Origin of the sequence: Paratissierella segnis (assembly GCF_014385195.1) — a bacterium.
Classification (GTDB): domain Bacteria; phylum Bacillota; class Clostridia; order Tissierellales; family Tissierellaceae; genus Paratissierella; species Paratissierella segnis.
Genome location: NZ_JACRTG010000015.1, coordinates 1 through 47865, shown reverse-complemented (window position 1 = coordinate 47865; position 47865 = coordinate 1). Strand labels below are relative to the sequence as shown.

General features: G+C 31.5%; 37 protein-coding genes. 4 read left to right on the top strand and 33 right to left on the bottom strand.

The window, feature by feature from the left end:
• The coding region (locus H8707_RS05205; protein WP_262429081.1) for a hypothetical protein at positions 1-285 on the top strand (285 nt) is incomplete at its 5' end.
• 712 nt (positions 286-997) lie between these two features.
• Here the strand turns inward: H8707_RS05205 and H8707_RS05200 are convergent.
• The 12 genes from H8707_RS05200 to H8707_RS05145 form a co-directional block, all read right to left on the bottom strand.
• The gene (locus tag H8707_RS05200; protein WP_262429080.1) at positions 998-1288 is read right to left on the bottom strand and encodes a hypothetical protein; all 291 of its coding nucleotides are present in this window, start codon (positions 1286-1288) and stop codon (positions 998-1000) included.
• A gap of 40 nt (positions 1289-1328) precedes the next feature.
• Positions 1329-3632 carry a protein kinase domain-containing protein gene (locus H8707_RS05195; protein ID WP_262429079.1) on the bottom strand — a complete coding sequence of 768 codons (2304 nt, stop codon included), beginning with the start codon at positions 3630-3632 and terminating at the stop codon, positions 1329-1331.
• A gap of 61 nt (positions 3633-3693) precedes the next feature.
• On the bottom strand, positions 3694-4932 hold the full coding sequence (locus H8707_RS05190) for a hypothetical protein (protein WP_262429078.1): 1239 nt from the start codon (positions 4930-4932) through the stop codon (positions 3694-3696).
• Positions 4933-5134: 202 nt separating this feature from the next.
• Positions 5135-6847, bottom strand: a complete 1713-nt coding sequence (locus H8707_RS05185; RefSeq protein ID WP_262429077.1) for a TnsD family Tn7-like transposition protein — start codon at positions 6845-6847, stop codon at positions 5135-5137.
• On the bottom strand, positions 6847-8529 hold the full coding sequence (locus tag H8707_RS05180; RefSeq protein ID WP_262429076.1) for an ATP-binding protein: 1683 nt from the start codon (positions 8527-8529) through the stop codon (positions 6847-6849). The genes H8707_RS05185 and H8707_RS05180 overlap by 1 nt, the downstream gene beginning before the upstream one ends.
• Positions 8501-10660, bottom strand: a complete 2160-nt coding sequence (locus H8707_RS05175; RefSeq protein ID WP_262429075.1) for a Mu transposase C-terminal domain-containing protein — start codon at positions 10658-10660, stop codon at positions 8501-8503. The genes H8707_RS05180 and H8707_RS05175 overlap by 29 nt, the downstream gene beginning before the upstream one ends.
• The gene (locus tag H8707_RS05170) at positions 10641-11498 is read right to left on the bottom strand and encodes a TnsA endonuclease C-terminal domain-containing protein (protein WP_262429074.1); all 858 of its coding nucleotides are present in this window, start codon (positions 11496-11498) and stop codon (positions 10641-10643) included. The genes H8707_RS05175 and H8707_RS05170 overlap by 20 nt, the downstream gene beginning before the upstream one ends.
• 580 nt (positions 11499-12078) lie before the next feature.
• On the bottom strand, positions 12079-12537 hold the full coding sequence (locus H8707_RS05165) for a hypothetical protein (RefSeq protein WP_262429073.1): 459 nt from the start codon (positions 12535-12537) through the stop codon (positions 12079-12081).
• 163 nt (positions 12538-12700) lie between these two features.
• Complete coding sequence (locus H8707_RS05160) at positions 12701-13141, bottom strand: hypothetical protein (protein WP_262429072.1); 441 nt, start codon at positions 13139-13141, stop codon at positions 12701-12703.
• Between the two features lie 507 nt (positions 13142-13648).
• Positions 13649-14875, bottom strand: coding sequence for a hypothetical protein (locus tag H8707_RS05155; protein WP_262429071.1), 1227 nt, complete (start codon positions 14873-14875; stop codon positions 13649-13651).
• Positions 14876-15180: 305 nt separating this feature from the next.
• Positions 15181-17481 carry a Spaf_1101 family AAA-like ATPase gene (locus tag H8707_RS05150; protein ID WP_262429070.1) on the bottom strand — a complete coding sequence of 767 codons (2301 nt, stop codon included), beginning with the start codon at positions 17479-17481 and terminating at the stop codon, positions 15181-15183.
• 237 nt (positions 17482-17718) lie between these two features.
• On the bottom strand, positions 17719-20646 hold the full coding sequence (locus H8707_RS05145; protein WP_262429069.1) for a DEAD/DEAH box helicase: 2928 nt from the start codon (positions 20644-20646) through the stop codon (positions 17719-17721).
• Positions 20647-20889: 243 nt separating this feature from the next.
• Between H8707_RS05145 and H8707_RS05140 the strand changes: the two genes are divergently transcribed.
• Complete coding sequence (locus tag H8707_RS05140) at positions 20890-21795, top strand: tyrosine-type recombinase/integrase (RefSeq protein WP_262429068.1); 906 nt, start codon at positions 20890-20892, stop codon at positions 21793-21795.
• 406 nt (positions 21796-22201) lie between these two features.
• Positions 22202-24178: a hypothetical protein gene (locus tag H8707_RS05135; protein WP_262429067.1), complete on the top strand. Its 1977-nt coding sequence runs from the start codon at positions 22202-22204 to the stop codon at positions 24176-24178.
• Positions 24179-24344: 166 nt separating this feature from the next.
• Here H8707_RS05135 and H8707_RS05130 read toward each other — a convergent pair whose 3' ends face one another.
• The 5 genes from H8707_RS05130 to H8707_RS05110 form a co-directional block, all read right to left on the bottom strand.
• The gene (locus tag H8707_RS05130; protein ID WP_262429066.1) at positions 24345-24968 is read right to left on the bottom strand and encodes a recombinase family protein; all 624 of its coding nucleotides are present in this window, start codon (positions 24966-24968) and stop codon (positions 24345-24347) included.
• A gap of 286 nt (positions 24969-25254) precedes the next feature.
• Positions 25255-25440 carry a hypothetical protein gene (locus H8707_RS05125; RefSeq protein ID WP_262429065.1) on the bottom strand — a complete coding sequence of 62 codons (186 nt, stop codon included), beginning with the start codon at positions 25438-25440 and terminating at the stop codon, positions 25255-25257.
• 499 nt (positions 25441-25939) lie between these two features.
• Positions 25940-26506 carry a hypothetical protein gene (locus H8707_RS05120; RefSeq protein ID WP_262429064.1) on the bottom strand — a complete coding sequence of 189 codons (567 nt, stop codon included), beginning with the start codon at positions 26504-26506 and terminating at the stop codon, positions 25940-25942.
• A 1-nt stretch (position 26507) separates the two neighbouring features.
• Positions 26508-27299, bottom strand: coding sequence for an ImmA/IrrE family metallo-endopeptidase (locus H8707_RS05115; protein WP_262429063.1), 792 nt, complete (start codon positions 27297-27299; stop codon positions 26508-26510).
• A 2-nt stretch (positions 27300-27301) separates the two neighbouring features.
• The gene (locus H8707_RS05110) at positions 27302-27691 is read right to left on the bottom strand and encodes a helix-turn-helix domain-containing protein (RefSeq protein WP_262429062.1); all 390 of its coding nucleotides are present in this window, start codon (positions 27689-27691) and stop codon (positions 27302-27304) included.
• 204 nt (positions 27692-27895) lie between these two features.
• Here H8707_RS05110 and H8707_RS05105 point away from each other — a divergent pair, with 204 nt between their 5' ends.
• Positions 27896-28201, top strand: coding sequence for a hypothetical protein (locus H8707_RS05105; RefSeq protein ID WP_262429061.1), 306 nt, complete (start codon positions 27896-27898; stop codon positions 28199-28201).
• A gap of 60 nt (positions 28202-28261) precedes the next feature.
• On the opposite strand, the gene H8707_RS05100 is transcribed toward H8707_RS05105, so the two are convergent.
• The 16 genes from H8707_RS05100 to H8707_RS05030 form a co-directional block, all read right to left on the bottom strand.
• A complete protein-coding gene (locus H8707_RS05100) occupies positions 28262-28528 on the bottom strand; it encodes a hypothetical protein (protein WP_262429060.1) in 267 nt (88 codons plus the stop codon).
• Between the two features lie 142 nt (positions 28529-28670).
• Positions 28671-29399 (bottom strand): DUF1444 family protein, encoded by a 729-nt coding sequence (locus H8707_RS05095; RefSeq protein ID WP_262429059.1) that lies wholly within the window; start codon positions 29397-29399, stop codon positions 28671-28673.
• A gap of 131 nt (positions 29400-29530) precedes the next feature.
• Positions 29531-30046: a hypothetical protein gene (locus H8707_RS05090; RefSeq protein WP_262429058.1), complete on the bottom strand. Its 516-nt coding sequence runs from the start codon at positions 30044-30046 to the stop codon at positions 29531-29533.
• 352 nt (positions 30047-30398) lie between these two features.
• Positions 30399-31925: a hypothetical protein gene (locus H8707_RS05085; RefSeq protein ID WP_262429057.1), complete on the bottom strand. Its 1527-nt coding sequence runs from the start codon at positions 31923-31925 to the stop codon at positions 30399-30401.
• 129 nt (positions 31926-32054) lie between these two features.
• A complete protein-coding gene (locus H8707_RS15280) occupies positions 32055-32381 on the bottom strand; it encodes a DUF7713 domain-containing protein (RefSeq protein WP_449406483.1) in 327 nt (108 codons plus the stop codon).
• Positions 32377-32982 (bottom strand): UPF0489 family protein, encoded by a 606-nt coding sequence (locus tag H8707_RS05080; RefSeq protein ID WP_262429082.1) that lies wholly within the window; start codon positions 32980-32982, stop codon positions 32377-32379. Before H8707_RS05080 ends, H8707_RS15280 begins: the two co-directional genes overlap by 5 nt.
• A gap of 46 nt (positions 32983-33028) precedes the next feature.
• Positions 33029-33523: a hypothetical protein gene (locus tag H8707_RS05075; protein WP_262429056.1), complete on the bottom strand. Its 495-nt coding sequence runs from the start codon at positions 33521-33523 to the stop codon at positions 33029-33031.
• A 56-nt stretch (positions 33524-33579) separates the two neighbouring features.
• A complete protein-coding gene (locus H8707_RS05070) occupies positions 33580-36567 on the bottom strand; it encodes a type I restriction endonuclease subunit R (RefSeq protein ID WP_262429055.1) in 2988 nt (995 codons plus the stop codon).
• Between the two features lie 16 nt (positions 36568-36583).
• Complete coding sequence (locus H8707_RS05065) at positions 36584-38419, bottom strand: DUF262 domain-containing protein (protein ID WP_262429054.1); 1836 nt, start codon at positions 38417-38419, stop codon at positions 36584-36586.
• A complete protein-coding gene (locus tag H8707_RS05060; protein ID WP_262429053.1) occupies positions 38416-39738 on the bottom strand; it encodes a restriction endonuclease subunit S in 1323 nt (440 codons plus the stop codon). Before H8707_RS05060 ends, H8707_RS05065 begins: the two co-directional genes overlap by 4 nt.
• Positions 39735-41753 carry a type I restriction-modification system subunit M gene (locus H8707_RS05055; RefSeq protein WP_262429052.1) on the bottom strand — a complete coding sequence of 673 codons (2019 nt, stop codon included), beginning with the start codon at positions 41751-41753 and terminating at the stop codon, positions 39735-39737. The genes H8707_RS05060 and H8707_RS05055 overlap by 4 nt, the downstream gene beginning before the upstream one ends.
• Before the next feature lie 190 nt (positions 41754-41943).
• Positions 41944-43647: a hypothetical protein gene (locus H8707_RS05050; RefSeq protein WP_262429051.1), complete on the bottom strand. Its 1704-nt coding sequence runs from the start codon at positions 43645-43647 to the stop codon at positions 41944-41946.
• A 324-nt stretch (positions 43648-43971) separates the two neighbouring features.
• Positions 43972-44802, bottom strand: coding sequence for a hypothetical protein (locus tag H8707_RS05045; protein ID WP_262429050.1), 831 nt, complete (start codon positions 44800-44802; stop codon positions 43972-43974).
• A 254-nt stretch (positions 44803-45056) separates the two neighbouring features.
• On the bottom strand, positions 45057-45368 hold the full coding sequence (locus H8707_RS05040) for a hypothetical protein (protein ID WP_052221634.1): 312 nt from the start codon (positions 45366-45368) through the stop codon (positions 45057-45059).
• 704 nt (positions 45369-46072) lie between these two features.
• On the bottom strand, positions 46073-46948 hold the full coding sequence (locus tag H8707_RS05035) for a GGDEF domain-containing protein (RefSeq protein WP_262429049.1): 876 nt from the start codon (positions 46946-46948) through the stop codon (positions 46073-46075).
• Between the two features lie 204 nt (positions 46949-47152).
• The gene (locus H8707_RS05030) at positions 47153-47446 is read right to left on the bottom strand and encodes a stage V sporulation protein S (RefSeq protein WP_262429048.1); all 294 of its coding nucleotides are present in this window, start codon (positions 47444-47446) and stop codon (positions 47153-47155) included.
• Positions 47447-47865: the final 419 nt, after the last annotated feature.

The following is a 47865-nucleotide window of genomic DNA, read 5'->3' as shown; positions in this document are numbered from 1 at the left end:
AGAGAGGCTACAATACCGGTTGGAAAAGAAATTGAAGTGTCAGATGCATCTTTAAAAGGAGCAGGAAATAAAATCAATGCTTGGGAGTGGCAAGTATATTATTGGGACAAGGATGAAAAGTATGTTGACTATCAAAAATTTGACACTAAAGATATTAAGATAAAAGCCGAACAAGAAGGCTATGTAATTATATTTCTAAACGTTGCGGATGATTTTGTACCTACGTTTAAAGACACAAACACTCCAATGAACTTTGCAAACTGGTCCAACTTCACTATCTTTTAAATTGTGCATTGTGCATTGTGCATTGTGAATTGTGCATTGTGAATTGTGAATTGTGTTCATCAAACAAACTCCTCACCTTTTTCAAATAAAGTTCTCTCACCAACACCCCTCAAACCCTTGATACTACTGGCTTGTTATTCTTTTCCATTTATCCATTTAATTTCTTAATCCTTGAACCTGCACCACTAAAGTACTTATATTTCTTAAAAATCAGGGCAAAAAATGAAAATAAAGTTCTATTAGGATTGAGGAAATAATAGGATTTAGGAACTAGGGATAAGGGGAGATTTTGTCCATTTATTCTTCCATTTTCTTATCCATTCAATCTTTCAATTCATTGATTTATCTGACTTTTAGCCTTGTCTCCTTTTCTCTATCCCTTGCAAACTTCTAATAAAAAAACATGGCTTACCCGAGATTCCTAATCCCTAATAAACCATGTTTCCTAATACTACTTTATTTGCATTTTAAAATGAATTTGCATAATGATAGTACTTTATTTGATGGAGACATAGATACAGGGATAAGGGGTAAGGATTAAGTATATTACTGTCTTCCCATTTTATGTTTATTATATTTTAAATCTAATTAAAAAACAAGGGCGTGTTAAGGCTCTTTTGATAAATACTATCTATTCAATTTTTATACTAAATAAAGACGTATAATATTTTTTAACAATAATATTTGTCACCTTATTAACCCCAATTACTTTTTATCCTTCTCTGTTCATAAATCGTGTTATCCTCTCCATCTCAGTTCCATTTATACATTTATAGTATTTCGTAACTGCATTATATAAATTACCAGGTATGCTTCCTTTGTTTCCATATTTCTCATATATCCTTTGTCGTAGTATAATCATTTCTGTTTGGTTCTGCACTAATATATCTAAATCAACATTAAATTCTCTTTCAACCCTATTTGCTCTTGTTATTCTTGAATTAATTGCTTTATTAGTCAAGCCTTCTCCTTCCAAAAACCCCCTATACCTTTTATCGTTCATACTCCCCCTCCTAAAGTCTCTTCTTAATTGTTTTATTTTTTTACAAAGTGTATTTATTTAATTCGCAATTTATTTCTTTTAACAGTTCTTCTTGGCTTAGACTTACATAATCTGATAAGCATTCATTTTCTCCACATCTCAAATGCTCGTACCACGCATCTAACATTAATAGATACACATCTTCTATATATCTATCTATTGGTGCTGTCTCTCCAACCATATTATTTTTTGCAGGAAATTCATAGCCTAATACAGGGTATTTGAAAATCTCAAGATATTCAACTTCTTTTGGTTGAATAAGTTCTATATATCCATCTTTATTAATCACTAGCCTATTATAGTAATTATCATTTCCTTTCTTTAATGCTTCAATAATTTCTTCCTTTGTAAACAAATGCCTTGGTCCCATTAACCTTTTCATATCAATATGACAATCTGCTTCATTACTAATGGTATGTAAGTTTGCAAGTGAAATATCTAAATACTTTTTAATTTCAGTAGAACATATTTTTGCTTCTTCAAAGTCATAGAACTTGTAATAATCCTTTTTCCTATCTGTCCCGTTAATCAAACTTTCAAAGTCCCATAAATCTTCTTTAACTCTTAATATTCCATCGACGTTTAAGTAAAGTTCAAAACTTGCTATTATCTGTACACTTACAGTATATTCAAATCTCGTATCTTTATCTTTTCTATTGCAATCATTTCTTGTTAATTTAAATTTTTGAATATAATTTAATAATTGATTTTCCTCTTTGTTATGAAGAGCAATCCATTCTTGCCTTTCTTTTTCTTCTTCTCTTTTCTTCTTGTTCATTAATTTATCATATTTTTCAGGGTTATCTTCTTTCCATCTTAAGAATTTTATAGTTTCTTTAATAAAATTCTTAAATTTTAATGGGGTTTCATATTCTGTTTGCAAGGCATTATAACTCTTCATATTAAAGTTGTAATATGAATCTTTAGGGAAAATGACATAATTACCCTTTAAACCAAAATATATTTTCCTTGCATTATCAGGTAACTTTATACCATTATAGGTCCCATAGTTCAAGTGATAAGGTTCAATATATACATCAGGTTCTATTTCTAGTACACATTCTTCATATACATCATCAGCATTATCATATTCATATAAACCACAAGGCGGTAATTGTTCGGTTTCCAATAAAAAGTAGTTCCATTGATAGTATCCAAATATCTCCATATATAATCGTTTAGGCTTTACTAATGTTATATAGCCATCTTCGTTCAATTCTATAAAACCTTGTTTCCGAGAAAGTATGCATCCATTTAAGTCTAATCCCCCATCTGACGGTAAAAACATATGGTTATAAGATTTTGTTTGGCTAACTAAATCAAGCACCTTTACTATTTCTTCAATATTAGACCATACAATTGTTTCTGGAGTATAAGGAGTTACCTCTTTAATAATAAAATCCCATTCTTTTCTACATCTTTTGCTGAAATCATTCTTTATCTCAAACCACTCTTGCAATAAATTTACTAACTGTTCTGCTGTCGGTCTTTCCCCTGGAATATCTAATGTACATACTGTTAGAATTTCATGCAAAGTAACTAAATACTCTCTTTTAATATATTGTCCTAAAGATATACCTTTATTTTTATGATTATATTGTCCTCCAAATGCAATATCTTTGTTAGTAAGTATCATCCACAATGTTTTTGCCAATGAATAAATATCTGCACATAACGGGTTAGCATTTTTGGAATCCTCTCTCATTTCTGGTGCTATGGTATTTGGTTTTTTAGGCCCTATCGCTTCCTTGGCATTAGTTAATGCCTTTTTACCTGGATATGAAACTAAACCAAAATCACTTAAATACCATCCATTCTTATAAAAATATATATTATTGGGTTTTATATCTCTATGTGCTATTTCTTTACTATGTAATTTCTCTAAAATTTTAGCAATTTCAAAGATACTCGCTATCTTTTGTTCAAAAGAATATTCTTTTAATTTCTCACTCATTTCCACTGCAATTGGCATAGTATACCAAGGAAAGTTATCTTCCGAAGGTTCCTTAGGTACGTATAAATCGTAAATAGGTAATATACCTTTGACTTTATCTTGGTACTTCTGTACTACTTTAATTTCATCACAAAACCTTGCATATTTTTTACGCTCATAATTCTTACAATCAGAATATGAATATTTTCTATTGTAATATTTACCGTAATTTAAATTTATAATTTTTAATGCAAAAATGTTATTTTCATCATTTAAACTAACAACTTTATATACTGTTCCATTACCACCGGTACCTATCTTTTTAATTACTTTGTATTTTGATGCTATTACTGACCCTTCTTTTATATTCAACATAAATCCCCCATTTATTCTACATTCTAATATCAGGATTGCTTCTTTAACTTTATATTAACTAATATACTCTTATATTTTCTCCTGTTATAAGATATTCTGGTACCTTTATGTCCCTATTCCCTGGATAATTAACAAAAAATAATCTTATACTCCTTATTGCTTTATATGTTTCTAGTATCATTTCATTTTGTTTTTTTAATAATGATTTATCATATTGATTAGAATATATTTCATGTGCAGGAACTTGTCTAATTTTTCTAATGGATTTTAAAGGATTTATAATCAGTTCATCTATATTCTCACTAGTTCTAATATTTTGTTTTAACCATTCCGACATCATTTGCAAACTTCTCTTTAAATTTCCTTTATCATCTTTTCGTTCTACTGGTTTTATAAATCTAGCGACAGTTGTAAAAGTTTTGTAATTAATATTATGTACAATTATTTTTTCAAGCGCTAACATGAAACCATAGTAATTTTTAAGGGTTGGAAGAAACATTATCCTATAATCTTCTGGTTTTTCGAATGTATGTGGCTTATATATTTTATTAAATAAATGTGGAATATCCATATTTTCACACATATTATTTATAACTATCATTTCATCTAGAACAGCATCATAAATTGACACTTCATCTACCCATTCCCCTAAAATTAAGTTCTTATAAAAACCTCCATTTATAAAATAATCTTGTTGATGGTCTAAATAATTTATTTTCCATTTAAGTTGTGCATTAAGTGAAAGGTCTGCTAAGTCTCCTAGAAAAACTCCTACCACTCTTTCTTCATATAACTTTTCTTTATGATAACCTAATCCAAAATCCTTTATATATTCGCCTTCTAAGTTATCATCATAAAATTCATCAGCAACAACAATACTTCCTCTATAATCAGACCAAAATACTTCGTATCTCGGGTCTTGAAAATATGATTCTAATATTTCTATATTAAAAAATAATATCTTTAATTGTTCTTGTCCATCTAAAAGCATCTTTGTAAAAGGCTTTTCACTGTTTATATTTAATGATTTTAGATATTTTTCTGTAGGATATAAGACAACTGAGTCACATTTATTAATAACCTCTTTTTTCTGTTCTTCCTTATCAATATTTAATCTCAATGTTTTTATATGTGGGTTTAAAACGAATGCAGAAGATAATACCTCTACCTTATCTTCATCAATTAACTGACAAATCAAATCAGTATAGTTTTTGTCAAAATTATATAATGGAAATCCATTGAAATCTCTTGAATTCAAATAATAATCTGTAATTTGTTTAAGAATCTTATCTTTCATAAGCATCCTCCCCGCCTTTATAATATCATGCATCATATTAATCTTTAGTTTTACATAATTTTCTATCTATTTTTTATTATAACACATTCTATATATGGTCTAAATTTATTTCTTAATTCTATAGAAATTGCAATATTTTTCCCATTATAAAAAGACTGCACACATTTATAGCATTGTAGTTAATGTGCAGTCTTAAAGTTATTTAAATATTATTAAAGGTAAAATCATACCCATTCTCTTTTAATATCTGCTTAATTTCCTTATAAATCCCTCCCATATACCTTGGCTTTACTCCTGCTGTTTCTGCCAAATTCCATAGTGTCATCTCTTTTCCCTGTCTTTCTAATTCTTCAATGCCCCATTTTATTTTTCTTATATGGAATTCTTCTAGGCTTTCTAATTCTGAGTCTATATATGCCTTTGTCAATGGGAGTTTCTCCTTCCTTTTAGAGAGCCAGCCGCTAATCCCTAACTTGCCTCCTATAGTTGACCATGTTATCCTTTCAGGCTTGCCTTCCTTCATTTCTTTTATCACTTCCTTAACTTTAGGAAACAATTCAGCATCTCTTTTATCCCAATCAACAGTGTTAACTACTGTTTTTATTCTGCGATAGTTTTCTTCCATCCATTCACTATCATATCTTTTTAGCCATGCATAAACTCCATTGTTATTTCTACGAATTTGACTGCTGCTTTTATTAGGATATTGAGCATGGAGTTCAAGCCACTTTTCCCTTAACCTTTCCCTTTTCATTCTAAATTCTTCTGGATCAGTAAACTTGTTGTGAAGATATTTTCCACCACCATTAAATTTCCAAAACTCTTCTACTCCTAACCTATCAATAGCCTTTCTAATTGTTTTTGCAGATGACTTTAATATATCTGATATTTCTCGGATTGATAGTCCTGACTGGGTAAGTTCTATCAACCTCTGGTCCCACAGTTCCTGATAAGCATCAATATTGTTTTCATCTTCATCATTAGAGCCAAGTTTTGTATTAAATAAATCAGCCACTGGAATTTCGAGAAACCTCGCTAATAATAGATACCTTATTGAATAGGTTGTCCTATCATTATTTCTAACCATATCAGGTAGCCAACCTCCGCTATTAACTGATACAGGGGATTGAACAAGTGCCAAGTATTCATGACCATAAAAATCCACAAAGTCTTGTTTTAACTTCTTTTGGTGAATATAATTGTTCATCCTAGCATAGCCTTTTTCAATCAACTTAACTCGAAACTGATTTCTAAACCACTCAGTCTTCTTAAATCCAAATTGATTATTTAGAAGTATTTCTACATCTCCTGCCATCCAAAGCATCTTCTTCATCAAATCATTTGAATAACTTATTTCTTTTTCTACTATACAGTTCTCATGGGATGCACTAATAAATCTCTGTCTGTTACCAGCCCTTATGAGTTCTGTGCTATCACAAAGGGGTATCTTATGTTTTAAACATACAAATACCCCTGTAACCTGATGACTTCTGTGCCAATATGGCTCTCCAAATCTTTCTATGTCCTCTTTAAAACACTCAGGACAAAATCGAAAGTATTTATTTAAATTGATAGAATTTGATATTAGACCTATCCTCATGTAGGAAACTGCCCCTTCACCATTTCTCATAGTTTCAATTATCTTTTCAGCCCGTTCTTTTGGGATAAATGCTGCAAGAAAAGGAAATAAGGTATGCTTATAGATAAAATATTCTGCTGTATATTTTGTACCGACAGGCATATTTTCAATTAATGCATCTAATTGTGTAGACAGTTCCATAACTGCTATACAATTCCTTGTTCCGAATAAGTCTTCAAAATTATGAATTTCTTTTATATTTCCACTTCGCATACAGTATCGTGCCAATGTACTATATAATATTTCGTCTGGATAAGGTGTAGGAAAAAAGTTCACTATATCACCTCCTTGGAAAAAATATCATCTTCAAAACTTACAATATATCCTGATTCTTTTATAGCCTCATAAGCACTTTTATTATCCTTTTTGCCCTGTTCAACAATGGTTCGAATATCAAATGAGTTTACAGCATTTCGCCCTGATTCTCTTTCTTCCATTTTACCTGTTTCTTTTTTCCCTATCCCCCCTACTTCTTCATCCTTAAGTTGTTCTATCACACCTTTTATCACATCATCTACACCTAAGTCTTGATTTTTAGAAAACATAGTATCAACTATTTTTTGTGCATTTTTAATATCTACGCCTAACTCAACAAGTTTTATCAGAGCCTCTTTTTTTACCCCTATAGAGCCCTCTTGCCTTAGTTTCTTTTGTTCTTTCTTTATCTCCTTAGCCCGCAAGTCCAGGTTAATAGATTCTCTCGCCCGAGTTAAATAATCTGTATAATCAATATCCGCCATATAGATATCTTCGTATTTAATAATTTCTCTCAGATTATTCGTCTTCAATGCAGTAATCATTGGCTGAATTAGTTTTAAATTCTCTTTTGCTACCTTTTTAATAATTTGTGGAGTTATCTCTTCCTTTCCTGTCGATATAGCATGGGCTTGAGCAATAGCATAAACCTTTTTTAATAAATCAGGTATCCCCTGGGTTTCTTCATATAAAACATTACTTATTTCAGGGGTAAGGAGCGTTTCTTTCCTCATCCACTGGTAGTGCCATATAGAATCTACTAATAAGTCCCACACCCCATCTCTTTGAATCCTATCGCATACCATATCGCCACCGAGGCCTGACCCTCTGCGAGCCTGTCTGAAGTCTCCCTGGAGGACTTTGATTGCTTTTGGGGTTCCCACTAAAATAACTGGTACCCCTACATTATTTACGAGGTTTACAAAGAAATTTAACATCTTTTCACTTCCACCAGATTTGGCCATACTTAAATGTTGTATCTCATCAATAACTAAAATGCCTAGAGCACAATTTCTTACCACCTGATTCATGACGGTCATCATCACATCAACAGTTGGTCTTGTCCTCATTACTTTTTCATGATGATTGGTTCCAAGAAGCCTGTCTATTTCAGCAAAAAACTCGTATAGGAGTCCCTTAATTGAGCCGTCATGGGGGCATTCCAATTTCAAATATACTACTTGGTACATCGAAAAAGGAATTTCTTGATATTCAGAATGCACAATTATCTGAGGATATAAAGTTAGTACCCTATTAAGAGAAGAAGTCTTTCCCAAACCTGATATTCCTATCAAAGAAAATCCTAGTGAAGTTGAATAAAAATCTTTATTATTTATTAGGTTACTAGTATTCTCATGATAATCTCTGTAAAACCCTTGAGCCAGTTTGCTGCTAAATGGATTCCGGGAAAGGTATCCTTGCCTTATTGCACGAGAAATCTTTCTTTCAAGTTCTATGCTCATAGGGAGGGGCTGAAAAACCTGAAATAATCTGTCTACCATATGAATACGATAGTGACTGTCCAGTAATCTTTCACTTTTATTAAATTCGGGATAAAAAGCCAATCTTTCAATTGCCTCTTGGGCGGAAAGGAGATTAGGAAGAGATTCAATGAATGGATTGCCTTTATAATCTGGAATTATCTGTTCTATATACTTTGCTTCTACCGCTATACTACCGTTTGGTATCATCACTTCCTTCATCCCTCATCACCTCTTTCTGTTTTTTAAGCAATAATTCTAAAGTATCCATTTCTAAAGTTTCTTTTTCTTTATCTGGACTTTGATAATCTTCATTATCACTTCCTAAATCAAAAACCTCTTCCAATCTTCTAACTGTTTTTTCCGCATTCCGATTCCCTCTTATATTCTTTACTCTTTGTCTATCACTTTCTACTGTACTTGTCTCACTTTTGTAGTCTTCTTCTGCTTGTTGAACTATGTCCTCTATTTCAGCAATTAATTGAGTTTTTGCTTGTGCAACATTATCTTTATTTCTTTCTCTCTGCATTTTTTCTACTGCTAATAAATACTCTATTTCCTCAATTGCTCTGTCCTTATACCTATTGCTAGCATCTACTAAAAAGCATTTCTCATATTCGCTAGGATTATCATTATAGACATATATATACTCCATATTACGTGGGTCATAACTTATTTTAATCTTCCGTAATCCCTTAGTTCGTGCATCAGCAAAGACTCCACTTTTCAATATAGATTTAGATGTATAATACATATCTTTATACCTTATACCTTTAGGGGTAACAGTTGCTATATCAGACGGCATTAGTGCTAATTTAACAACATCCTCTGAAGTCGTTCTAAGCATTCCTCCTCGATTTGCTATTCCCCAATTCCATAGTTCAATTGGAATACAAGAAACATTATCTTCTAGCATATCTTGGTCTCTCTTGTAATAATCGAGGTGATAATGATTATTATGATATAAGATGCATTTTATCATTATCTGTGTAAATTGATGTAAATCCAATTTGGCGGCCGTCCTGTAGTCATTGTCGCCTCTTTCGCGACCTTCTAGGTCAATTTTTCCTGGAAGAAACGGCTTAACTCGTTCATTGGTAAGTCCAAAAAACCTTTCCACCGCTGACTTTAGGTCTGCTCGGTAAGGTGGTGTATTTTGAACCTTCACATTTAATATATTTATAAGGTTATCAATATTACCACCTTCAAGTTCACCACGGTCAGCAATTATTGTCTCTGGAAGGTGATGTACAGGCCAGTCTTTTTCTTCTATTTTAATTCCATACTGCTTACAAAACTCCACTTTATTCATGGTTGCGTTTAAAAGCGCCATCATGGCTCCTGCATAAGAACCTGTTTCTAATCCAATATATAGACCGCATATTAGTCTACTAAACTTGTCAATTACTGCATAAATGGCAGGCCTACCTATAACCCAGTTTCTGTTGAACCGTGATACTAAATAAACATCTCCCACTTGACAGTCTATTTCAAATTGCCCAGGTTGAAATACTCCATCTAAAGAACTGCCTATTATAGGTCGATACTGTTTTTGATACTTTTTATTGCTGTATCTGCTAGTTATCTCTTTTTTTATATTTCGCTCCTTCTCAAACCAATATCTAAACTGCCCAAAGGATGGAATTTCCGCCTGAGGCTTTATAATTGGTATCTTAACTCCATTTTCTTCTTTAAAACCATCCGAAAAATATTCTTTTCTCATGAGTTCATAAGTCAATGTTAAAGAATTTTTTGCTGTGGTATAGTAGTATTTATTTACAGCAATACGAAAGATTCTTTTTATTTCCTCAGTAACATTTACCCCTTCTCCTATAATAGACTGATTAGTTCTAGGTCTTCCTCTTTTCACATTTCCAGCCTTTCTCTCTTTGCCCTTTGCTCCACAGTTTCGGTAATCTGGTAATAAAGCGTTGCAAGTTTTTCCCCTTTTCCAGTACCTTTTTAAATATTCCAGAATCCATGATTCACTTAATCCACAGGTTTCGGAGGCTCTTTTAATTAACTTCCCTCTAAAAGCAGATTGAAAAATATCTGGCTCCTTATCTACCATATCCCTAATTACTTCCCACGCCCTATCCCTAATTTTCTTATGTTTTTCAGGTATATCTTGTTCCTTTAACACAACTATAAATTCGTCATCATCTTTTATTTCTGCCTTCCCTCCAGCCAATGCATCTTCTATATCCTTCTGTCTTCGAATATAAGGAACTTTATTTTTATTTACATCTATTGTGTAGGCTATTTCATCATCCATCCACAGAAGTCTCTCAATGTTAGTACTTTCAGTCCCATCTTTCCATTCTAGTAAGGAATTAACCGTATACCTTAACATCATTATTTCCCCCTTTGTCACTTATTTCAGGTATGTAAACTGATTTTCCTGTTTGGCTAAGATTTATAGGCTTATCCATATCTAAAACTATCCTTTTCTCTGCAACTAAACGTTTAAATAATAGTAATCCCATTCCGACATCCAGTGAATAGTCTTTTTCAAATCCTACTATAATGTTCTTTATGCTCTGTTTAGTATTAATGAATCTATATAAAAGACCATCAAATAAGTCATCAAACTCAGCCTTTTGAAACCCATTATTGCCATCAGTAGTCATTGATGAATGAACCCATTCTATATTTTTTGCCCTGACATCATTAATGTCCTTATTTGTCACAATGCCCCAATCAATTCCTTGAACCTTCCAGTACCTCCTTTCAATTTCCAGTTTCTCGATTGTACTCTTTTTAGACAATTCCGAAGCATATTTTATACTTCTTGCAGCAAAACTCTTTTGCCCATCAGAGTTCAAAAGCGTAATCAAGAATGTGGTGGTTAGTATATACGTTTCCTTGGTTTTCCTGTCTATAAACTTATCAAGTCTTAAATCCGATATGTCGTTCAACACTACTTCTAAATCTATTAATGGATAATGTTCTCGAATATCGATAACTTTTTCTTCCCAATCTAATAAATAAAAATACTTTAATTGCGTATCTGAAAAAAAATGATGTATTCTTTGTGTTGTCCATCCAAAAACTCTCGTTACCCTGCCCATGCTAGGGAAATCCTGAACAGTTAGCCAAGGCTTATATTCCTTCCCTTCTCCCTGACCCCTACCCTCCTTTATCCATCTATTTAATTTGTTTGAATCCCAATCATTGCTTCTTTTAGCCATTGAATTACCTCCAATACTTTAAAATTGCAAATAAAAAAATGCCACTGACCTCAAGGCATCTTTAAGATGTCTGTGTCAATGGCATTTTAATCCATTCGTTCTGTGTACTTTAATTTTATCATACAACAACTTTATTTTAAACGTTAAATTTCAATTTGAAATAAGGTATAGTGGCCAAGTAAAATTCTATGTATTACTTGCACAAGGAGGCATTTAAGTATCATGAAAGGAAGTATTTTTAGAACTATAAGATTGCTTATACTAGCAAACATATTCTTAATACCCTTTGTTGTAGCCATTCAAAACATTGTTATACGCTTTGTTATAGGCTTTTTCATAGGTTTTTCATTTATTGCATTACTGTCATTCACCAGTAAAATGCAAAACTTATATGAAAAAGATGATTAAAGTAATAAGAAAGGCATTAGCAGGACATAATCCCCTAATGCCTTTTCTTATTTAGCGGAGAGTGTAGTTTTTCATATTGCAATTTCTGGTATAATCCTAAACCCCTTATCCTTTAAACCCTTTGCCACTACCCCTACAGTTCCCGCTGTTTTATTAAAGCAAAGAGACAATTTTATATAAGAGGTCTTCCATTTCCTTTTAATTTTTCATTAAACTTATCCATTACTGTTTTATACTTCTCTAAATTCTTTTGTTGCTTTTTAATATCTATACTAGAATTGTACATATATATATGTGAGAATAAAAAACTTATATCATCACGCTCTAACATAGCATAGTCTTCGTATAATTCCATATTATCCTTTATTACTTTTTTAATTCTCTTGCATTCTCTTCTACAGTTTTGGCCATCCTCTACTAGCCCCCATTCATTCTCATTTATAAGTTTTTCTTCATTTCCTTTTAAAAAACTTATGAATTCATCAAGGAAATTTATCAAAACCTCTACTTCTGTTCCATCCAAATATATCTTTTCTTTTCTATCTTTAATACAAAAACCGTCAGAGGATTTTTGCTTATGCTCAATCTTTTTTAATCTAAAATTGTCTAGGCTCACTATATTATTTTCCATTTTTAACATACCTCACTTTTTTATTTATTTACTTTTAGCATAACACGAAATTTTTCTAGAATTGCCAAAAGCGTAGAATAACATTAAGATTATGTTACAATTGTATTAATTCTAACTTATAAAAAAATATTGGCGAACAAATCGCCAACATTCCAAACCCCTATCAACTCAAAGCAGTCCTATTTTCTTGATAGTTATTAATGTAATCCCTATATTCCTTTATATCCTCTTTACTAATCATAGAATATATACTTTTTATTTGCCATACAAGGTCCTCATATTTCTTATTGTATATGCCCATTAATTGTAAATTTAAGTGTACACACTCCCTAAAAACTAAAAATTCTGCTATATTTAGTTCAAGTAAAATTTCCTTCCTATTGTACGGTTCAGCCATTAAAATAAGTACTTTAGTCATTATCATTTCTGTATTGGCGATATTTTCATGGATTGCAAAGTCATCTATAACTCCCTCTTCATATCTTAAAACTTCTAGATGCCTATTTATCTGCCGTAGCAATAATAATAACAATCCCTTGGGAATCTTAATCTTAATATTTACCTCATTAAACTTAGAATAAATTTCTTCTGGTTTTAAATGCATAGTATAAGCCCTCCCTATATTATAAAATTCCTATTTCTTAAACTCTATATAATATAAAGAGGGCTGCATATTCTTATCAAGTTTTTATAAACTTTTTTGTTGAAATTATTATTTAATTATTAAATACTTCTACCACTTAATTTTCAAAATTCTCCAATACATTTTTAAAATTTCAAATATTTTTTTGTTTTATTCTTTGTTAACCCCATATACATATATAACATCTATTTAAAATCTAACTCCTATGTACTAATACACTTTACTTTCCTTGTTTTTTATTCAGAAAATATTTCTCATCTATGTCTTTCCTATCATCATCTATAAATTGTGTATTGCATTAAATACATCTCCTTAAAGTCAAGAATTCAATTGTATTTAATTTTAAATATAAATAACTAGTTTTTCCTATAATTATAAGTCTTTCTTTGAATACTGCTTGTCTATTTTTTGTCTATTTTCATTATGCTATTGTCTGTTAATTCTAACATAAAAATACATATTGTTTTGTTATCCTTCTTCTTGATTAACACGATTATTCTTTTTATTTCTTTTTTGCCAAATTTTTTCTATTATTGTTATCAAAAGTAGCAAGATTAATATAATTACAAATATTAGTATTACAGCATACTTAAAAATAGTTGCATATATATTAGAAAAAATAGTTGCAAGTATAATAAACATAAACATTAGTAATCCTAATATTCTGCAAATATAAACCATATTATTATATACTTTATATTTATTAAAGTTTCTAATTAGGTCATATATACATTTTATTAACATCCCACTAATTATTAATAGTCCTAAAACTTTGGTGCCTAACTCTTTATCATCTTTAAATATTCTAAACCAATTACTACTTAAAAATAAAACTATAGTTTCCATAATATTATTTATTCTATCCTCGGTTTTAAATATTATTGCTAAAAATATCATAGGTAAAAATGCAATAAACATTATTCTAATCACTTTTATCTTTTTACCTGAATTCCAGTCTTTTCTAATAATTATAAAAGTATCTGATATCTTTTCGTATTTAGAAATTAGAATTTTCTTAAATTTATCAATAGAATATTTCTCTACTTCTTTGTCTATTTCTTTTATAATTGTATCTTTACGTTTCTCGTATATTGCTCCATATAAAAGTCTTGCCTTATCAATAATAGTAACCATTGTCAAAACAAGTCCCAAAATTGCTATTGAAATATTTATCATATTTTCTTGCATCTGTCCTTCTATAATATAAGTATTTATCTGATATAAAGTTAAAATCATAAAGCCTAAAAAAATTAGAAACCATATTACAAACTGTCGTGTTAATCTTTTAAACTCATCCTTTGTTGATTCACTATAGATTAAAAGACTAATAATAAAACAAATAGTAAATACTACCTCTACTATAATAGGCATTTCTTGTGTTGGAACTGAGTAATTTGATAATAGCCTAATTATAAGAGTAGTCAATATAATGGGTATTATAAATATGCTTAATATTGACTCAAATAATCTCATCTTAAAATTGGTATTCTTTAATATTAAAAGTGCTGAAAGTAATGAATTAGGAAGACTGAATTCTAAATTTTTGTAGTTTAATATAACTATCCATATCAAAAGTACAGTTAAAAATATTGGTATCCAAAACAAAACATGCTGTCCTAATGTCACCGCATTATATCTAATGGCTATTAAAATAATAACGGCTATACTTAATATTAACTCTAAAGTAAAAGCCATAGATAAACAGTAAAAAAACTGTACCATTTTATGTAAAAAATAAGAGTGTTTATGATTTCCTTTTTTCATTTTTAATAAAATACTCTCAAAAAAAGATGATATCATAATAAATAATTTTAATATTTCTTTTTTGATACCAGTTTAATCATCTCCTTATTTTGAATCTCAATCTATCGGCACTTGAATCACAAATATGATGTTTATTGAAGTCCAATTCATGTAACTTTCATAAATATTGCACTTTAAATATTTTATTTAAAGTTAATTATAATTTATTTTCAATACTTGGTTTGTAAATAATCTATTTATTTAAATGGAGGATATTTCATATTTCTTACATCTAGTGCTTGTCTGCCTCCTTCAAGTATGTTTAGTACTTTTTCGCTTATTCCAACTTTATCAATAGAACCTGAACAACTAACATAACCATTTTCACCAGTAGACTCAAGGATAATTATGTTTTCTGCATCTCCTGATATCGGGATATTAGGGTTGTGTGTCGCAAAAATTAACTGCCTACTATTTTTTATTTTTCTAAATTCTTTTACCAAACTTGAGTAAATATAAATATTGTCTAAGTCATCTTCTGGCTGGTCTATAATCAAAGGCCTATTATCACCCAAATCATGAGCAGCAGTAACAATCATAAGTAACATAGCCACTGATTTTTGACCCATCGAAAGCATATTTCTCGGTAGAAATCTTTGTTTTTTACTTATTCCAGTATTTACATTATATTCATATTCAATTTTATCTTCTGGAAATGTTGTAAAAACCCATCTATCTAATACTGGCCTAACCCATTTGATTAACTGTTCGGCATCACTTTCCTCAAGTCCATAGCATTTAGCCAATTTATTGGGCTTATTATATAAAATATATACTGGGAAAATCCACTCTGCATTTTCCAATGCAACTTTCCTAACTACTTGTGTTAGCCATTTCTCTAAAAGAATTTGTTTTTCATATATTATATTAAATTTCCTTCTGCATTGATTTACAGTATCATCAATAACTCTCTTTTTATCTTTTTCAGCAAAATCTTTCTCAAGCCTTAATCTTACTTGTCCATCTAAAATCTTATTTACCTTTTTAATTATGTTTTTTCTCAAGTTAAATATTTGTTTATTACTTTCTAGTATTTCAAGAAATGGGCATGTTATTTCCTGCATATCTTCCTCAACGATATGTGCTCTTTCAATATAATCATTCCATTCAACCCTATTTTGCTTTTTAAGTATACTTTCTATAGAGTCGTAATTCTGTTTTATACCTTTCAGCAGGTTACTATACTTCTCAGTATTACTAATGAGTAAAAGGTTATTTATTACATCTATTGGCCCTCTTTTATCTTGAGCATAATTCAATATAGCACGTTGTTTGTAAGCAACTGATGAAAAGTTTTGTAATTCTTTATAAGTTTCATTGCTTTTTCTGCTGCTATAAAATTTCCCATTTTTACTCAACTTATAGATACTAGGTTTATTCCTTACACCTATTAATTCTTTGGTATAATTATCAAACTCAATTTTAGGTTCACAAATAAAAGCATATACATCTCCAAAGTAGTTTAGGAAAACGGCAGAAATATCGAATTTCAACGCAACCTCATCATCAGTTACTTCTGGGAAAAGTGTATATTGAACTGTATCTAATAATGTTGATTTACCAGTTCCTCGTGCTCCAATCACGCAGTTTAGTGCTTTGTTAAACCTAAAAAACTGAAATCCATCAGGATTTTTAGGGTCTTCTAAGTATCCGCCATTTATAGCAACTCCCTCTATATATGGATAAATGTTTCCTGGTATCTCATCATATATTCTTACCTCTGGGTCCAATAGTGCAATTTTCAATCCATGAAATGATAACTCGGATAACTTAATGTATGAATATCTCTCACCTATAGGTTTGCCATCGGCTTTATACTTTGCTTTTGTATCTCTAGTTCCGTGACTGTCTGAACAATATATTACTGCTATACTTTTTTCCCTTCTATATTCCTTGTTGTTAAGAATATCTTTTAAAAGTTTATCTTTCAAACCTTTATCATTCAAACTAATCCCGTAAAGATGTTCAGATTTAATTATAGATGCCAAACTTTTTCCCTTATGTATCCATGAATCATCTCCACTATTGCCATTATGAAGAAGTTTTTCTAACATGCCATTTGTTGAGTCTGCATGGGCTAAAATAGTTATGCCATCCATTTCATATATTCTTTTCATTAATTCCATAGGAGTTACTTTATACGCATCAGCATCTTCCTCTCCTTGTTCATTAATATCTATACCTATGTTATATAAAAATGTATTTAGTTCATCTTGAGTCTTTTGTGGAGGAAAAATTGCTAAAATATGTTTACCAAAACTGGAAATTTCAATACCAGGCAATATAAGCATACCTGTATACTTACTATATTTTTTCTTATCAGCCATTATATAGTCCATCATCTCATAATATCCTTTAACAGTATTATGGTCGGTTATAGCAATAATACCGATTCCGTTTTCAAAGGCTTCATCCAGTATTTTAATGTATTCCTCTTCATTGCTCGTATATGTTTTTTTATAGCACTTAGATGAAGGAGTATGTATATGTAAATCCATTTTAAAATACTCACAACCATATTTCCCTTGCATGCTTTATCATAAAGTTGCTTTAGAGTAACACTATCCATAAATCTTTATTCTCCTTAAAATAGTCATAACTTCTTCAATATTTTAGCATACTATACATTTTCGATATTTTTACATAGCAAACCTTTATCAATTGAATATGGCTTTTAATATAAAAAAGAAATAAATGTATGTTTATTCTCTATTCAAAAATTTAGTATATGCTTTTTACTTAGAGCAGAATACTCTTATCGGTAAATATCCCTGATTAACACAAAAATCATCTGCTGCCGCAATAACACTTGAAATCTTTTCACTTAACCTAGACTTTGTAATACCTGGTTGTACTAAAATTATTTCGAATTCAAACATTTTAGTTTCTCCTGAAGCCAAGACTTCTAAAAATTTATCATAACTATCTCTTATGTAATTATTCGGATTATCACTAGAATTTTCATGTGTAATCATTCTAGCCTTTAGTTTCCTTTTCAGTTTCTTTAAATCTGTCCACATTGATGACTTAATAACTTGTCCACATACTTCATATACATCATTTACTCTGTCTCCTGATTTTTCGCCTCCAGAACCTTTACAATGATAGAACTGAAGAACAATGCGTTTATCATGCTCCTTGGCTGCTATAAAATCTGCTATTTCTCCTGTTCCGTGGTCATAATACAGAAAATCATACTCTTTGCCTGATAAATATTTATTTAAAAATTCTTGTATAGAAATCTTCCCATGACTTGGATTATCAATTTCACACTCTATATCCACCCCATTCTCTTCCCATTCTATTGGTTCTAAAATATCTTCATCTATCAAAATCAAGTCATCATAATTCTTTTTATAGTATTCATGCCCTATCAATGAAGAAAAATCACTAAAATATATTACTAAAGGATTAGCATTTAAATAATCCAATAAAGAGATATCGCCATATTGCCTATTAATAAATATACTTTTAGCCAAACTATCCTCACTTTTGAAAAATTTATCATCATCTAGAGAAAAACAAATGCTGAATTCAAAATTGTAATATTTAAAAACTATCTCTATTTTCCCTTCATTTCTGCCTTTTACCTGCAACTCTATATCTAACAACTGAATACATTCAAATCCTATATCTTTATTTTTACTGCTTATAATTGGTGGTTTTTGATATGTTTCATTATTCCAATCTACTGAAATAATAAATTTGTTAGGTACAGTATTCACTTCTTCGCTAACTGGAATATAATCTAAAGGAGAGTTTGTAAATGCAGAGCCTTTGCTAGTAACCTTGTTTGCAATATTGTTACACCATTTTATAAATTGTGGTATTGTTAAATAACTATTGCTCCATACTTTTGAACCACTACTATATCCTACAGTTACTTCTTCATTATTATCAGTACCTTTACCAAAACAATGCCCCCTATGAAAAATCCTTCCGTCTGTTTTTCTAATTGCTTTTTGTGCATTAGAACCACTAATTATTCTATAGGATTCCGTATTACTTGTTTGTATACTATTTCTCATGCCAATATTAAAAAATTCTGGGTTCTTTAAATTAGATAAAACTCGATTTATTTTACCCAATGATAGTTTTCTTATATTTGTACCAGAAAATTGTTCTGCAATACTTTCATAAATGTCTTCATTCTTCCTAGTAGAATTAATAAATAATAATTTATGCTGTTCTTGAAAGTATATTATAAACAATTCATATTGTATCTTCTGAAACATATTTAGTTTCGTCCACTTAGGATTAAGTATCTCTTTAGCAATAATAACTATCATTGAATATTCTCTGCTGATATGTTTATTTACTAATAGTAGACCATTAGGCAGATTAATATCTGCATGTATGTCAAAAGTATCCACCGAGTATATTCTAACATGTGCAAATGGAACTAATGAAGACAATGACAGGTCATTTGTTTCATCATCTCTATTTAAAACGCAATCGAAGGTACTAAGAGTCTGCTTATTTTCAATTTCTTCATCTATCCTACTTTCACTTAAATTCATAATAATTTCTTCCCATACAGCCCCCTCCTCAAATATTTTTTCTCTTTCTATTTCAATTTCAGATGGTGTAGCAATGAATTTTGCAGTTCCAAGATTAGGAGCGTTTGTTCTTGCAAATCTTCCAATAAATTGTAGTGTAACTTCAAGAGATTTATGAGGGGAATGAATTGCAGCAATTTTTAATTTAGGAAAGTTAAAACCTTCACCCAGCATATTAACACATATTATCCCATCTAGTTCCCCATTATTAAGTTTTTTAATAACACTTTTAACATGGCTATATGAATGGTCGCTATTTATAATCTTTAATCTCAATGATGTGTTTTCAGCATATATTTGTTCTAGTTCCTTTGCCCTTTTATTTCTATCTGTCCTTACCATCAAACAGTGCTCAAAACCAGCATTTTTATCTTCAATAAACACTTCTTCTGCCTTCTTGGCAATTGCAATATCTTCCGAACCTTCAATATTTTCTACTGGAATATATTTTATTCTACCAAAAACCCCATCTTTATAAGCATCTGATATTGCATAATTATATATAAACTTTCCTTTAACTTCTTTTTTATCTCTTCGAAATGGTGTAGCAGTGAATAGTATTTTTTTTGCTTGTGGAAATGCTTCAATTATTCCATTCCATGTTGTTGCAGGACTATGATGTGCCTCATCAATTAATATCAAATCAAACATACCATCAGGAGGAGTAGGAATATCATCTATAGCAGGACTAATGCTCATTGGTATAGCAACTACCACATCAAAATTTTCTAATCCCCTCCATGCCTCTTCCGTTAATATTTTATTTTTTAACTCATAAACTTTTGGCTTTTCAGTAATATTCGTCAGTGCACCTATATCTAATAATGTCTGTAATTCTTCAAACTCTTCTTTTATTTGACTCCTAACCAATCGGCTCGGTGTCAACACCAAAACCCTTTTAGCCATTAAAACAAATGCTGATAATATCAAAATAGCAGTTTTTCCTGAACCTGTGGGCATAGTAATAATTGCAGGATAATTGCTATTAGTAAAGTGCGATGCTATAGCATGTATTGCCCCGAGTTGAGATTCTCTTAAGCCTTTCTTCTCATCAGTTTCGTAAGGATATCGAACTGCATCGTAGTAATTTAAAAAATAACTCACCGTATCACCACCATTTTTTTGTTTATTTCACTTATATAAATTATAGGACAATTTTCATAATTTTTCCACAAAACTTGTCAACAAAATATAAGTTCTTTTTCCAGTTCCCTTTAAATCTAAATATAAACCCCCATATAATCGCCCATTATCCCATAAAAAATTGGAAACAAAAATTTAACACTCTCTTGAAACCCTTATCCAATATATTTTATAGTATTAAAAACTATAGGAAGGATGTTGATGATGGAATATAATAAGGGATTAACTGAAAGCAATTTTTATATTGATGAATTTGCTACTTATTTGATGAGCATAGACAAGTCTGATTCCACAATAAAAACTTATATCGAGCATGTGCAGGCATTTGCGAAATGGTTTGAAGAAACCAATGGCATAAATTTTGACCCTATTATAGTAACTGAAATTGATATCAGAGATATGCGTTCATATCTACAGGGAACAAGGCATTTGAAAGAAACAACCATTAATTTAAGATTGGCCAGTCTGAAGAGTTACTTTGAATTTCTTGAAGGAGAAAAATATATAAAAAATAATCCTGCCAAACCAATTAAAAAAATAAAGATTCAATCACCTGCTGCACCCAAGTCTTTGGATGAACAGACCTACCGTGCCTTACGCCGTCATATATACCGTGGAGGTAATAAGGCTCATATTGCCATGTTTGAAATTTTCACTAGGTGTGGAGTTAGAAATTTTGAACTCATAAATATCCGTATTGCTGACATTGATATAACTGAACGAAAAGGTAACCTAAAAGTAATAGGAAAGCAAAATAAAGTGCGTCATATCCCCTTGCATAGGGATGTTCGGGATGCAATTAACAACTGGATGGAAATAAGAAAAAACGTTAAAACAGAATGTGATAATCTGTTCATATCCGAACGCAAGACCCCTTACACCAGGTCAGGAATTTGGAAGATTTTCAAGAAATACTGTGCACAAATAGGGATTACGGATGTAACTATTCATTCTTTTAGGCACTATTTTTGCAGAACACTTCTCAAAAATGGGGTTGATATTTCTATAGTTGCTCAACTTGCAGGTCATGCTTCTGGTTATGTTACGGCACAAGTATATACCATTCCAAGGCAAGAAGAATTGGAGGCAGCAATAGAAACATTAGTTTAGGATTTAAAAAGCAGGCATCATTTGCCTGCTTTTTAAATCTATAATACTTCCTATTTTCTATTATCATATAGACTGTTACTATTGCAAGAGGTATTACTGCTAGCCATCTATACCTGCTATTAAGCAGTCCTTTTCTACTTGCTTCATAATTTCTAAAAAGAGAAACAATAAGAACCTACACGCATAGTTAGGTTATTATTGTTTCTCTTTTTTATAAAAAAGTCTATGTAAAAATTTGATTTCAATAGCACAACAAATATAATGCTAAAAAATAAACAATGGAGTCGCTAATCAAAACGGGAAACACATTATTTAAAAACGGAGATTTATAAAATAATACGGAGAACGCCTCAATGTAAACGGAAAACATAATATCTAGTGACTCCTCTGAAACGGAGGAGTTTTGATGAATTTAGGAATTAACTATGAAAATCGTGAAGCATTAGGCATAACAGATTTTGCGTTTTTATCCCTATTTAAAAAGGAAAATGAAAAAGTATACTTTAGGCTCATTCAGGAGGAAAAGCATATAGCAAAGAACTTTGACTGTCTTCTTACTTTAGATGAGGAGTTAGAATACCCTCTTATGCAAAAAGTTATTCAAAAATATCAAAGACAAGGCTATGGAGTCTATTTTGTAGTAAACAGTGGTGGACAAAAAACAGATTCTATTAAAAGGGTGAATGCACACTTTGTTGATATGGACTTTGGAAAGGTTCCAAAACTTATTAACGGGGAACTCTTTAAAGATTCTAAAGGAAAGATTGTATATGAATATAGGAACAAAGAAGAAATAGAGGAATATAAGATTGCTTTTCTGAAGAAATTAGAAAATTTTAAACTAATTCCAAATGCTATTGTAGAAACTAAAAACGGCTTTCATGTATATTGGCTGCTTGACCCTGATAAGCCAGAAAGTTTAGATGTTTTTACTCCACTCCAGGAAAAACTTATTGACTATTTCTCCGCCTTTGAAGAAAGAAAAGAGCATGCTGATAGCAGTGTAAAGGATATAAATAGAGTTTTAAGGCTAATAAATTATAAACATTTAAAGAATCCAAAAGACCCATTTACTATAAAATGTATATACCTAAATACAGAAATAAAATATACTCAACACGATATTGCAAGTGACATAGGTTGTAATATCATTGAGTTGATTAATGATGCTAAAAGTCTTGAACTAAAACCCGCTGCTACGAGGGCTAAGACCAGCAACTTGCAAAAAGGAAACCATAAAGTTCATTCTACTCCAGTCTTACAGTATGAGGACTTGATTCCATTTTTAAAACAGCAGGACTTAATAAGTTATCTAGGTATTGATGCAAAATCTAATGCGAACTTTAAATGCATATTCCATAACGACAACAACCCCAGTGCTGTCATAAAAAATGGCGGTGGATATTACAAGTATTTTTGTAATTCTCCTACTTGTATTTGCCATAATGCTGGGAAAGGCATGGATATTATTGATATAGTTAAAATTAGAGAAAACTGCGACACTTCAACTGCTATAAGAGAATTAATTGAATGTTTTCATATTAAATTGAAGGATTCAACTTGGATAAATAAACAGAATAAAAGATTTGAAAATAACATTATGCTTTTAAGTCAACTTTATGAAAGAAAAGACGAATTCCCAAACCTAAACCGTATCATTAGGTTTGGTTACCCTCTACTATTAGATATTCTTGAAATTGGTAAAAAAAATATTGTTAACCGTTTCTTTAATGCAAATGGAGAAAGCATATTTTTCTTTTCTAATCGATATCTTGCAGCAAAAAGGAATAAAAGCGTCGTGAATACAAATAAATACATTAACTTATTTTGCACCTTAGGATTACTCAACAAAATCCCATATAGCCATGTAAATAAAAACTTAAGAGCAACTGCTATTCAAATTTCCAAAGATAATAGTCAAAACGGAATTTCTTTCTATACTATTCCTGACTATAATGAGGCTTTTAAAACAGCAGATGAAAGAGCATCCATCATGCTTCAATATAAATTTAGCATCATGGGTATGAGCAAAAAATATTTGGAAAACTGTTTTGGAGAAGAGTTTGCAAATAAAATCTATCATGTAAATGTGAAAGATACCGAGAAAAGCAAAAGCATAAGAGATGCCATAGAAGTATTCATACTGCAACAAATCAAAACCTATGGTTACTTCACCAAAGATATGGTTATGGATTATAAATTAAAAGTGGACAACCATTATATAAGGCGTGGAGCAAAAGAATATGAATTTAGGAAGGTTTTACCTGATGTCATTCAAAAATACGACCTGATATATGTGAAGGCTAATAAAAACATTAATCAAAAACTAGGTATAGACACTAAGAAATATCTACTCATTCAAAATAACCTATTAGACGAATAATTGCCAAAAAGAGAAACAATAAGAACCTAACTATGGGGGTAGGTTCTTATTGTTTCTCTTTTTGATATATTCATATATATATGTAAAAAAGGTATAACAATATACAACTATAGATAGATTGATATATATACCAATTCTTATAATGTTAAAAAGGAACTATAGAAACTCATATGGTATTTATTTCATAATGAACTTTTTCATATTCTTTGACCCGCCTATAAAATGTGTTCCTCTTCATCTTACACAATTCCATAGCCTTAACCGCAGTTATCTCTCCTAAATTCCATCGCTTATACACTTTTTCAAAATTATCGTCAATAACTTGTTTTGGTCTACCAAATTTAACTCCTTTTGCTTTTGCCACTGCTATTCCCTGGTTTTGCCTTTTCCTTATATTGTCTCTTTCCCGTTCTGCAACAAAACTTAGAACCTGAAGCACTAAATCACTTACAAAGTTGCCTAATGTATCCTTATATTGAGTAGTATCCAGTAATGGCATATCCAAAACTTTAATGTCCGCTTTGATTTCCTCTGTTATTTCTCTCCACTCTTTTAGAATTTCCTTGTAATTTCTACCAAAACGGTCAATTGCCTCAACTATCAATAAATCCCCCTGATTTAACACTCTCTTTATCAGTTGATATTCTTTCCTGTCAAAATTTTTTCCGCTTTCTTTATCTATAAAAATAAAGCGCTCATCGACTCCATGCTTTTTCATCTCTTCTATTTGCCTTGCTTCATTTTGGTCCTTAGAACTGACCCTTATATACCCATAAATTCTTCTATCCATATTTCTCACCATCCTTTTTTAAGGAAATCCATAGACTATTTCATAATGTCCCTGCACTTTTGAAATATATTTCAAAATATAAACTTAACCTTTTGAAATGCTATTTAAATGCCTTATTACGCAGTTTCAAAAAGTACACTTTTTGAAACTATGCAAAATATGCTATTTCCTTCTACACATGAACCAAATACAGGCAATGCCAGCAACGGTAATACAAAAAATCATGACAATTGTTAAATACATCAATTCGCCAATCCCCCCTAATAAAACAGAGATAAGGTTTCCCTTATCCCTGTTTTATCATTTCCCACTCTCTTCTATTTTCTACTATCATATAGCCTGTTACTATTACAAGAGGTATTACTGCTAGCCATCTATATTCGAAAAACATCTTTTGATATAAATAGTAAATCAAGAAAAATGTTGTAAATCCAACTGCTGTAGGTATTAATATATTAAAAATTATATTCATTTTCCTTTTCACCATAATCAACTCCTTTCCCTTTTATAATAATTGTAGCGCGCATAGAAATATTTGTCAGGTCCCTTTTAATAAAATGTAATTTATTTTTAACAATCTTTTTAATTTTTGTCTTTTCAGTTTACTTTGAATCCCTATATACATGAGCCTTTGGCCTTTCTAACTAATATACATATATAATAGGGATTTAGAAAATAAAGAATTATAGGTTAGTAAGAGGAATATGGTTTAATGGAATACTTTTGGTCTTAAATGATATCACCCCTAACCTTGATTTCGTCGTCTAAATTTTCTTTCAAAAAAATAAAAAGCACATTCTCCTTTAATAATGCCAGAATAAACCAGCCCGTATAAAGAGAATATGCTCTCCATCTGTGACACTAATGCTATTGTAGCGAATATACAGAAGAAAACTATTATATTGTAACAATTACCATTTTCATCCGACCTAATTCCTTTAACCCATATCCCTTATTACATATACCTTCCCCTATATGCCCAAATATTTTTTCCAACCATTTCTTTCAAATCTTATAAAGGCCTTTCCATATTGGTCTTCAAAGGTATCTCTAGTTGGACGAGTCAACTTATCATTAATTTGATTAAAAATATCTTCTGCCTCACTTTTTGTAATCTCGCCAAAATACACACATAAAGCCAAAATATTATTGTGCGTAAGGGTAATGAATTCGTCTAACCACTTAAATTCAGTATAATTATCTGATATTATTGTTGGAATTCTCAACGCCTGAGCATATCCTGCACATTCACTTTCTCCTGGACCGATTACCTTTTTCTTATCTTCAATAATACCTCTTGCAAGTATATTTACAGATATATCTTTCTTCCTATCTACTACCTTAAATATGCTCCCATCTTTATGAATGGCTTGATTAATTACACCATAACCCTTTCCTGCATTTTTCTTTATTTCAATATCATACACAAATTGTGGAATGATGATTTCCTCAAATAAAAGTTCTAAAACATCCAATCTGTTAACTCTGGCTAAATTAATTAAAATATCTGCATCAGAAATGGCTCCTACGTACCTCATTCTAATAATCCTCTTCTAGGGGATACTCATATCCGAATTGCTCTGGAGTCAGTCCGACAAATTCAAGACTATTTTTCATGTTCTTATATGAAATATTCCCTATTTCGTAATTACCCTTTACAAATTCTATATATTCTGTAGGTACATACGTTTCTTTTGATGGAATTATCAGTTCAATGCTATAGCCTTCCCGTTTGGTTAAAGATTGGAGTTGCTCCATATTTTCCAGTGAACAGATATCTACAAGTTCCTCATATTTGTTAATAGAGCATAAATCAAGTTGGATAAGTCTTTTTAACATAGCCTTATAACTTACTTTAAAATAATTGTGCATTCTAACGATATGCCTTGGTAAAATACTGCCCTTATCCACATTAACAATTTTATAAAATACTTCTTTTACATAGTCTTCAGGCATTAAAAATTCAGAAGCAAATACATTTGCTTTCATATCTTCTGCTTTATGCTTTTCATCATCTAAAAGAATCTTTTCTTTTTTCAGGATATCGGCATTATAAATAAGATGATATAATTCATGGGCACCAGTATAACGTTCATGTCCCAAAGTAAAATTACTATTTAAATAGACAATAAACTGTTCCTCAAAATAAGTGCTAAACCCTGATAATTCATCTGTATCCAAGGGCTTTCTTATCAAAAATGCAGCCTCCGATAGAATGTCAAATATATCGGAAAGCCCTTTTCTAGCGAACTTTATTCTCGTTTCTTCTGCTAAGTCTTTAATTTGCAGTCTGAAAGATTCTTCTAGGAGATTCAAATTATTCTTTGGCAATCTTAACACTCCTCCCATAGTGGCTTTCTCTCTTGTGGTTTAAACTCCCCAGCATATATTTTCTTTTGATAAATAAACACCTTTACCATATCCTGAAGTTTTTCTACTTCTTTAATCGTTTTCTCTGAAAAATTTTTCTTCCTGAATAATGTAACTAAATCATCATCTTCATCATCTTCAAATAGGATGTTTATATCTATATTCAGAACTTTGCATAGAGCATTTAACTCCACAGCCGATACAGTCCTGTTGCCGTTTTCTATTTTGCTTAATGTTTCTCTGCTCATATTAACATCTCTTTCAACAAGTCGTTCTACTACTTCAATCTGACTTAATCCCCTTGCTTCTCTAATAGCCTTTATTTTTAATCCAATAGGAATATCCTTTGCCATCTTTAAACCCTCCTTTGTAATATTATATTACATTATTGTTTGTCATGTGTCAATATTATATCCACCATGTAACATTTTATTACTACAATATTGAGTTATATGCCATGAATTATTTTATTAATTTTAAAACTTTTATCTCAAATAATTTGATTTCTCGTGTACCTATGGCTATAATGCTTCAAATTTCGTGAAGGAGTGGTCATTATGATAAATCTAGAAGTTTTGAGATTGGAACTAAATTACCTGCAACAGGTTGTGAATAGGACATTAGGAAATATGGATGCGTGGAAATTAGGTAAAGCAATCACAGTATTAGTCACTTGTTTTCTTAATCCTACTACTTATGATTCCTTATCCTTATCCCTATCCCATCTCCAAGCAGTTGAGCAGTATCTAAATCAAATTCAGCAGGAAGTAGAACCTTGTGAGTACAAACGTCTGCTGAACAATATTCCTACCATAGGGAATTTTTTAGAGAAAATAAAATTTGAGATATCCAAATGCTATTAAAAAAGGCTTTGCAGGATATATAACCTTATCCCCAAAGCCTTTTCTTTTGTCCTAATTTTCCTATTTCCCTTGTCCCTTTTTTATAAATTCGTATAAATCCGTATTATCCATCTTTTCAAAAGCAATAGCCTTTTCAATATTAGTTAAAACTACCTGTTTGCTCTTGATTTCACCAATCAAAGTATACCGAAAGTCATCATTGTATGCAATAATAAAATCCCCTATTCCTTTATCTATTTCCATAGACTGTAACTGTTTCAGAATGCTATCCCTATTTAATTCATATTTATCAACCAATTCAGCACATTCAATTATTACCTTATTCATATTACCATATCTCCTTTTCCACATATTACATATCTTATTATATTATATGAAATTACTATCTCTAAATCAAATTAGAATAAATCTTTGTGATTTCCTCTATAACTATACTTAACCCTTATTCCTTCTACTCCTTAATATACTGTTAAACAGATGCAATATCAAATCTCCCATCTTTATATTGATATACTTTATCTGAAATCTTATTCGGGTCTTTATCTACCATAATTAGTGATTCCATAATTTTTATATATTCAGGTTGATATTTAGCCACAACTAATGCAGTTGAAGAAGGAATTGCAAAAAGATAATCCTGTCCCACTTTCCTTTTTATCTGTTTTTGTAATGAATCACTAAGTAAAAATGATGCATTATAATCAGTAGAATATCGCAAGCAAAATATATTGAGCGTATCATCCAATCGTACCAGTATATTGGAAAGTTTATTTAGGTTCTCCCATGCTCTCTTTTTTATTTTATCAAAGTCCACATCATCACTTTCCAGCACAAATCTAAACACTTCTCCTTCGTCTGATACATATAGTGTATCTATATCGGTAAAGGCTTGCTCCCTGCAAAACCTTAAATCCTTTTCTCCTTTCCCGAAATTCCTGCTTTTAAGTAACGGATATACATTATTATAATCAATTTTAAATTTATATTGATTCAATACCTCATTTGCAACCTTTATATACAATTTCTTTATATTATCGTAGCCCGTAACCTGGTACTCTTTATACATACTGCTGATTGGCAGTTCTACATGAGCCACTTCTGTACCAATGCGAATATATTTTTCTTTTACTTCCACCTCGGGAAATTCCATCTTAAAATCTCTTGTAATTTTTTCTGTAAACTCCTCAATTCTAAGCACCTTATCCCTCCTTAAATCATATTCCCTTAATCCTTAATCCTGATAAACCAAAAGGCATACCTTCCTTTACGTTTAATTCCAGTTATGAAACTGGCCGTAAAGGAGATATGCCTCCGTTAGTGTTTTTTCTTCTATAAAATAACTATTCTACGATATATTATTTCTTCTACTTGATTTGAAATATCGTGCTTTTCTAAATAATCTTCCACGTCTTGAACTATCCAAATGCTCTCAGAAGCCTCTTTTAATATGCTTCTGTCCATTGATGGTATGTAGGTGAATATATCTTCTACAGTGCCATCCATAAAAATTTGTGTGCAACACGTAGTTTGGGGTCCTAAGTACATTCCACGCCTAAAGTATCCTTCTGTGTAAGGAACATTTCCTTTGTTATATAATTGTCCTTTACCATGAGCATGAAGTCCCCATATTCCCCCTATATATTTAGCATCCCCATTTTTATAGGGTATCGCTACAGTTGGAACCACTCCTCCATAAAACTCTTTGTTAAACTTTCTGCATGCTAGAAAAAATTCTAACTGCTCATCTGTTACTTTAATACTAAGACCATTCCTACGTTTTGCACAGTCTCCTGATAATACTTTGTCAATCCCTAGCACCTTATCACCTATTTTTTCTTTCATCATCTAAATCTCTCCTTTTAAAAATACTATGTTTTCAATTAATATGGAGTCAATACCCTCCATATGTACTTTCTGTTAAAGGAAAGTTGATTACATAAATAGGTCAAGGTCGCTATGGATATAAGTTTGCTCTAACTTGTCGAGACCGTGAAAGATTTAGTTATCAAGGTTCTTAGTTTCTTTTGTATATACAGTAACAAGAAAATATTACCATAGTATTCTATGATATGCAAGGCTCTAGGGGGTATTTGTTGTTAACTTGTAATATTTTGAAATAATGGATTATACACTTGCAAATGCAACGCTACCCCCTTTACCCTTAGAATCTATGATTCCCTCATAATCCCGTATTATGTCATTTCCCTTGCATTGTTTTCTCTATTTCTTCAACTAACTCACTTTCAACAAGTTCTAAATTTGTCTTACCAATATAACCAAATTTAATATTTTTATTTCTTATATGGTTTATAAATCTATAGTAAGTTCCATGATTCATATAGCCAGTAAAGAAGAAAATAAAATTAATATTTTTTAAAGTATTAATATCAAAGTTCTCATTGAACCCATCTATTGTTAAAATCTGAGGATATTGCTCTTTAATTTTCCTTCTCCATTCAGTAGCACCTCCAACAATTAGAATTCTATATTCTTCTAGGTATTCATTTAGCGTTTTTACCTGTTTTTGCGGAGTATATTCATTTTTAATAGAGAATAGCATTTCTCTCAACTTATAAATTTCATCATTGTAGACTGCTTTCTTCTCTGTTCTTAGTTCTTTTTCTAAATCTTTAATCTTCTTATTCAGTTGATTAATTAATTTTTCATATTGTTTCTTTACCTTATTAATTTCAGATATTTGGCTGTTTTTAGTTAAATTAATCTCTTGATTTAAAGACTCTATTTCCTCATTTAATCTCTGATTTTCCTTTTGTAATTTATCATTATTGTTTTCAAGCATCTCTAAATTTAGGTATAGGGTTTCTTTATTATTCTTAAAGAATGTTTCTTTTACATCTTTATAGGCTTTTAGTAGGGATTGTATAATAATTCCGTTAATAAGGACGTTTGTTGTACGTTCTAAATTTTTATCAGAATAAAGTAGCAAATAGGCCGTAATTATTTTGTCAATATCCTCCTCATTTAGCACAATGTCGCTTAGTAGTGCACTAATACTCATTCTTTCAAACTCAAATATAAGGGACATTATTGTCTGGTACTTTTTAATTTCTTCATCCTGTGCATTAAAAATATCTTCAAATCCCCTCCACCTGCCCTTATTTGCTTCAATCCTCGATTTAATACTGTCAATAGTTTCCCGTTTAGAATTTATTAACGGCTCGATGTCTTTAACAGTAAAAGATTCTGTCTGCATTATTTTCATTGCATCAATATAAGAATCTACAAACTCCTTCTGCATATTATCTTTTATTTTATGATTTAATTTCAATACAGCATAAAATATAATATTCTCATATGCCTTATACTCAGTAGGCGTTTTGACTGTATCGCGTAATTCTAGCAGCATCATAGCCACATCTATGAATTGGTTCCTGCTTAAACTGGAATATATTGTAGGATAATGCCTTGCTATTAAATTCATTACCTTAGAGCATACAGACGCATCTTCCTCCGCGGCTAAAATAATTCCCAATGCTTTTTTAGCATAGAATTCTCTTTCTATCCCTGCCATAGTAATAGCCACATGATGGTACGCATTGGATTCTTTTGCCTTCCTGTAGAAATTATATTTATCAGTTTCATAAATAGTTTCTATTTCTTTTTTCATCTCTTCTTTATATATAAATGCTGCTGAAACATGTGCCAAGATTCCATTATATGCTCTAGCATCTTTTTCAATATCTACTACTTCACTTATTAACATTTTAACCTCCCAAAATCTTTATGTACTAATAATTTGCCTTTAGAAAATAAAAGTACGGTAAATACACCCAATTCCTTGTATCAAATTAACTCCCACTTTTTAAATTGCTACCTAAACCCAATATTTCTCCTACTCAGTAGGTTCTATAATTTCTAATTTAAAATTCCATCCTTCACAAGACATCATCATTCTACCTAGTTCTTTCAGGCTATATTCCTGTCCGTCTATAATAAATTTTGGTGTTCTATCGTCGTATCTATCATCCCATTCAATACGCCCTTCTACTAGATTATCTTTAAAAGAGATAAGTTCATACCCTTGGAATACTTCTCTTTTTATGTACTTTTGTGATAATCCTTTTTTTATCTTTTCATAAAGCCTCTTTAAAGCATCATTTGAATCTTCTTCAAACTCTTGATGTATTTCAAAGGAATATCCTACTTTATCTTCCTCAATAAATTCTATAGTCTCCCAACATATACCTGTGGGGTGAATCTTCTTTCTTATTGGGATTGATAGACTTGGCAGTTCGAAAAAAATCTAAATCAATATCTAATATGTAATTTGGGTGATAATCTACAGGAATCTCATTAAGACAAATAGATAAATCATCATCTTCAATACAATTATCCGATAGAATTCGTTCATAGTTATTATCCTGAGCCATTCCCAAATACTTATTATAAAAGTCTTTAGGTATATAGTAAATTTTATCATTTTCAGGGTCGTATTTATCATCAACACATTCAAAACTTATAACAAAAGCCTTCGATATAATACCTTTTTTCGTAGCAAAATCAATATGTTCATCATTGTTTAATTTCTTTATAAATGATAAATCATCGATATTAGAATCCTGAAGCATATCAATAGCCATTTGATTGGCTTTATCAAAGTCATAAGTATGTCCTGTATTTTCACATTTGTCACAGCAATAATATCTAAATGCTAGTAAAGTATCTGTATGCTGGTCCAGTGTAATAAGCACTGGCAGAAATAGTTCCCTCTTATAATAATCTATCCAATGCTTTAAAACATACTGATGTTGCTCTTCTATAAATACTTTTTTACCTTTTATATTTTTATATATAATAATCCCCCTCTCATTGATAAATTCTAGTAATAATAATCTTCTTTATATTTTCAAGAAAAATTTCATCTGGATACCACACTTCCGTATATGGTATATAAACTTCCCTATAACCTACTTCATTTCTTGCTGCACCATTTTCAATAAGATTGCAATATAATTCTTTCTTCAAAATCAAGTAAACAACTTTATTTTGAAATTGAGTTGGATGTAAAAAATAATATTTATCCAAAGTATCATAAATAATTTCTTCTGCTTTATTCCTTAGGTCAAATAAACAAATATAGCCTCTTTTCCTTCCATAACTATTCTCAGATTGTGAGTATGAGTACTTGAATTTTTTATCAGCATTTGAAATCACTTTACCATCCTTTAATATCTGACAAAAATTTTCTACAGAGGTAACATGGAAAACCTCATTTTTAAGTAACGGTACAATGTCAGATTCAAGGCGTGAACTATGAATATCGATATATGTAATCTTTTTTGATATTTTACATCTTTCCATAGCCACGCCCCTATCTATTAAAGTAATTTTGTACGGTTTTTCCTCAATAAAATTAACTACTCCCTGTTGTTTAACTTCTCATAAGTCTCAGCCAGCATATACTCCATTAGGGCATTCTTGAACTGCTCATCATCCAAAACACGGGTAAAGAATGATTGGTTCTGGTCCATCCTATCAATAACTTTATTAATAAAAACTTTTTCAAAAGCAAACCTAAAATCATCAATGGTATTTGTTTTAGCCTTTTGAACCAAATCCTCATCAGTAGCAAAATCCTCTTTAATCTGCTCCACAGATAACTGGTCGGCTTTTGTAAAGTCTGTTCCAAACCGATTATTAAGTCGCTCAATAATACTTGAGAGATATTCTTCCTGTTCTTCTTTTACCCCTGTCCCTGCGAATTTTACAGGTGTAACTGGTACATTTTCATCATCAGAAGTTAGAGAAATACTTCCTTCAAATGTCTTCTTGGTAGTATAATACTCCAAAGCAATCTCATCTGCTAGGTGAATAGTAGAACCTTTTTCCTTTGGCAGTTTTTTAAGCAGATATGTCAAGTATACATATAATTTATGGAGTTCTACATCCTCAAAGGGCGTGATTTGAAGGATGAAGGAATAAAGCCTTATGAATTTCGTTGCTTGGCTACTAAAATCCTCTTTATGCTGTTCATCCAACTTTTTAAACCTTTCTATGGCTATATCTATCAAGTGGTTTAATATTGCCCTGTCTGAAGAAGTCTTTTTTTCCTTATGTCTAAAGTATATATGAATAAACCTATCCAGTTCTTCTTTTAAATACACGCCAGAGGCATTTAACATAGTTTCAATATCATAAAGAAGATTGGGCTCTGTCACTTCTTCCACGATAGTTGCCTGATAGTAGGGTTTGAAGGCCTCCTGAATATCCTCTGCCTTATTTACAAAGTCGAGGATAAAAGTATCATCTTTTCCCCCACAGGTTCTGTTAAGTCTTGATAAAGTCTGTACTGCTTTAACCCCCGACAACTTTTTGTCTACATACATGGTATGTAAAAGGGGCTGGTCAAAGCCTGTCTGATACTTTTCCGCAACTAGCAGCACTTGATATTCATCAGTGGCAAAGCAGTCTGGAAGTTCAGACTCCTTAAATTTATTCATACCACTTTCAGTATGGTCTACTCCATCATCCTTTACAGTTCCTGAAAAGGCTACTAGGGTTTTCATATCTTTATAGCCTTTCTTTTTGATATATTCATCAAAAGCATGCTTATATCGTACAGCATGAAGCCTAGAACTGGTCACAACCATTGCCTTAGCCCTTCCCCCTATCTTATGCCTGGTTACGTTTCTAAAGTGTTCCACCATGATTTCAGTCTTTTGGGCGATGTTATGGGGATGAAGACTAACATATCTTGTAAGTGCTTTTGTGGCCTTAGCCTTGTCAAAAGCAGGGTCATCTTCTATTTTCTTTGCCAATTTAAAGTAGGTTTCATATGTAACATAGTTTTGAAGTACATCCAGTATAAATCCTTCTTCAATTGCCTGCCTCATAGAATATAAATGGAAGGGATGGGGCAGTCCATCTTCACCTATAGTTCCAAACATTTCAAGAGTTTTGGCCTTTGGTGTTGCCGTAAAGGCAAAGAAACTGATATTTGGCTGTTTTCCCCTTTTCTTTATAACTTTTAATATCTCTTCATCCGGGTCGTATTCTTTGCCTTCCAACTCTTCATCTAGTTTTGCTGCTTCTTCAAGACTACTTGCTGACAGTACTTCTCTTAAAGAAGCCATATTCTCTCCTGCACTGCTGGAATGGGCTTCGTCTATAATTACTGCATATTTACGATTTTCTAACTCCCCAACCTTTTCAATAATAAAGGGGAATTTTTGTAGGGTAGAAATAATAATTCTCGTTCCTCCTTGGATGGCATCAGCCAATTGATTGGAATCTTTATCTATTTTTTCAACAACCCCATGTTTATGCTCTAACTGATAAATGCTGTCCTGTAATTGCCTGTCTAAAACCCTTCTATCGGTAATAACAATCACTGAATCAAATACAGGATTATCTTCATCATCATGAAGGTTAGCAAGCCTATGGGCAAGCCAAGAAATAGAGTTGGTTTTCCCTGAACCTGCACTGTGCTGTATAAGATAATTTGTTCCTGCCCCCTTCTCTTTTGCACCGGCTTCCAGCTTTCTTACTGCATCCAATTGATGATATCTTGGAAATATGACCTTTTCTGATGTATATGTGTTTCCGTCTATATCCTTCTTTTCTTGGATCTCTATAAATACAAACTTCTTCAATATATCCATCAGGCTATCCTTTTGAAGTATCTTTTCCCAAAGGTAAGCAGTTTTAAGGCTATCAGGATTGTCGGGATTTCCGCATCCTCCATCACGCCCCTTATTAAAGGGTAAGAAGAAAGTCTTATCCCCTGAAAGCCTTGTAGCCATATAGGCCTCTTGAGTATCTACTGCAAAGAATACAATGGCTCTTTTCTTGAACTGAAATAATAGTTCATTAGGGCTTCTATCTTTCTTGAATTGTATAATTGCATCTTCATAAGTTTGACCAGTAAAAGGATTTTTAAGTTCAAGTACAACAACTGGAAGTCCATTGATACAGATAAGAATATCAATGCTATTTTCATTTTTAGTGCTATAGCGTACTTGCCTAGTAACAGATATGCAGTTCTTTTCATAAAATTCAACTGTTTTTTCATTTAATTTACTAGCAGGTTTAAAATAAGCAAGGTCTAAATATACGCCATAGTCCTTAATCCCATGCCTTAATATATCAACCATACCTCGGTTGTTAAGTTCCCGATTTAATCGGCTTAGCACCTTAAATTGATACTGATTCTTATAGATTTCTCTTAATCTTTCCATTTTCTTGGGCTGAGTATCCTCTAAGAAGTCAAATAGGATTTTTGTGTCAAGGGCAAACTCTTTGTTATAGTCATTAGGATTACCCCTAACATATCCAGATTTTAAAAGATGTTCTTCAACATATTCTTCAAAGCCCTTTTCTGAAAGTTCCACTGGAGTTTTAGCCATTTTTCTCACTTCCTTACTAACTATTTGTTAATACATCAATTTCATTTACACCCCATATCTTCTTACATATCTCTTTATAGAGAGATTGCCTTTCAATGAATTCTATCTTATCAAATTTAACATATGGCTTAAAAGGTAACTGTGTATTATTCATAAACCGTAAAAACAACGGATTATTTTGATAACAGTTCTGATTTAAAGTTCGAGCCAATAGGTTTTCACTGTCATACTTGATTACCTTCTTACTGTATTCCATGTCCTGCAAACTTCTATTTTTATCTTTAGGAAGTATTAATAGTCCCCCGAATCTATTTCTAAAGTCCTTAAACTCTTCTTCTGTTGAAAAATCAACTTGATGATTTCCTTGGGTGTAATCATCAGCCCAAATATGCTCTATATCGTAGGGGTTTTTTTGTTCTCTATTTACATAGTCGGCAAAATTGCTGTTGATACCGCTTTGCTCCTCTAAATAATAGGTCATTCTCGAGAGAATATGGAGCATATATCTTCTTGTAAACTGATTTAAATATAAACCATCAATTCCATCAAGAGTATATCCCATATCACTTATGTAATCTTTTAATAATACTGCCAACTCTTGTATGTCCTTATTACGTATCATTTTTGTAATATTGAATACTGTATATTTAATTGAAGAGTAATCTACCGTCTTAAAATTAAAAATCCTGATTGAGATAAACTGGTCAATAAAACAGGAAACCATTTTAATTTTCTTATTAATAACATCCTGTGTATCGTCACTTTTTATAGCCGATAATATAATTTGGTACTGCAGCGTAAACCCTCTATCTGCATTATAAAATACATGCTCATAATCCTTATTAAACTTACGGGAGTATTCCTTTAAGCGAATGTAAATATCAGCATACATGTTGAAATTTTTAAGGACAAAATTTTCAAAATCTGCGCTGGTGTTTAAGCCCACAATAGATTTATTTTCCCGAACCCATTTGTGAAATGTTGTTCCGATAATATCAAAGTCTTTATTTTCTGCTTCTTTCTTACCTTCTCTGATAGTTTCTGCATATTGAGCCCTTAACCAGTTCTTTATGAAGTCTGCGTCTCCATCCTTTTCAATTTCCTTTAACTGTATGACTTTGTTCTTCCATAAGTCATTTGCCTTATTTCTGATAGTATTATCATCCATCTCCGAAAGAAGGTATCCCTTTAACATTTCCGTAGGAGTAAGCCTTAGTCCCCTATCATTCATGGTTACAAAAACCTTATGGGCATCCTGCTCCGAATCAGTCCTTATCTGCACTAAAGATACATTATCGATTAGCCATTCAATAAATACTGGAAGAGGACTTTCTTTTAATTCATCAGGAAAAATCCGTTCAATATCTTTATACCTATTGTAAAGGTTAAGGACACTTTCTGATTGCTCATTGGTAGTATCATAATCCCCTGTCTCAAACAGAGATGCTAAGCATCCTTCCCTTTCAGGTACATTGATACAAAAGGTCTTTTGGCCATACATTTCAGAGTAAATCAGATTATCAATGTTTACTTTAGGCCAAGAATTCTGCTGTTTTTGAAGATTGTTTAGGTAAATGAGAAGCAACGTTAATGACGATAACCTCTGCTGTCCATCTATAATTGCATTATCATTTGTAAGGATAATGGGACCTAAAAAGTAATCCCCATAATTCCTTACATCCATCTGCCTATCCTCATCTTTATAGAACTCATTAAACTCGTTGGTTAAGTCTTCTATCAATTCTTCAATCTGCTTAGTTTCCCAATTATATTCTCTTTGGTAATACTGAACCGTATATTTATTATTTAACAGATTGCGAATATTCCCCGCATGGGCTGTTATCTTATTCATTCATTAATCACCTCGCTCATATTCTCAAATTCCCTCACATCAACTTTACCTGTTACTGCTTCAGAAATGAGGGACTGACGGTATTCTTTGAGTTTTTGGATTTGTGTACTTATATCAGATATTAAATCATCCATATTATTTGTCAGTTTAATCAAATATTCAACAATCTCTTCTTGCTCCTTAATATTAGGCAAAGGAACTTTTAAATTGCCAATAAAATCCCAACTTGCACGTGGCATTTTTGCTCCATATGTTGATGAATTAACTACATCAATAAATATCGGCGACAGCATAAATAAGTATAAGTACTCTGGCAACATATTAGAAGCAGTTCTTAACACAAGAAGTTCCGATGTGCATCTCCCATTAAAATCTGCAACAATACATTTGGCCAGATAAGGTCTTAATTTCCCAAATAATACATCGCCCTTTCTAAAAATATTCGCTGTCTCTCCAACTGCTTGTTGTTCATCGTTGTTATTCGTTAATAACTTTCCGGTTTTCGACTCAATACTTTCCAGCCCCACATAAGTTTTATCATTGTCACCATCACTTGCTTTTACATTTCTTATATTTGATAAATATTTTATTCTTCGTATATCCCAATGCTCCGGTATCTCCCCTATCCACTCAATCCCTGAATCCTTCATCCTAACACTTGAATTAAGCCCTTTGGTAACAGCCTCAGTTATAATCGCCTGCCGCTTTTCCTGTAATAGTTCAATTAATTTTTCCTTATCAGTAATTAAAGCATCTATCTCGGCAGTTTTTTCATAAAGAAAATTGGCAATGGCTTTTTGTTCGTTCATTGAAGGTGTCAATAATTCAACCATCGACAAACTGCTATTTGATAATTCCATAAAAGTAGTCCCTTGCCCCAAAGCATTTAAATAAAAACTTATACTATATATCCAATAATAAAAATACTCGTGATTGATTACTTTAGTAGAAACTAAACTCTTACAACCTTGATTAGTACATAAATCTACACCAGCAATAGCAACATAGCCTATTGGTGCCCTTGTAGAAATAATAATACTGTTCATTGGCACTTTCTTTGCTGAACAATTACATAATCCATCTTCAGTAATCTTTCTTTCAGAATCCTTTATATAAACCTCAGTTAATTTACTTAAATCATTTGGTGTTATCCAAACAATTTCTCCATTCCAATAATTTTCTTCTGAACTGCTAGGTGTTCCTCCATTGACAATTTTAAATACTCTCTTTAGAGGTGTTACCTCCCACTCCTCAGGTATCTCACCTATCCACTCAACACCAGAATCCTTATACCTCTCATATCTTCTATACTTTCTCATTCACCCATCACCTTCTTCAACCTTGCCTGAATACTCTCCTCAAGTTCCTTAATCTCCTTTGCTATCTCTTCGGAAGGCCTTAGAGGCTCATATTTATAAAAGTGCCTTGTAAACGGTATTTCATATCCGATTTTAGTCTTACTTTCGTCTATCCAGGCATCAGGAACATGAGGTTTTACTTCCCGTTCAAAGTATTCATGAATATCCTCTTTCAACGGTACATTCTCAGTATCTCTTAAGTCTGAATCTGGCTCTGGGTTACCCTTACTATCCATACAAATATCTGCTGTTTCATCCTTTTCAGATAAGGCAGATAATATAGCCTTTAATAGAGGGCTGTTCAAATTAATATCTGCTACTTTAAAAATCTTTTTAAGTACCTTGGTAAAGGTATCCCTATTTTTATAAAGAACATTAGCGTCCATTGTTTGTAAGGTATCTATTATTTGTCTTTGAGTTTTCTTGCCTTCCTCTATTTCTTGAAGCCCTGCTGCACCTTTCTTCCTGGATTCAGCAAGTTTCTTAAAAGCCGTTTCATTATATAAATTATTAATTCTCTCTTCAGTTACTTGGAAGTTAAGCCTTAAGGGTCTCTCCACTACTATCTTCTGGTATCCAAAATCCTCGTTATCAAAAATTTTGCAGTACTCATTTTCTTTAAAATCCCCATATATCCTCGTAATTTCTTTTATCTGTTCCTCATTGATTTCATTTCTCTTGTTTCCAAGGCTCTTTCTCATTTTCTGATAGAAATCTACTGCATTGACCAATTGTATTTTTCCTGTCCTTACAGGACCTTTCATTAGGTCATTGTTCTTACGGTTGGTTACTATCCAAATATAAGTAGAAATGCCTGTGTTATAAAATAACTGGTCGGGCAGTGCAATAATCCCTTCCAACATATCATTTTCAATTATCCATCGCCTTATCTCTGATTCTCCTGAACCTGCATCTCCAGTGAATAATGGTGAACCATTAAAGATAATGGCAATACGGCTGCCTTTTTCATCTTGCCTCATTTTAGATATTAAGTGCTGTAAAAACAAAAGAGAACCATCCGATATTCTGGGAAGACCCGCACCAAATCTGCCATCAAACCCATCTTTCTCATATTCTTCACGAATAAATTTCTCTGCTTTTTTCCATTCCACACCAAATGGGGGATTAGTAAGCATGTACCTAAAAGTTGTACCCCTGTGTCCATCCTCTGTAAAACTGTCTCCTAAGATGATGTTATCTGCATTTTGCCCTTTTATAAGCATGTCGGATTTGCAGATACTAAAGGATTGGGGATTTATCTCCTGACCAAACAATTCTACTTGTATTCCAGGATTTAATTCTTTCAAATGCTGCTCTGTAACTGAAAGCATGCCTCCAGTCCCTGCACAGCAGTCGTAAACAGTTGTAACAAGCCCTGGTTGAGTCAGTTCCTCATTATCTTCGTTTAGGAGAATATTTACCATGAGCCTTATAACCTCACGAGGGGTGTAGTGGTCTCCTGCCTCTCCATGTTCAGAAAATCTTCTTATCAGTTCTTCAAATATGTATCCCATTTCTGTGTTACTTACTACATCGGGATGCAAATCTATTTTATTAAATTCAGATATCACAAGATAAAGCAGGTCATTATCATTAAGTTTTGTAATCTGCTTATCAAAATCAAAATACTCTATGATTTCCCTAGCATTCTTAGAAAAACCATTAATATAATTCCTTAAATTATTTGAGATATTATCTGGCTCTGCTAATAACTTTTCAAAATCATATTTGCTGGTATTATTGAATTCCTGACTTGAAATCCTATTTAAAACAGGGTCTACGTTTTGGAGCCCTGACTTCTTTAATGCTTCATACTTTTTAAGTACTTCCTCTTTAGTGGCTGCAAGAACACAGTCAAACCTCCTTAGTACGGCCATAGGTAGAACTACATCCCCGTATTGTTCTTTTTTATAAGGACCTCTTAAAAGTTCTGCTATACTCCATATAAAGTTAATTTTATCTTGAAAATTAATCAAATTTATCACTCCTATGTATTTTTCAATTCGGGCTTATCAAATTAGGTATTAGTATCTCATACCAAATTATATCATCTATACTTTAATATTCTATATCTTTTTAGGTTTTCCTTTGCATATTGCATCTTATATAAGATGCAATGCTATATGTAAAGAAACATGCCAAAGGCATGTAATAGTTAGTCCTTTATTATGCAATAATAGGATTTTTCAAAGACAATGCCATATAAAATAGTTCATCTAAATACAGCATCAATTTTAATGAATTTATTTCAGTGTCATAGTTAACAGCCTGTCCATGAAATATTTTGTGCCTGCTAAAATCATGTACCCCATCTGGTTTTTCGGGATTAAATCTGACATAGAATGAATCCATACAATTAAAAGCATAACTAACAATAAATCCATCTAGTTCCTTTGCTTTCTCTTTAAAATTGTCATACAAGATACCAAATTTAAATGCCGTTACATCATAATTTCCCCTCATAAAGTCCCGAATGATGCCTTCAATCATTAGTGCCCATACTGGAACTGATAGAGAATACATTTCTAATTTATGAGCATAGAAAGCATCATTAACCTTCTTTTCCCACTTATTAAAATACTCTAATTCATTCCATCCGTTTATTATCTCTTCAAGTTCTCTGCATTCATCAGATTTATAATAGTCAGATATTATTTTATCTACATCTTTCTGCTTTAGAGTTTCTTTATTTTTATAAATATAGTTTATTATTTCTATGGGAAGGGAACTAATAAACCACCATCCAAATTGGAGCATGGTTTTTGCCTTTTTATTTAAATTATCGCTAATATTTTTTCTTGCAAACAGAATTTGCTGTGTCTCCAATAAAAACGGTCTTATATTGCCAATGATATCCTGCTGCACATTTGCAAAATTAAATAACTTGTCATGATGTGTGAAGTTAAGTATTTTGTTTAATTCTGCTCCAAATACTTGCATATGGCTCTGAATGCCACTATTCATGACATTTCTAAGTGCTTCTTGACTTTCTAATGCCGTTTTAACATATTCCATGTTGATTGGCTGTAATATATCCCTTATTGCATTTATTTCAGAATAATAGTTTTTAATTGTTTCATTAACAATGCTCGTTGCTGGTGCTAATATAGGCTGCATTTCTATTATCGATTTATTTATACTCCTTTGTATCGGGTTAATAACTTCCATATATGTACCTATCATGTTCTCCATCTTACTTGCAGTAGCCGCCAATTCCATCAACGCTGAATTGCCTATAATGTTTTGATATATTGCCATATCAATCAAAGGAGGTCTTACTGTTTCTGTTATTCTACTTAGTTTTGATACTAACTCTATGCCTGGCAGTAAGTTTTTATAGCAGGCAGCAAAATCTAATTTGGGCTTTAATTGCTCTGCTACTTTTTTCATATGTTCTCTATACTTTTCTGTTTCTTTTTTATGTATCAAATAGAATTTTTGGAAGAAGTCATCTGTTTCCTCAGGTACTTCTTCGGTAAATCCTTTTAAATAGTCTGAACTATTTATTATTTCTTCTCCTACTTTTTGCAAGTCATTATCTGATAAACCCTCTATGTCGTCTAAACCAAGAATAGGGAAGTCATCTTCTTGGTAAATAACTTTTTTATTATTGTTGATTATCTTCAAAACCATTGTGCAGAATGATTTTCTATAACTTTCTGTTTCTTCAAAGGCCTTTTCATAAGCGATTGCAGCATTCATGCTATAATAAACAGGTATTTTTAATTCTCTGCCCTTCCAATTTACAGGTACCAATTTTATCGCTCTTTTATGGGCTTCTATTATATCTTCTACATTTGTTATTTTCTTTACATCTCTAGATTCTTTTTTCACAGATATCACCCTTTGTCCAAATACTGTTAATTCCATTTTACGACACGTTAACTTGTTTTTCAATGAAACTATATATTATGAACATTGCGCTCTATAACTCTTTAATTAAAGTTGATTATATGGGATATATTAGAGAAAGAGTACGTGCCTTTACTAGCATGTACTCTTCTTCAAACATCATGATAAAAATTTTTCTATATATAAAATTCGCCATATATCAGTTCTTCTTTCGCTACCTCTACTTTATTTAGGATATCAACAGTTAAATCAGGTTCGGAAACATATACATCAAATCTGTACTCTTATGATTTTTCTATGTCAATATAATATTAACAACTATCGTCCGCTATACCATCCGATTTAAATATTGTTCCATTTATATTTTATCCAATCCTCCTTCTCTCTTATTATTCTGCATATAACATTATTTTTAAAATATTGATAGCACTTTGGTCCAACCTCTTGTAAATGCCAGTAACACTGACCTCCAAAGCAATCGCTATCATCTGCTAAATAATATAGTTTGTCTTTAATTTTATATATTGGTTGTCCTAAATAGTATCCTATTAAATACTCTTTATAATTCTTATTAAAATAACTATAATAATCAAAGTCTTTTGGCATTCCTTCTTCGTCTTTAGCAAGATATTTATGAATTTCTCCTGAAAGGTTTATTTGAAATGAATCCCCTTCTCCACTAAAAATTAAGGAGTCTTCACCGTCTTTTTCATCTTTATATATTTTTGTAAAATTATCTATCGTTTTCTTAAATATGTTGTTTTTATCTTCCCAACAAGTTCTGTTAAGTATTATGTGCATTATATAGTCTATTCCGCTTGTAGAGTGATTTTCTATAAAGTTTTCTATATGACCGACTACTCCTTTATTAAATACCTTACTAATCTCATTGCTTTCTTGAATAACATATATATCTAATTCTTTTATCTCATAAAATTTAATATAATATTCGCAGTACTTAAATATAGATGCAATATTTAAGTCACAGATATAGTGTATATCATCATAATGCCATATATATTCATTTTGGACATCAAGCAAAAAAGTTTCTTTATATTCTTCCATTTCTTTAAAATCTTCTTTTGTTATTTCGTTTAATGGCTTTTTACATAAATAATGTTCAATTTTTTCTGCCGCCTTATCTGTTATTTTATAGTTTAAAAATTGTTTCATAGTAAAGACCCCTTTCTTTTAAAAAAATATATATCTTATACTAGCAGGTACTCGGGAAATCAAGTACCTGCCTTTAGTACTACACATTCCATTATTCATGACTACAAAAATAACATCTTTTGGTTTTATTACCTGGTTATATTCACTATCTTCTGGAATTAATATCGATTTTGTTTCATCTTTAGGTCCATATAGCAGGTCAGTACCCAGCCATTCCCACAAAATGCTCTCAATCCACTTTTACAGTAAATTTATTATGCTTCTTCTAATTTATCTGCAAAATACTTCTCAATTACTTCATTGCAATCATTTTTTTCAAGCCATTCATATGCTTCCTCTGGTTCTAAAGGAATAATACCTTCGGTTCCCCATCCACATCCATAACCTGACTCTCCATACTTTGATAAGGCACCACCTGAATAACACAGAAACATATTACCTTTTTTGGTTATATATAATTCTTCATGCAAATAATTAAAGTCATCATTGCCAAGACCATTCCAGTATTTGCCCAATAATTCCGCCGTTTCTGTATTATAAACTTTACGATTAATTATTTTTTTCATATTTCATTTCTCCCTTGCTTTTTGATATAATACTTATTAATAAATTTATTTTTATAAATTTCCACTGTAAAAGGGGCATTCGGCAAAATGCCTCTTTTACTTCTTTGGTACTTGGCGCCCTAATCCTTACCATAGAATCATCTCCTTTCCCGACCCTCTATTATTGAACATAACACATGTTTTTAAAAAGTAAGGTGATTTGCAAGATTTTAAAAAACTTCTTTAATAAGCCATATCTCGTTTTTCTCCCCTTCTATTTTTGAGCATAACACATGAAAAATAGGCAGGATCGATTTTATATAGGTCTTTAGTCCTATTTTTGTATGTTTTAAAGAAATTTTTTATTTTCCCTTTGCTAGTCATGCTGTTTTAAATTTGTCATTAAAAAAACTGCCTACTAAAAAAGTAGACAGTTCCTCAAAGAAAAGATGCTATGACAAAACCTGATATCGGATTTGGATTTATATTGTAATTACTATAATATCCCTATGTCAAGTTTACTTTTTACACCCTTTAACACTATATCCTTAATCCCTTAACCCTATAATTATGTATATTAGTGAAATTAGGGTAAAGGCTTAAGGCACAAGGGCTTTGGTGGGTTTCCATGCGACAAAAAAAGATGTGGGGAAATTACATAAACACTAAAAGGCAAGTACTTCCGTTCAAACGAAAATGCACTTACCTATAATTATCCTTAAATCTTATCTCCTATATTTACTATATTTCATAATAAGTTTATCTAGTTTTGTGCTTATTTCCAACAGTTCATTGTTTACTGCTACATTTGACTCCTGAACAAATTTTCTGTTTATATTGTCTGTTAGCATTTCTATTTTCTGTTTTAAATCCTTTAATTCATCCGCTATATGCTTTACTTGAGCCTTTTTTCCATTCTTCTCTTTATACAGATTGCTATCAGCCATATCAATCACCTTTTCCAGTTCGTACATAGAATCTGCGTAGGCTGAACCTGCGCTTATCTCAATATTAATATTTTCTCTTTCACATCTTTTCCCGATACTTTCCCTGATTCTATCTATTACCTTTTGAGCCGCACTTTCTTTGGTATCTGCAAGTAATATAAAAAACTCGTCCCCACAACTCCTTATTCCGATATCCTGTTTTCTAATGTTTTCCTTTATGGCTTGCCCGACAATCCTTATGGCTTTATCTCCAATCAAATGACCTTTGGTGTCATTGAGATGTTTTAGGTTATCTATATCAATAATAATTAATGTAAAGCGTTTAGGCATGGTACAACGCAACATATATGACATCAACTGTTCCCAGTAGTTTCGGTTATGCAGGCCTGTCAGGGAATCTATATACGCATAGTTTGGCTGTAATTGAATAAGAATCAAATAATATACTGCTTTATCTAAATTAACTTTATCAATAGTTACAATATGACGCATAGCCCTGTAATCAATAGTATCGTCAACAGGTAAATAGTCAGAGATATTTATAGCCTCTAAGTACTCATATGTAACATCCCTATCGATATTGCTATAGCAAACTATACTTTCTTGGTCTATCAATATACAGACTGTCTTTCCTACACTAGTAAAATTCTCCATTTCATATTCTCCTATATAAATACAAAGATAGTACATTTAAATTAGTAGATAATGATATTCGTAATGCTTTTGCTAATCAGGTTATATCTATTTTTTTAAGCATAAAAAAACACACCTCTCCTTCACTTAATTCAGTGTAAGAGAAGTGTGTCCTTCCCGACAGTATATCCACATATTACCGCATTTCAGTCACTAAAACAAGAATCAATACTTTTTCCTTTGTCCAATTATAGTCCAGCGAATGGCTGTCTTAGCAATGGTATCATGCTCATGTGTTAGTGTATCTACCTTTACATAGTAAGGCCTTATATAAAACTTGTAACCCATCTTTAGCAACCTTTCAGTAAACAAAATTAAAACTTTTACCGTCTGATAACTGGCCTTCATGCCGATACAATCGATATTTACAGCCAAGTTTTGCTTTATCTCTTCTAATGCTGCATCTACAACAGCATTGATATTGCTGTCTCCCGCAACTTTAAGCACCTTTATATTCATATCTCACATACCTCCATAAAGAATTATCTGAGGTATGATACAGGTTACTTTAAAACTATTTCAAGTTTTTTATATTGTATTACCCGCTTTGTTGTAGTCCCAACATCCCATATAAATTATGGCTCCACAAGAAGGTATGAACAATAATATCCTGAATTACAAAAATTCCTTTATTGCTCATACCCTCATCTATCTTACCAAGATTAAATAAGCATACCAAATAATAAAAAGTTCTCGTTAGTTCTAAAAAACACTTGATTTCTTAATTATTCATTTAATAACATGCATAAAACAATTAACGGAATCTCGTGGTAGAAAAGTATAGTAGTCACAGTAGTCGCTGTAGGGTTTTTCGGGGATAAATTAGTGGAATCTCGTGGTAGTAGTTGCAGTAGTCGCAGTAGTTGCTGTTGAAAAAG

Bases quoted from the DNA above. Each gene is read 5' to 3' on its own strand.
- H8707_RS05050 (WP_262429051.1), bottom strand. From the start codon at position 43,647: ATGGAATTAACAGTATTTGGACAAAGGGTGATATCTGTGAAAAAAGAA.
- H8707_RS05190 (WP_262429078.1), bottom strand. From the start codon at position 4,932: ATGAAAGATAAGATTCTTAAACAAATTACAGATTATTATTTGAATTCA.
- H8707_RS05155 (WP_262429071.1), bottom strand. From the start codon at position 14,875: ATGGCTTTTACTTTAGAGTTAATATTAAGTATAGCCGTTATTATTTTA.
- H8707_RS05075 (WP_262429056.1), bottom strand. From the start codon at position 33,523: ATGGAAAGATGTAAAATATCAAAAAAGATTACATATATCGATATTCAT.
- H8707_RS05045 (WP_262429050.1), bottom strand. From the start codon at position 44,802: ATGAAACAATTTTTAAACTATAAAATAACAGATAAGGCGGCAGAAAAA.
- H8707_RS05035 (WP_262429049.1), bottom strand. From the start codon at position 46,948: ATGGAGAATTTTACTAGTGTAGGAAAGACAGTCTGTATATTGATAGAC.
- H8707_RS05110 (WP_262429062.1), bottom strand. From the start codon at position 27,691: ATGGCAAAGGATATTCCTATTGGATTAAAAATAAAGGCTATTAGAGAA.
- H8707_RS05120 (WP_262429064.1), bottom strand. From the start codon at position 26,506: ATGAGGTACGTAGGAGCCATTTCTGATGCAGATATTTTAATTAATTTA.
- H8707_RS05030 (WP_262429048.1), bottom strand. From the start codon at position 47,446: ATGAATATAAAGGTGCTTAAAGTTGCGGGAGACAGCAATATCAATGCT.
- H8707_RS05150 (WP_262429070.1), bottom strand. From the start codon at position 17,481: ATGGATTTACATATACATACTCCTTCATCTAAGTGCTATAAAAAAACA.
- H8707_RS05130 (WP_262429066.1), bottom strand. From the start codon at position 24,968: ATGGATAGAAGAATTTATGGGTATATAAGGGTCAGTTCTAAGGACCAA.
- H8707_RS05175 (WP_262429075.1), bottom strand. From the start codon at position 10,660: ATGTTAAGGTATACGGTTAATTCCTTACTAGAATGGAAAGATGGGACT.
- H8707_RS05085 (WP_262429057.1), bottom strand. From the start codon at position 31,925: ATGTTAATAAGTGAAGTAGTAGATATTGAAAAAGATGCTAGAGCATAT.
- H8707_RS05105 (WP_262429061.1), top strand. From the start codon at position 27,896: ATGATAAATCTAGAAGTTTTGAGATTGGAACTAAATTACCTGCAACAG.
- H8707_RS05040 (WP_052221634.1), bottom strand. From the start codon at position 45,368: ATGAAAAAAATAATTAATCGTAAAGTTTATAATACAGAAACGGCGGAA.
- H8707_RS05135 (WP_262429067.1), top strand. From the start codon at position 22,202: ATGAATTTAGGAATTAACTATGAAAATCGTGAAGCATTAGGCATAACA.
- H8707_RS05060 (WP_262429053.1), bottom strand. From the start codon at position 39,738: ATGAGAAAGTATAGAAGATATGAGAGGTATAAGGATTCTGGTGTTGAG.
- H8707_RS05125 (WP_262429065.1), bottom strand. From the start codon at position 25,440: ATGAATATAATTTTTAATATATTAATACCTACAGCAGTTGGATTTACA.
- H8707_RS05070 (WP_262429055.1), bottom strand. From the start codon at position 36,567: ATGGCTAAAACTCCAGTGGAACTTTCAGAAAAGGGCTTTGAAGAATAT.
- H8707_RS05180 (WP_262429076.1), bottom strand. From the start codon at position 8,529: ATGAAGGAAGTGATGATACCAAACGGTAGTATAGCGGTAGAAGCAAAG.
- H8707_RS05170 (WP_262429074.1), bottom strand. From the start codon at position 11,498: ATGGCTAAAAGAAGCAATGATTGGGATTCAAACAAATTAAATAGATGG.
- H8707_RS05140 (WP_262429068.1), top strand. From the start codon at position 20,890: ATGGAATATAATAAGGGATTAACTGAAAGCAATTTTTATATTGATGAA.
- H8707_RS05090 (WP_262429058.1), bottom strand. From the start codon at position 30,046: ATGATGAAAGAAAAAATAGGTGATAAGGTGCTAGGGATTGACAAAGTA.
- H8707_RS05165 (WP_262429073.1), bottom strand. From the start codon at position 12,537: ATGGAAAATAATATAGTGAGCCTAGACAATTTTAGATTAAAAAAGATT.
- H8707_RS05200 (WP_262429080.1), bottom strand. From the start codon at position 1,288: ATGAACGATAAAAGGTATAGGGGGTTTTTGGAAGGAGAAGGCTTGACT.
- H8707_RS05100 (WP_262429060.1), bottom strand. From the start codon at position 28,528: ATGAATAAGGTAATAATTGAATGTGCTGAATTGGTTGATAAATATGAA.
- H8707_RS05160 (WP_262429072.1), bottom strand. From the start codon at position 13,141: ATGCATTTAAAACCAGAAGAAATTTATTCTAAGTTTAATGAGGTAAAT.
- H8707_RS05065 (WP_262429054.1), bottom strand. From the start codon at position 38,419: ATGAATAAGATAACAGCCCATGCGGGGAATATTCGCAATCTGTTAAAT.